Consider the following 54860-nt stretch of genomic DNA (forward strand, 5'->3'; position numbering starts at 1 on the left):
CGTTTAAGAAGTTCTACTTCATAGCCGTCGCGATCGATATTGTCGACGGTATGCCACGGCATGTTGCCGTTTCCGCTCTTCGCATCAGCAGATGGATAAAAATCCAGCATAGGTGCTGGAAGTCTCTTGATGTCGTGCTCTTCGAGCACTGCTATCAGCGCTTTGAGCGGTTCGCGGAGGCATTGGTCGTAGATTAGGAGTTCGTCGGAATCGACGTTCACGTACCAGCGATTGTAGCCATAACGCTCGAACAACGCTTCGCGCCACCGGCGCCCTCGTCGAGCTGCTTCAAAACGAATCGGAGATGTCCAGACGTCGACGTCCGGCTGGTCCATCAAATGATCACGGGTCCCATCCGTCGAAACGTCATCAAGGCAAATAAACCGAGTGACGCCAAGCTTCCGATAGTGGCTTAGGAATGCCGGGACGAGCGCCATTTCATTGTGTGTGACGAATACGAGCGGTAGATCCGCGGCGTCCAGCGGACGCACGGCCTTTACCGGGGAAATGGGGACTTTCTCGCCGTTCCTGCGCTCCCTAGCGGTGACCCGCCAACTGTCGTAAAAAGTTTGCAGACGAGCAACGATATTCCTATGCGGAAAAGAAAAATTACGCTCAAAGGGATATCTCATCTATAAAACCCAGAAAAGCTTGTATCGCGTCTTTCGCCGTGCATCGTTCCAGCACATCCTGAAAAACTTTAATCTTGTCATTAAGCTTACTTTTGGAAGTTTTTTTGTTAACTTGTAACATCCCAATGTGTATTTCAGCCTTTGATCAAGCTTCTCACGGAAGCTCTTTGCGCCATAACGTTGCTCTGACCCAGAACCCTCTGTAAAGTCGTATGTTGGTCCTTCGACGTACGCCACTAGATCCAGAACTACTAGTTCTGAGACGACGTAGGATGAGAAGCACCAAGGATTACCGAGTTCGTACCAGCGTGCCATCAGCATGTCTTTTGCGCTGGCTCTGTACAAGCCGTAGATCCACTCAGCCGGGAAAGTAAGGTTTCTTGGGACGTGGCCAGATGCATACGCTCTTGTGAAATCAAATACGGCTTTATCAGGATACTTGATTCTGCTCCCGTTCGGTCCAACCAGTTTTGTAGAGCATGCTGCAAGTAATTTCTGGGGATCCTGATCAAGTGCTCCGACCAGGCGCGCTAAAAAATCCGGAGAGGAATGGTCATCGCATGCACGAAGACAGAAATATTCTCCACGAGTTGCGCCGAGTTGGACAGCGCGAGCGAAGTTCACTAGCGCACTTACATGCTGTTCTGTTCGGACAATAGAGAAACGACTATCCATTTTGCAAAATTGCTCAGCGACCCGGAGTGTGTCGTCTGTCGATTTATTATCGAGAATAATCGCTTCGAAATCTCTAAATGTCTGATCAGCGATGCACTGTAGACTGCTGCTGAGAGTTCTTTCGCCATTGTAAACGGGAAAGACGACCACGACTTTAGTTTTGGCCATTTATATTGTCTCGGGATTGGAATTGTGTTGCTCATACAGAATGTTGTCACCACCCGCAACAGGACACATCCGCACCAGCATCACCCACGACATCCGGTTGCCCCGGTCATGACGTCCGTCCCACGGCATGCACTGAAGCCCCGGCTTCGGAGATAAACTGTGGGATGTGCCGGCCGAGAAAGCCGCTTGCCTGAAACAAGGACCCTATCCACGAAAAGATGCCCCGCCTCAACAAAGGGCATCCCTACAGCAACTCGCGCGGAAAGAGAATACGCCAGTCTCAATCCATAAGGGATAGATCATCCTTTCCCCAGCAAAGGCAATCCACCATGACCCACACCATGCCTCCCGGCGCGGCGCTTCTGCTTGGCTTCATCCGCGAAGCGGAAGTCGGCAGAAGGGATCGCGCCTCCTATGAGGTGATCTATGCACACAGACAGAACTGCCTGAAGAAGCCGCTGACCGCCATGACGCTTGGCGAGGTGATCGCCGCCCAGAAGACCTGGTCGAAGTCGCATGGATCGAGTGCGGCCGGCGGCTACCAATTCATGCGCGCGACGCTGATTGGGCTGCTCCGGGACGTTCCGTGGTTGGAGGAGGACCAGTTCTTCGAGCCCGGCTTGCAGGACAGGCTGGGGCTTCATCTCCTGAACCGCAGGGGCTTTGCAAGCTTCCTTGCCGGCGAGATCACCCTGGCCGAGTTCGGCCGGCGGCTGGCGATGGAATGGGCATCGCTTCCGGTGCTTGCGGAGAGCGACGGCGACCGGCGGCGCGTGAAACGCGGCCAGTCCTATTACGCCGGAGACGGGCTCAACAGGGCGCTGGTGAAGCCGGACAAGGTCGAGGCGGTGCTTCGCCAGGTGTTTTCCGCCGCTCGACCAGCGGATGCGACGCCGGGGCCAGCGGAGGACGTGCCGGCCGCGATCGCGCGGCCCGAAGGACGGCGCAAACCCGTTGCCCGTTCGGGGCGGTTCTGGACATGGCTGCTGACCGCCGGCGGAACGATCATCACGGCGCTCAAGGAATTGAACCTGGTGGCACTCGACTGGCGGGTGCAGCTTGCCATCCTGACGACGATCGTCGGCTTCGCGGTCTACGCAATCTCATCGATGCCGGCGGTCCGCGATGCCCTGGGGCTCGGGCGATGAGTTTTCCCTGGAGCAGGTTTCTGGGCGGCATGCTTGTGCTTGCCGCCCTCTTCTGGGCTGTGCTGGAAATCCGCGAGAACGGTGCTCAGGCGGTCCGCAATTCAATCGAAAGGCAAAACAATGAAGCGGCGAATAGCGCTGATGCGAAGCGCCTTGACTATGATGCCTGCTCTCATTCTGGCGGGTTGTGGAACTTCGGCGCCGGCAAATGTGAGCGGCCTGCGCGGCGTGGTCGGCACTGACCTCGTCGGCGCTCGCGGCGCGACGGCGGCAGACCAGCGCAGGATTGACAGGACGGTGGTCGGCCTTTGTGCCGCTTCGGTCTGGGTAAAGAGCGAATGCACGAGACACGGGGAGCTCCGCGATGGTTGACGCCACGGTCCACCAACAGCTTGGGACATTGATTGCCGAGGTGAAAAACCTGCGGGAGGATTTCCGCCGTGCGGAGGACAGGTCCGACGCCGGGCGAAACTCCATGGATCGGCGCATGGACGAACTCGTCGAACGGGTTGGAACGCTCGAGACGTCGATGACGCTCGTCAAGGACGACATCGTCGAGATGAAGCCGGTGACCGAGGACGTCCGCAAATGGAAGCTGATAGGCATGGGGGCGCTTGGCGTCATCGGCATCGGTGGCGCGGCACTCGGCGTCACCTTCGCGGATGCGGCCCGGCGGGCGATCATGCTGATCAGGGCAGCGTAGCTTATGTGCGGTGCGCAAACCCCCGGCGCCTTCGGGAAGCTGGCCCTCGTCGCCCGGTTCGAACGGCTCTTTCGCGTCAGTCGTCGTCGAAAAGCAGGAAATCCCGATAACGCCGGCTGACAAGCCGGAGCGACCGATCCGGCTCGATCACATAGGTCTCGTAAACGCGACGGCCGAACGGACCAATGAACTGGTGCGGCACGATGCTGCCGACCGGCGCCTTGGTGAGTTTCGTGCGCGGCTGGCCACCGTAGGTGATGCTGCCGGGAATGGGCTCAAGGCCGTACGAATAGCCGACCGAGGATGTCGTCATCTCGCAGCCGGCAAGCAAGAGGGCCGTGCAGAGCGTGGGAAGTGTGTGTTTCATGGCAATCTCCGAATTGCAGAGTTCCTGCCGAGTCAGTCGAAGATATCGTAGTCGATGCGCCGGCTCGTCAGCCGCAGCGAGCGATCCGGTTCAATTATATAGGTTTCCGAGACGCGGCGCCCAAAATCGTCGAAGAAGCGGTGCGGCACGGTGCTGCCGACCGGCGCCTTGGTGAGCTTTGTGCGCGGCTGGCCGCCATAGGTGATGCTGCCGGGGATCGGCTCCAGATTGGGCCCATAGCCGACGGTCTGTGTCGAACTGCAAGCGCCGAGCATCAAAGCTGCGAAAATCGCGGAAAGGGCACTCCGCATGGCGATGTTCTCCGCTCGGGCGCGACGCCGCTGCAAGGCCGGCATCTGCAGGAGCTTCCTGCACGTTTAACTGGTGCATCATTGTATTCCCGAAGCCGCAACGATCAAAGAGCGGAACGCGTTTCTGCGGATTTCTGGTGAAACACAATATTTCAGTTCAAATTCTCGAACATTTCGGTTGCGCAGAACGGGAGGATTGAATGATTTAGGGCAGCCGGATACGCAATCAGCGACGTCCCGGGGGGAGCGTGGACCTTTTCAGGCGATGACGCGTTGCCGCCCTGCGGGCGTCCTTGTTGGCATGTCGCGACCAGTCCGCCGCAGGTGTTTTGCATGACTGTCGAGCAGTCTCTTTCGTTTCTCGTCATTGGCACGATGATGGTCTTCTTCATCTGGGACCGCTTCCGCTATGACGTCGTAGCCTGTTCGGCGCTGATGCTCGCGGTCGCCGTCGGCATCGTACCCTACGACCACGCCTTCGACGGCTTCAGCGACGATATCGTGATCATCGTCGGCAGCGCGCTGATCGTCAGCGCCGGCGTCGCGCGATCCGGCATCGTCGATGCGGCGATCCAGCGCTTCCTTCCGGACCTCAATTCGGTGAGGGCACAGCTCGCGCTGCTGGTGGTAACCGTTACGGTCCTTTCGTCCTTCATCAAGAACATCGGCGCGCTTGCCATCATGATGCCGGTCGCCTTCCAATTCGCCCGGCGCTCGAACGTGCAGCCTTCGGTCTTCCTGATGCCCATGGCCTTCGGCGCGCTGATCGGCGGGCTCATGACGCAGGTGGGCACCTCACCGAACGTTGTCGTATCGCGCATGCGGCAGGAACTGACCGGCGAAAGCTTCAGCATGTTCGATTTCACGCCTGTCGGCGCCTCGCTGGCGTTGGTCGGGGCGATTTTTCTGCTCTTTGCCTATCGGCTCGTTCCGGAGCGAAAAAGCCAGCAGGTCTCGGTGCAGCACGCGATCGAAATCACCGATTATACGTCCGAGGCTATGGCGGCCCCCGGTTCCCCGGCGATCGGAAAGTCGCTCAGCAACCTCGTGAAGCTCGGCGACGGCGGCGCCGTCGTCATCGCCATCTTCCGTCGCGGCACCCACCTGGCGCCGCTCCCCGACGTGGTCATCGAGGCCGATGACATTCTGCTGCTTGAAGGCGGCCCTGCTGCGCTGGACCGCATCGTTTCCCAGGCGAAACTGAAAATCTCCGGCGATCGATCGCCAACGTCCACCGAGACGGCGAGGGCGGAGATTGAGGCGATCGAAGCGGTGATTGCCAGCGGCTCGCCGCTGGTCGGCATGTCTGCGGAGCGGCTCGCACTGTTTCACAATCACAATATCAACCTGCTTGCCGTGAGCCGCCAAGGCGAACGGCTGAAGCAGCGCCTCGGTAGCATAAGGCTGCGGGCCGGCGACATCGTCGTCTTGCAGGGCCGGCGTGCGGAACTGCCGGCGTTCCTTCAGGATTTCAGTTGCTTGCCGCTCGCCCAGCGGGACATCCTGCTCGGGACCACCCGACGTGCCCCCGTGCCGCTGATCGTGTTGGCGACGGCCATGGGCGCGACGGCGGTCGGCATTCTGCCGGTGCAGGTTGCTTTCTTTGCCGCAGCGCTTGCCATGGTGGTCTTTCGCGTCATTCCGCTGCGGGAGGTTTATCGGGCCGTCGACGGGCCGATCCTCGTCATGCTGGCGGCGCTGATCCCGGTCAGCGACACGTTGCGCACGACCGGCGGCTCAGACCTGATAGCGGGCTGGTTGAGCGGCATAGCGGTCAACCTGCCTCCGGCCGGCGCGCTCATGCTCATCCTCGTGGCGGCCATGGCTGTGACTCCGTTTCTCAACAATGCCGCCACGGTGCTCGTCATGGCGCCGATCGCCGCGAGCTTCGCATCGGCGCTGGACTACAGGCCTGATGCCTTCCTGATGGCGGTGGCGATCGGCGCCGGTTCCGACTTCCTGACGCCGATCGGCCACCAGTGCAACACGCTGGTGATGGGGCCAGGCGGCTATCGCTTCGGCGACTATCCGCGGCTCGGCCTGCCGCTCTCCATCGTCATCATCCTCGTCGCCGTGCCGATGCTGATGTGGGTCTGGCCGCTTAGATAAGGAAAGATCCTCGCTGATCTTGTTGCCTCTGTCCGGCGACCGCTCGCCTTCGGGCCTGTTGGAGGTCCGCTAGCAGAGGCGGCGCTGAAGAGTGAATGGGCGGCATTGAAGATCGACGGTGGAAACCGCAAGATCGGCTCCTATCTGAAGAGCGAGTCACGAGAGGCGGTCACATGAACGATGGGGCGGAAATTTGCACGCCGGAAGAGGTGCTGGAGTTCTGGTTCACGGAGCTTTCCTATGACCACTGGTTCACGCCGAGCACCGAACTCGATCGTCAGTGCGTGCAGCGCTTTCAGGCATCGCATCTGGCACTTTCACGGAAGCTCGACGATGGCTGGCGCCAGACGCCGGGCAATCGGCTCGCCGCGATCATCCTGTTCGATCAGTTGCCGCGCAACATGTATCGAGGCTCGCCACTCGCCTATGCGACCGACTGCCTCGCGTTGCGCGAGGCAAAGCTCGCCATAGGGGCCAGTGCCGATATTGCGGTGCCGGCGGAATGGCGTCCGTTTTTCTACATGCCGTTCGAACACTCCGAGAACCTCACCGATCAGACGATGTCGGTGAAGCTGTTTACCGCGCTCGGCGACCCCGGCTATCTCGACTATGCCATTCGCCACCGGGAGGTGATCGAACGGTTCGGGCGCTTTCCGCATCGCAACGCGATCTTGGGGCGCACTTCGACGCCGGCCGAAGAGGAGTATCTCGCGCAGCCGGGGGCGGGCTTCTAGACCAATCGTGCTAATACAGGTCAACTGCGCCGCTTGTGGTCTCAACAGACGCAAGGACAGCGGACATCACGCAAGGGAGAAACGCCATGAGCATGAAAAGGCTGCCGTGGGAGGGCGGGTGCCGCTGCGGACGGGTGCGCATCGAGGTCAGCGCTCCGCCGCTTGTCACCATGGCCTGCCATTGCACGGGGTGCCAGCGCATGACGGCGAGCGCTTACTCATTAAGCGTCGCGGTCCCGAGCGAGGGCTTCGCGGTAACCAAGGGAGACCCGGTGATCGGCGGACTGCACGGCGCGACGCGCCACTATTTTTGCCCGCACTGCATGAGCTGGATGTTCACCCGCCCCGAAGGGGTGGATTGGTTCGTGAACCTTCGTGCGACGATGCTCGACGACGCCAGCTGGTTCGCGCCTTTCATCGAGACCTGGACAAGCGAGAAATTGCCCTGGGCGGCCACGTCCGCCGTCCATAGCTACGAAACCATTCCGGCGATGGAGGAGTATGAGGGCCTGCTGCAAGGATATGCGGAATGGGCCGGGAAGCCGGCCACGTAGAACGTCGCTTTGTCTGCGGAAAGACGCCGCTTGTCTGTTTTGGGTAGGGTGAAACAATTGTGAATTGGCGTCGATTCACGTAGAAATTCATCGCTCCGGGGCGGCTTTTGCATCTTTTTGCCGTCTTGCCTATGCACAGGAGACGAGCTGATCGCTCAGGCGATTTCGTCTGTGTGGCTCCCGGATTTCGAAGGATATCGAATTGCATTCCGCTGCGAAATTGACCGTTCTCTCGATTGCCATTTCGTTCGTCGTGCTGACGCTCGCCGGGGGCGGCACGGCGACGGCCCAGCAGGCGGCGCAACCGCAACAGGCCGCGCCTTCGACGCCGACGCCTGCGCAGCCGCCCCAACCGAGTCCGGAAGCGCAGTCCGCGCCACCCGCTCCGGCGGCCCAAGGCGAAGCCGACGAGGCCCCGGCAAATGCTTCACCCTTGCTGCAGCAGGCGGAAGACCAGCTCGACCAGGCTGACCGAGAGCTCAAGCGGCTGGCCGATCGTGTCGGTGCCGCTGCCGATGACGATACGCTGCTTGCCGAACTCAAGGTGCAGGTCGACGAGCTGTCGAAGCAGATCATCACGGCATCCGTGGCGACGCGGTCGCGTCTCGACGAAATCAAGGCGCGGCTTGCCGAGTTGGGCGATCCGCCGGGCGAGGGCCAGCCGCCCGAGGCGGCAATCGTCACCGAGGAGCGAAAGCGCCTGCTGGCCGAGCGCGGCGCCATCAACGCTCTGACCGGGAGAGCGGAAAATCTTTCCGTTGAGGCCAGGAAGCTCGCCAACGGCATCACTGCCACCCGCCGCGCGCTGTTCTCCAACACCCTGCTGAAGCGCACCGAGGTTTCCGTGGCGATGTTGAGCGAGGCGATCACGACCACGGCTGACGAGAGCAGGGCATTGTGGCGCAGCGTCAGCAGCTGGCTGACGTTTGCGTGGAACTACAAGCGCATTCCCTTCTTGACCGCGATCTTTCTTTCGCTCTGCGGGGCGATGATTTTTCTCGTCGGGGGCTATAGGCTTTTCTCGCCGTTCATTTTGCAGCACGAGGAGCAGGACGAGCCCACTTATTTCCGGCAGCTTTCGCTGGCCTTCTGGTCCACGCTTATTCCGACCATGGCGCTCATCGCCTTCGCAACCTCGAGCTATTTCTTCCTGAGCAGCTTCAATGTCTTGCGGCCGGACATAGCACCGATCATTGCGGTTACGCTTGGCATGGGTGTTGCCGTCTTCTTCGTCACCAGGCTGGCGAGTGCCGTGCTGTCGCCAGCGCGCTCGAGCTGGCGTCTCGTGCGCGTTTCGGATCGCGGTGCGCGCATGCTGATGGCGCCGATCTTTGCCATGGCGCTGGTCAACGGCCTCGACTACTTGCTCGGAAGCATCAGCGATTCCCTTGGTTCGCCGGTCCTGCTGACCGTCGCCAAGAGCTTTCTCGCATCGATCATCATCGGGCTGATATTGATGTCGATGGCATGGATCCGCCCGACGCTCAGGCAGGACGAGCCGTTTGACGCACCCGGTCGTCCGTGGCCGCGGTTCATTTCCGTGTCGCTGCTGTTGTTGGGAGCAGGGCTGATTGCAATAGCCCTTGCCGGGTATGTCGGCCTGGCGCGGTTCATTGCCACGCAGATCATCGTTACCGGCGCCATCCTGGTGACGATGTATATCGGCATTCTCACCGGTCGATCGGTCTCCAAACAGGGCGCCTTCGCGGAAACGGTCGGGGGACGCTATCTCGAACGTCGCTTCAAACTGGAACAGGTGGGGCTCGACCAGATCGGCCTTGTCGCCGGCCTCGGCATATATGCGCTCGTCGCGCTGTTTTTCATCCCGCTGATCCTGCTGCAATGGGGCTTCCAAATCGCGGATATCGAATCCTGGGTCTATCGGTTCGTTACCGAGATCCGGATCGGAACGATTACGATCTCGCTGGTCGGCCTTCTTGCGGGCGTGCTCTTCTTCGCGATCGGCTTTGTCGTCACCCGTTGGGTGCAGCGCTGGATCGACGGCAACGTCATGGCGCGTAGCCGTGTCGATGCCGGCGTGCGCAATTCCATCCGCACCGGCATCGGCTATATCGGCGTCGGCCTTGCCGGCCTCATCGGCCTGTCGGCGGCGGGCATCGATCTTTCAAGCCTCGCTCTCGTCGCCGGTGCTCTCTCGCTCGGCGTCGGTTTCGGCCTGCAGAACATCGTCTCGAATTTCGTCTCGGGCTTGATCCTGCTCGTCGAGCGGCCCTTCAAGGTCGGCGACTGGATCGTCAGCGGCACGACCGAGGGCTTCGTCCGGCGCATTTCCGTCCGCGCGACCGAGATCGAAACCTTCCAGCACCAGTCGATCATGATGCCGAACTCGCTGCTCATCAACGCATCGGTCGGCAACTGGACGCACCGAAACAAGCTTGGTCGCTCCGAAATTACCATCACGCTCAGCTATGCCAGCGATCCGCGCCGGGTCATCGAGCTGCTGCACGAAATCGCCGCCGCCCATCCGATGGTCCTCAAGAATCCGGCGCCGAATGTCGGCTTCACGGCCTTCGGCGACGAGCGCATGACTTTCGAATTGCGCATCTATGTCGCCGACGTGCTGACGGCGGGCAACGTCCGCAACGACATCCGTGTCTCGATTTACGAGCGTTTCCGCGACGAGGAGATCGGCGCCCCATTCCCTGTGAGGGTAGAGGACACGACGCCGGAGGAGGCGACGCCATCCGACATCGAGCTACCAGCGGCTGAGGAAGACAAAACCGAGATTCAGGCGGAGGAGAGCGAGACGCGCCGCCGGTCCTTCGGTGCGCGCAGCAGCAGCCGCTAACGCGAATGAATTTCGAAGCTTCGGTAGCAATTCGAAGTGCTACAGCGCCCCGCAGTAAACGACGGTGGCACGCCCTCATGTGCTTGTCACAGCGACGGCGCGTCGGCAGCGCAGAAGATTTTTCAGCCCAAGGACTTGGACTGCTGGATTCCTGTGACAAGCACAGGAATGAGGGAGAAGAGCAGTGCGTACGGTAGACGACAAGGCGTATTCATGCTGCTGTCGTGCACTGTGGCGTCTGAGGATGCACGGCGCCGTGTAGGCGACTTGCAGATGCTCTTCGGCGCCGCAAGGTTATCGCCGCAGTGCCGGAACCGGCGCGTCCACGCGCCGGTTCCGGAACATGCTGTCAGAGCCCGGCCATGGCCTGGGCGACCGGCGCGACGTGTGGCCATACCTCCAAGGCGCCGCGATAGATCATATCGAGAGCGACGTAGAGAATGATCGCCAGGCCGACATAGGCGATCCAATGGTAGCGGGCGAGCAGCTTGGCAATGAAGGTTGCCGCAACGCCCATCAAGGCGATGGAGAGCATGAGCCCGAAGACGAGGACGGTCGGATGCTCGCGTGCGGCGCCTGCGACCGCAAGCACGTTGTCGAGCGACATCGACACGTCTGCCACGACGATCTGGGTCGCGGCCTGCCTGAATGTCTTCTTCGGTGCGTTGGCGTCGTCCAATCCAAGCTCTTCATGGCCGCCTGAACGAATCTCCCGCCACATTTTCCAGCAGACCCAAAGCAGGAGAATGCCGCCGGCGAGGAGAAGGCCGATGATGGCCAGAAGCTGGACCGTGAAGGCCGCAAGCACGATGCGAAGCACGGTCGCCGCGATAATGCCGACGAGAATGGCCTTTTTGCGCTGCTCGATCGGCAGGCCCGCTGCCGCGAGGCCGATCACGACGGCGTTGTCCCCGGCAAGCACGAGGTCGATGACGATAACTTGCATAAGCGCCAATAGTCCGGCGGACGTGAAAATCTCCATAAGCTATAATCCTTGTATACCCTGATCCCCGAAACGCCGGGCCGGCGTCGCAAACGCATAGACCGTCAACAATCGCCGGATCAAGGGGCAGCTGGAGATCTCGTCCAAAGATATTGCGGAGATCGGCAAATTGCCCCGCCTCGGGCTTCGCTTCCCCGTGTCGAAGAACACGATAACAAGTGCCCGCCTTCGTGCTTCTGAACGACAGCTCAACGCGCCATTCAGCGCCTATTCAGCAGTTCTCTCATAAAAAGCATGCAATTCAACCGGCCATTGTCTAGGTTGGCGTCGGCTGAAGGGGGGGCCGGTAGTTTTTGCCACGGGGCGAAAGGGTGACCGGCCAAAGGGGGGCGGCGCGCGGGTAGCGCGCCGATGGCGATGAAGACAGTTGTTGCTGCCTTGCTTTGCGGCATGTTTGCCGCTGGCGTCGCGAACGCTGCAATGGTGACCAACAAGGATGGCGAATCCGCCATATTGGTGATCGTCGAGGGAGAAGGCCGGATAGAGGTGGTCGTCGATTCCGGCGCTACGGAAATGATTTGCCCGAGCGGCTGCTTCGTGACCGCGCCGAGTGGCGACCATATTGGCCTTCAAGGCGACGAGACCATCGAAATCGTCAACGGCTCCGTTGTGGTGAAGTAACTGAACAGCCGGTCGCGTGAAGGCGGCGGGACGTGGTGCCCCGCCGCTCCTTAATGCTGGACAATTGTGTCCAATGGCTCAGGCGTGGTGAGCGCTGACTGCCTTGACCAATTCGCCTGCCAATTGCTGGCTGGTGCAGTGGGAAATGTCGCCCAGCGACAGCATGCCGACCATGCGCTTGTCATCGTTGATCACCGGCAGCCGCCGGATCTTCTTCGACTCCATCAGGTGAATGGCGTCTTCGACGGATTCATTGGTGCGGCAATAGACGATCTCCCTGGTCATAACGTCGCGAGCCGTCAGCGAGGAGACGTCGCGGCCGTTCGCCAATGCACGCAGAGTGAGATCGCGATCGGTTACCATTCCGATCAAGCGATCGTTCTCGCCGACCGGCAGCGCGCCGATGTCTTCCTCCTTCATGATCCGCGCGATGGTTCGCAGATCCGCTTCCGGGCCGATCCAACGAACACCGGAATGCATCGCTTCTTCGGTTCTCATCATATCCTCCCTTGCTATACTCAGCCGCATTACACGCCTGAAACATGGCCAATCGTTGGAATCCGGTGTTTCGATGCGAATTCGGCACGAACTTTACACGTTCGTGGAAAAGATGCGGTCCACAGTCGCGAAATCGCTCACGTCAATTTTCGTCGCCGTTCGAGTTCCGCTTCGGATGGCTGATCGAATTCGAATGAACCGGTGACGACCGGTCCTCCGCGGATATATTTGTTGACCGTGACGCCGGTTCCGGAAAGCTTCGAACTTAGCAGTTTCAACGCCATCGGTGCTGCGCCTTCGCCGAACAGCCTCTTCCCCTTTCCGAGAATGACGGGAAAGTACGAGATATACATCTCGTCCACCAGGTCATGGCGGAAAAGGGTCTGGAGGAAATCGGTCGAGCCCTGCGTCAGCAGGTCCGGTCCTTGCTCAGCTTTCAGTTCTTGCAGTGTAGCAAGCACGTCGTTGCCCAATGTCTGACTGTTCTTCCAGTCGAGCTTCAGGTCCGGATTGCGCGTCGCGACGTATTTGGTGATGCGGTCGAACAATGAGCCGATCGGGTCGTCCGCGCCGGCATAGGGCCAATGCGCCGCGAAGATCTCATAGGTCTTCCGGCCAAGCAGGAGGTCAAACGGCTTGGCGAACATCTCGTCCACCGCTTGTCCCATGGCCTCGTCGAAATAGGGGAAGGCCCAGCCGCCATATTTGAAGCCGCCGACGGGATCTTCGTGCGGTCCCCCCGGCGCCTGCATGATTCCGTCCAGACTTACGAATGCGCCAACGATGATCTTTCTCATTATCGCTCTCCTTAGTCGCCTCCTGATATCGACTAAGACGGATGGCGGGGGCTGATTCCGACAGCCGCCAGCGACAATTTCGGCCTAACTTCCAAAATCGATCAGGTCAGTCCTCATGATAAAAATAGCGGCGCCATTCTCCTTCGCCACCACGGCGTCCCTCGCGATAGGTCCGGCGCCAGACGCGGCGTTCGCAATAGCCGTCCTCGCAGTAGGTGTCGACGATCCGCTCGTTGACGACTCCGTTGTTGGATGAACTGTTCGAGCTCGTGTTCGACGATTGACTACCGGCCTCGGCCTTTCCGGTTGTCATCGCTGCGGCGACAAATAGAAACGGCAGGATACGTATGGCTTCCTCCTTCACTCCCGCCAGAGTGGGCCTCCGAGCCTGAACGTCCACTGAACGATGGACTCCAGGAGTGCGGCACCTTTCTCAGTCGCGGCCTCACGGAATGGCGAAGATGCTGATCTCGGTGGCAATGCCGCGCAGCGTGACATTGTGTGACATCGGGCTCAGACCCCGATCCGAAAGCAGGTTGGAGGCTCGCGGGTCTTCGAGCACAGAGCCGGTCGCGAAGATCTCGCGCGACGTGGCCAGATGCTGGACGCGCGAGGCGATGTTGACGGTCTGGCCGAAATAGTCCTGCCGCTCGTTCAAATTGACGGCGATGCACGGTCCTTCGTGGATGCCGATTTTCAGGAGCAGATCCTCGCTGCCGCGTTCGTCATTGAGCTTGCGCATGGCGTCGCGCATCCGCATGGCCGCGGCGACCGCCCGGTCCGGTGTCGGAAAGGTCGCCATCACGGCGTCGCCGATCGTCTTGACGACGGCGCCGGCCTCGGCCGCAACGATCTCGTTCAGGACCCGGAAATGCGCCCGCACCAGATCGAATGCGGCCAGGTCGCCGACGCGCTCGTAGAGCTCGGTCGAACCGCGCAGGTCGGTAAAAAGGAAGGTCAGGCTAGTGATCTTCAGCCGTTGGTCGACGTCGAGCATGTCCGTGCGGTAAATGTCGCGGAAGGTCTGGTTGGAGAGCAGCCGCTTGGCGGTGAGGAACGGCCGCCGGCGGCCGAGCATGCCGTGCAGCGTCTCGTTGGCCATGCAGACCGAGGGGAGGGTGCGGACCTCCGCATGGTTTTCCACCTGAATGCGAAGCGGGCCGGGCTGCATCTTCAGCGTTTCGGCATGCCGGTGCGCGCGGTCGAAGACGAGGGAAAGATTGCGTCGTTCCCTGGTCGGCTCGCCGCTGACATCCAGGAACTGCGCCGCATGCGTCACCGGTTCGAAGACGATGACGAATTCCGCCGGCAGCTGCAGCGAGATGACCGCCTTTTCGCCCGGCGGCAGTTCCAGCGTCTCGATCATGAACTCGTCGAATTTCTCCTCGTAGTCGTCCTCGGGCAGATCGATGCCGGAGCCCCAATACATCTGGCGGAAATATTCGATCGGCGGCAACTGGTGCGGATTGTGTGCCTCGATGTGGCGCACCCGCGGGCTCACCGTGAAGGTCACCTCGACCATCTCGTCGAGGGTCGGCTCGTAGCCTGCAGCACAGAGCGCACAGGTATATTCGGTGCTCTGCACCGTCTTCAACGACGTATTGGCATCGAGCACGCCGCCGCAGCCGGGGCAGAGGACATTCCAGGAAAGCTCGAAAATGCCGAGCCGGGAGGCGTGCAGGAAGCCCGCGATCGTTTCTTCCTCGTCGAGCCTCTCGGCGCTAGCAAAGCCGAGCGCATTGATGCGGCAGAGCTTGCGGTCGGGCGCATCGCGAACCAGCCGCTCGAAGGCATTAGCGACCTTCGGCTTCACAGACTGGCGCAGCACTTCGAATAGCGTCTGAGCTTCACCCATGCCGGCATTCTATACGGAAACTGACGCGTGGTCAGGCGATTTGTCTTGTCTAACGAAGGCGAGCGGCCGCTTAGAGAAAGAGGGGCGCTCCTGCCTTCGCCGGCCAGGATGAGGGTAATCCATTCGCAAGCTTTACTGCGGCGCTTCACCCCGCGATTCCTCCCATTAACACCCGATAAAGTCTCTTCCCCTACGATGCTTTCGGGGACACTCTTTCACATAGGCGATCAATGTCATTCTTCGGCGTTTCCGGAATGTATTATTCCGGCGAATCCCTAGGCGAGCACCGCATTGTGCTTGCCGAGGACTCCAACCTGTTCTCATCGATGGTTTCGAAACGACTGAAGGAGTTGTTCGATATCGACGTGATCGTCTGCCGCGACTACGAGGATTTGCAGTTTGCCGTGGAGAATGCGTCCTTTCCGGCCTCGCTTGCCATTTCGAACATCAACCTGCCGGGTGCGGAGAACGGCGAGGCGCTCAACTATCTGATCGACATGAGCGTGCCGACGGTCGTCTTCACCGGTTCCTTTCAGGAGAAGACGCGTGAGGCGATTCTCGCCAAGGACATCGTCGACTATGTGATCAAGGACAGCGTCTTTGCTGTCGACATGCTGGCGGAATCGGTCTGCCGGTTCCTCACCAACCAGAAGCATCACGTGCTGATCGTCGACGACAGCCCGACCGCGCGGGCGCTGCTGACAACGCAGCTGAAGCGCTACAATTTTCGCACCAGCTCGGCCGAAAGCGGTGCGGCGGCGCTGAAGATCCTGAAGAACAATCCGGATATTGCGCTGGTCATCACCGATTACAACATGCCGGATATCGACGGCTTCGAGCTGACGCGCCGGATCCGCTCGGCCCACGGACCGCATCAGTTGCGCATCATCGGCGTCTCATCGTCGACCAACCGCTTGCTTTCCGCGCGCTTCCTCAAGGCCGGCGGCAATGATTTCGTCGTGCGTCCCTTCGTCAACGAGGAGTTCTATTGCCGCGTCAACCAGAACCTCGACACTTTGACGAAAATCAAGACTTTGAGCGAAAGGGTGAAAATTCCCGCCTGACGCTCGCGAATTTTCAAGCAAGCAGTTGAAATTCCATGCTGGTGGTTGCTGCGTTAACGAAATTGCAACCGGCAGCCCGTTCAATCGCAGCAGATGAACTGGGGATTCCCACATAGGCGCATCTCACCGAGGGGCTTCGGTGACGGTGCGAATCGGCGCAATTGCATATTGGGTCACGGGGCTCCGCCGCACGGATCGGATCGCGCAGAGGCAAAAGCCTTGGCGTTGCTGCGACCGGGGACGAGCTGCCGCAGGGGATGGGGTTGCAGGGGTCGTGAGATTGCGCCGCGCGTCGGGACGGGCGAACCATATTCAGAAGCACCGCGACAAGCGTCTGCTGCTCGTCGAGGATTCACGGATGTTCGCGGCCGCTCTCAAACACGGGCTGGAGCTTACGCACGGAATAAATGTCGCCCATTGCGCCTCGCTCGCCGCGGTGAAGGCCGAGGTTGCTGCGGCGGAGGAGTGGGTGTTTTCGCTCGCGGTCCTCGATCTCAACCTGCCCGACGCCCCGAATTGCGAGGCCTTGGACTTCATTCTGGCGAACAATGTCCCGGCAATCGTCTTCACCGCCGCCTTCAACGACAGCACCCGCGATCACATCCTCAACCGGGGCGTTGCCGATTGCATCGTCAAGAACGAGCCAGAGTCGATCGAGCGGCTGATCGCGGCGGTCGACCGGGTCCTCACCAAGGGGCGAACCAATGTGCTGCTGGTGGATTCCTGTGCGGCCTCACGGGAGCAGATGGCAGGCGTCCTGCGGCGGGGGCTATTTGCGGTGATCGAGACGTCGGAAGCGTGGGAAGCATTGCAGGTCCTGGACCAGGGCGGGGCAGTCGACGTGGTCGTCACCGATACGGGTCTTGCCGACCTTGCCGGTCTCGCCCTGCTTGAAGAAGTGCGCAAGCGCCAGGGCGAGGATGCCGTACCGATCATCGGTCTCTCGGAACAGGGCGATGCACGACTCGCTGCGCGCTTCTTCGAGGCCGGCGGCGCGGATTTCATCCGCAAGCCTTTCCTCGAGGCTGAGTTCAGCGGCCGCGTTCGGCACGCCGCCATGCTTCAGAAGCGCATTCAGGCCCTGAAACTCGCAGCGGCCAGCGACTACCTGACGGGAATCTTCAACCGCCGCCATTTCTTCATGACCGGCCCGCGCCTGGTTGATCAATATTTACGACGCGGCGAAGGGACCTCGATCGCCGTCCTCGACATCGACCATTTCAAGCGCTTGAACGACACCTACGGCCACGAGATCGGCGATCTCGTATTGAAGCATGTCGCCCGTCAATTAAAGACTCTCGTTGGAGAGGAGCATCTCCTGGCGCGGCTCGGCGGCGAGGAGTTCGGCATCCTGTTCGATGGCCTCGGCGTGCGCGACGCATTCGCCTTTTGTGAAAAACTGCGGGCGGAACTGGCGAAGACGAAGATCGTCGCCGACGATGATGAGCTGGCGATCACCGTCTCGATCGGTCTTGCGACGATCGAGGCGCCGGAAGCCTTCGAGAACTACCTGCACGCCGCCGACCAGTTTCTCTATATGGCGAAACACGCCGGACGAAACCGCGTCATTTCCGAGCTGACGCTGCTCGATGCGCTGGCGTCGTGAGGGTTGACGGGCCGGCTCGCGGTCCGCCTGCGATGCCTTGCTTCAGCCGGCCTCAGCGCGCCATCTGCAGCGTCAGCTTGCGCTCGGCGCGCTCCTGTTGCGGCGAGCGGTTGTAAAGTTCGCGATAACACTTGGAGAAGTGCGAGGCGGACACGAAACCGCAGGCGACGGCCACCTCGACCACCGGCATCGACGACTGGATCAGCAGATGCCGGGCGCGGTCAAGGCGAATCTCCAGGTAATAGCGCGCCGGCGAGCGGCCCATCTCCTGTCGGAACAGCCGCTCGATCTGGCGGCGCGACAGGTCGGCGCTTTCGGCGATTTCGAGGAGCGAGAGCGGCTCGGAGAGGTTCGCCTCCATCAGTTCGATGATCGAGAGAACCTTGGCGTTCTGTACCCCAAGGCGGGCGCGCAGTGGAAGCCGCTGGCGATCATGCGGACCGCGCACGCGATCGGTCAAAGCCTGTTCGCAGACCCGGTTGACGAGGCTCTCGCCGAAATCCTGGTCGATCAGGTTCAGCATCATGTCAAGCGAAGCGGTCCCGCCTGCGCAGGTGTAGATGTTGCTGTCGATCTCGTAGAGATCGGCATAGACCTCCGCCTGCGGGAAGCTCTCGGAAAAGCCCGGCAGGTTTTCCCAGTGGATGGCGCAGCGCTTGCCTGTGAGCAGGCCAGCGGAGGCCAGCACATGGGCGCCCGTACAGAGGCTGCCGACGGCGATACCGCGATTGTAGACCTCGCGCAGCCAGGCATTAACCGATTTGTTCTGGAACTCCTCGACATAGACGCCCGAACAGACAAGCACCATGGAGGGGCGGTTTTCGCCGGCGAGGTACTTGCGCTCGTCCGCAAGCGAGGTGTTGACCTCGAGGGCGATGCCGGCCGAGGAAAAGACCTTCTGACCGTCGGTCGAGGCGAGGCGCCATGTGTAAGCCTCGTAGCCGAGCATTCGGTTGGCGATGCGAAGCGTTTCGATCGCCGCGGAGAAGGGCAGCATTGAAAAGTTCGGCACCAGAAAGAAGACGAGCGAGCGCTTTTTGGTCAGGGGCTTGTTCATGAGGCTTCCCATGCTGGACGAGGGTGTCTATTCGTCGCTTGTAATATGTCATCCGGCTTGTCTGTTTACGACATTGGCATGGAAAGCCGCGACCGGGAAGAAATTTCGCATTGCGACATCGAGCCGCGGGCTCTTCTCAGGCGGGAGGAGTTGCTGATTGCACAAAAGCGACAGACGTCTTGGCTGAAGTGACGCATTTCGACAAGAAACGCCGCCAAGCGTCCGATGTGTACCGCTCATGACGTTGGTTGCACATTTTGTAAATTACGACTTTCTCGGGGAGGGGGAGACGATGTCGGTATCTGACAAGAGCCGAGCCGGGGCTGCCTTAGCGAGGGTCATGTGCGGGACGACGCCTCCGATCCAGCATGATCGGATTGCCTCGGAAGGTGGCGCAACGCAAGAAGGGCACTCCGGTCGGGAATGCCCTTCTTCATTTCATCAGCCCCTGCCAAGCGCGGGGCTTTCGACAGATCGTGTCGCTGTTCATTGTTCCGTCTTATGCACCGCGTCGTCGACGGAAGGGAAGCCGATATCCTTCAGCGTGTCGTAGGAGAGGTTCTCCAAGATGCGCTCGTTACGGTGCCGCTTCCAGGCGGCCCAGGCGCGGGCGCGCAGGCTGAAAAGACCGGGCAAAGCCGCAAGGCTCTGGCTCGACGATGAGGAATGTTGGTTCATAGACATTGCTGGTTCCTTCTGAGCTTCTCAAAAGGTCGCGACCATGTCTTGGTTATGGCGCAACCTGATTGATCAATCAAACGAATATGTTTGATGTTTTCCATCAAACATGGTGATCTCTTACTGCTGCACGTAACAGCTTGTATCAGGGCTCCTGATCACCTTCTGTTCCGCTTGTAACAGGTCATTTCTGACCCTTGCCGGCAGTTTCGCCAATTGGCGCCGGGTTTCCACTCGGTTTCTGGCGAGCTTGGTCGCGCGCCTTCTCTCCGCGATCCGCTCGATGAAGACCTGGGCCCGCGACAGCATTGCGAGAACGAGATCGCCGTCGTCGCCTGCATGCCGGACGACGCGATTGTGTTGCGGCGCAGATCCGCCGATCGGGTCCTTCCCGAATGAAGGAGTGCCACTGATCCGTCGTGCGGTTGCGGCGGCGTTGTCGATCGCCAAAGATAGGGCGGTCATAACCTTGCTCCTTTGTGTTTTGCGGGTGCTTCCCGCTTCCTTGCGAGCTTGACTATCGCTCCGATGTAATATTCAATCAAACGAAATGGAGTTAAGCTATCTTTCAGTTTTTCTGAATGAGGAGGCCGCCATGAACATGATCCTGCGCCACGCGCTTCCGCTTCTCGAAATGGATGTGTTGAAGACCTTCGTCGCCATTGCCGAAACCGGCAACTTCACGACTGCGGCCGAAGCCGTGTACCGCACACCCTCCGCGGTCTCGATGCAGATCAAGAAGCTCGAAGAGACGCTGGGCTGCACGCTTTTCCTGCGCGACGCGCGGTCTGTCTCATTGACGCCGAAGGGCGAGTTGCTGCTCGGCTTCGCCCGCCGGCTCCTGTCGCTCAACAACGAGACCGTGTCTCGCTTCCTGCTGCCCGACATGAACGGCGTCGTCCGCGTCGGCGCGCCGGAAGATGTGGGCGAGCGCATCCTTCCGGATGTGCTGAAGCGTTTTGCCGAGACCTACCCGAATGTCACGGTCGACGTGTCGATCGGGATGAGCAACGCCATGCGCAAGCGGGTGGACGAGCACCGGCTCGACATTGCCATTTATAACAGCCTTTCCGACGAGGCGTCCAAGGACGGCGAAATCCTGATGCAGGAAAAGCTGGTTTGGGCCGGGGCCAAGTGCGGCAACGCGCATCTGCGCGATCCCCTGCCGGTGTCGATGTGGGAGGACGGCTGCGTATGGCGCGCCGATGCGGTCGAGAAGCTGTCGCGGGCCGGGCGCAAATTCCGCGTGGCGTTCCTGAGCGCCTATACGACGGGACAACGTGCTGCGGTGCGCGCCGGCCTCGCGATCGCGCCGCTGCCGCGCTATCTAGTCCAAGGGGAGATGGTGCAGCTCGGCGAGCGAGACGGGCTGCCCGATCTCGGCCATTACGATATCGGGCTGAAGGTGGTTGAGGATGCACCGGCACCGGTACTGGCGGTTGCCGAACACGTCCGTGAGGCTTTCGCCGAACTCCAACTGCATACGGGCAGGATGGCCGAGGCCGTTTAGCCGAGGCTCTTGCGGCCTGCGACGAGGCCTCGTCCTGGCTTGACGGACATAAGTAGCAGCTTATAATAAGCCATGACTTATGAAGCTAGAGTCTTTGCTGCGCTGGCCGATCCGACACGAAGGGCGATTTTCGAGCGCCTTGCAGCGCGTGGGCAGTCCGTTTCCGAACTGTCGCGCACCATGCCCGTATCGCAACCGGCGATCTCGCAGCACCTGAAGGTCTTGAAGGAAGCACGGCTCATTCGTGAGGAACCCGCGGGGGCGCGGCGGATCTACTCCATCGATCCCGTTGGGTTGGGACCCTTGCGGCAGTGGCTGGACCGCTTCTGGACTGACCAACTCGCCGCCTTCAAATCCAATGTCGAAGCGGCGGCCGATCAGGATAAAGACTGAACGACTATCTAAAAGAGGCACACAACCGGGAGAAACCTCATGCACAGGATCGAACCGGTCCCGGTCCGCAAATCGGTTGCCGTCCGCACGTCTCCGCAGAAGGCCTTCGAGTTCTTCGTGAACGGCATGGGTGGCTGGTGGATCAAAGAGCACAGCCTGACGGAGTCCGGACAGAAGACGGTGATCGTCGAGGCCAGAGCGGGCGGCAGATGGTACGAAGTCGGGAATGCCGGCGAGGAGCGCGAATGGGGCCGCGTCATCACCTGCGATCCGCCGCACCGCATTCTTCTCGCTTGGCAGCTCAACGCCGATTTCGACTTCGAGCCGAAATTCCAGACGGAAGTCGAAGTCTGGTTCGAGGCGAAGGGCGAAGGCGAGACGATCGTCACGCTGGAGCACCGCGATCTTGGCAATTATGGCGTTAAGGCCGAGGATCTGCGCGGTGTGCTCGACTCTGAAAAAGGATGGGGTGGGTTGCTGGCGTCGTTTGCCGCGAAGGTGGCATAAGCGGCTCTGCAGCTACTCCCGGCTCCTGCGCCTTCTGCGCCCACCGCCTTCGCCGTCATCGGCCAGCGCCTTGCGCTCCGGTAGCGCCACGACCTCGGAGAGCTTCGGAAAGGCGTCGACCTTGTTCGGCATCGCCATGGCGTTGACGAAGTGCTCCTGAAATTTCGATTCAAGAGCCGTTTCTATCTTCTCGATCTTTCTCACGGTTTCCTCGATCTCGCGACGGTGACCGCGGTTGAGGAGGGCCATAAGGGCGCCGGTGCCGGCGGCATTTCCGACTGCCTTCACCTCGGCGAGGTCGCAATCCGGGATCAGGCCGAGCACCATGGCGTATTTCGGATCGATGAAGGAGCCGAAGGCGCCGGCAAAGCGGATCGTGTCGACATGCTCGACGCCCTGCTTTTCCATCAAGAGCTTGATGCCGGCATAGAGCGCAGCCTTGGCGAGTTGGATCGCTCGGATGTCGTTCTGCGTCACGGTGATGCGCGGTTCGCCGTCATGCAGCAGGTAGGAGAAGGTGCGGCCGTTCGGAACGATACGCGAGCTTTTAGCAGCCATCGCACCGTCGACGACGCCGTCCTGCGAGATGATGCCGGTGAGATACATTTCAGCGACCACCTCGATGATCGCCGAGCCGCAGATCCCGGTAACGCCCACCGCTGCGGCGGCCTCGCCGAAGCCCTCCTCGTCCGACCACTTGTCAACACCGATGACGCGGAAGCGTGGCTCGAGTGTCTCCGGGTCGATGCGGACGCGCTCGATCGCGCCGGGTGCGGCGCGTTGGCCGGAGGAAATTTCAGCTCCCTCGAACGCCGGGCCCGTCGGCGAGGAGGCGGCGACGACGCGGGCGCGGTTGCCGAGGACGATTTCGGCATTGGTACCGACATCGACGAGCAGCATCATTTTGTCCTGGCGATGCGGACCCTCCGAAAGCGTCGCGCCGGCCGCATCCGCCCCGACATGTCCGGCGATGCAGGGGAGCATATAGAGCCTCGCGCCGCGATTGACCTCGATGTCGATCTCATGCGCCCAATATTGCAGCGCGCCAGAAACCGCGAGTGCGAAGGGCGCTTGGCCGAGTTCCGTCGGGTCAATGCCGAGGAAAAGGTGATGCATGATCGGGTTGCCGACGACCACCATGTCGAGGATGTCGTGCCGATCGACGCCGCCTTCGCTGCAGACCTTGCCGATCAGCCCGTTCACCGCTTCCCGCACGGCCTTGGTCATCGCCTCGCGGCCATCCGGGTTCATCATCACATAGGAGACGCGGCTCATCAGATCCTCGCCGAAGCGGATCTGCGGGTTCGATGCGCCCGAAGAGGCAACGATTCGGCCGGAGAGCAGCGACACCAGGTGCATGGCGATCGTCGTCGAGCCGATGTCGCAGGCTATTCCATAGGCCTCGTTCTTCAATCCCGGCCAAAGGCCGACGATGAAGGGGCGGGAGGAATCCATGTCCCGATGGATCGCGGCGGTCACCGCCCAGTTGCCCTTGCGCAGGATGCCCTGAACCTGCGGGATCAGGTGCGGCGCGATCAGCAGATCCTTCCAGCCCCAGTCTTTCTCCAGAACCGCCTTCATCCGGTCGAGATCGCCGAGCGGCTTGTGCATGTCCGGCTCGTCCACTTCGACATAGCAGAGCTGGACGGCGGCATTACGCTCGATCAACCGGTCGGTTGCGGCCTTGCGCACCACCTGGGCATTGATGACGGTATCCTGCGGCACGTCGATGACGAGATCGCCGAGGATCTGCGCCGAGCAGGAGAGGCGACGACCATCGGGCAGTTCGCGCACCGTGGCGTAGCGCTGCTCCTTGGGGCCGATCGGGGAGAGGTGTTCGTTCGAGGAAACGATCTTGTGCTTGGCGAAATTGCCTTCCTGCACGGACACCTGACAGCGTCCGCAGGTGGCGCGGCCGCCGCAGACGCTTTCGACATAAACGCCAAGCTTGCGCGCAGCATCGAGCACTGGGGTGCCGACCGGGAAGCGGCCGCGCTTGCCCGAAGGCATGAAAAGCACCAGAGGATCCTTCTGCGCGGCTTCGGTCATATTGGTCTCGATTTCGGAAGTGCTTTCGATGCGCATGCTGGTCGGTCTCTCGTCAGGTCCGCTTCAACCGGGGAGCGAAGCGCGGGTAGACCGCTTCAGACTGCACCGGAATGACGCCTGATAGTTGTCAGATCCCGACATGAAAAGATCTGTCAGCACATTTCAGGAGGGTTGCCGTGCGCTGGCGAACGGGACGGTTACGGTTTCCTGCGCGATAGCCGCCGGGCATTGCTGCGCACCCGCTTGCCATAGGGCTTGAGGGCGGCCGCGGCAATAGCCGTCCCATGGTGGGAACCGCTGCCGGTCATCAGCCGCATCGTGCTGTCGAGAGCGGCCTTCCAGAGGGCCAGGTTCACGGCCATCCCGCTCTCGGCCGCCGCTGCGACCTTTTCGGAAACCATGCGTTGGAGCTCGGCTACGTCGTGCGTCTTTCCGGTCATTGCCGCAAGCTGCATCTGCTGCAGCCGAAGCGCGATGACGAATGGAGCATCGAACCAAAGCGTGGCAGTGTCCAGGCGGAGGCGGCGCGGTGTCATTGGTTATCTCCACTCTTCGGCCGGATGCGAGTTCCGGATTTCGCTATGGTGCCACAGTTAGCTTCACGACTGCGAATGCATAGGCGACTGCCGTGGCCAACACCATCGAACCACCTCAAAAGCACAGGTTTATGACCCGTTCTGAAGATCGCAGATTGATTCTATTCGTAAAAGCCAAGCCAAATACAACGGCAAGCACCGCGAAGTTTAGAAACACAAGCGGCAGACCATAGTTCCAGAGTGCACCGTAGAACCTTCGAAACTCGTCCGCATCCCCAAACAGCATGTATCTGGCGAAGAGAATCAAGGGGATGAAAACCGCAAGGAACCGAAGATCGTTCCTCAAGGCAATTCCCCTTGATAGGCAGTGCAGCGTCGAAGCAGGATATTACTCTCGCACCGCTGCGGCGCCAGCCCGCGCCGCACGTCCGCCACGACGTCCACCGCCGGCAGCCGGTGCCGCGGCGGCCGCCACATGTCCGCCTTCGGCCGGCTTGTGGTCGCGATAGGTCATGATCCAGTTGGTGCAGTTCGCGTCGGTACCGTTCAAGACGTTCGCGGCGCGCACCGCTTCCATTTCCTGCGGGCGGCAGGGGTTCATGATTGCCGACGTCATGCCGGCACCGATTACCATCGGAATGAAGCCGGCATTGATGCCGTGGCGATGCGGCAGGCCGAAGGAGATGTTGGAAAGGCCGCAGGTGGTGTTGACCTTGAGCTCTTCACGCAGGCGGCGGAGCAGCGCGAAGACCTGCCGGCCAGCATCGCCCAGGGCGCCGATCGGCATGACGAGCGGATCGACGACGATGTCGTGCGGCTTGATGCCGTGATCCATGGCGCGCTCGACGATCTTCTTGGCGACAGCAAAGCGGACGTCGGGATCCATGGAAATGCCGGTCTCGTCATTTGAGATCGCGACAACCGGAACGTCGTACTTCTTAACGAGCGGAAGGATCGCTTCCAGCTTTTCCTCTTCGCCGGTGACCGAGTTGACGAGCGGGCGGCCCTTGGCAACGCGCAGGCCGGCTTCGATCGCCGCCGTTACCGAGCTGTCGATCGACAGCGGCACATCGACGAGGCCCTGGACGATTTCCAGCGTCTTGACGAGCAGCGGCGGTTCGGTCTCGTTCGGGTTGACAGCTGTCACGCCCGCATTGACGTCGAGCATGGTCGCACCCGCGGCAACCTGCTCCAGCGCGTCCTTGATGACCGTCTCGAAGTTGCCCTCGATCATTTCGGCGGCGAGCTTCTTGCGGCCGGTCGGATTGATGCGCTCGCCGATGACGCAGAAGGGCTGGTCGAAGCCGATGACGATCTCGCGGGTGGCGGAAGCGACGATGGTGCGGGTCATATAAGATCCTCTGATCCTGGAGCCTGGGGCTATGTAATAGACCCCATTCGTGTTTGTCAGGCGCGGGACGAGCCGAAGCGCCGGTTTTCCTCTGTTAAAGCCGCTGGCCCTGTTCTCAATGCGGATGGTGTGCGGCGGCCTCCGCCATCTGCTGCTGGTTTTCCTCGATGCCCCCGCGAAGATGCTCGAGCCGCTCGGCCACAAGCGTTTCCGTCGGCGTCGCTTCGTGTTTCCATGGCTTGCGACCCTTCAGGACGCCGGACTCGTGGACGATCTCCGCCACATATTCCTCCTGGCGATAGGCCATCACGTGCACGCCCGAAACGCCCTCGATCTCCTTCACCTCGTTGATGATGTCGATGCAGAGCTGCTTGCCTTCCTTCTTCTGGTCCTGGGCGCCTTCAAGGCGCGTGATGATCGAATCGGGAATATGGATGCCCGGCACGTTGGAGCGGATCCAGCGCGCGGTCTTGGCCGAGGCCATCGGGCCGACGCCGACGAGGATGAAGCATTTCTCGTGCAGGCCGAGGTCGCGCACCTTCTTCATGTACTCGCGGAACATCGGCACGTCGAAGCAGTACTGGCTCTGGACGAATTGGGCGCCCGCTTCGATCTTCTTTGCCAGCCGGTAGGGCCGGAAGTCGTAAGGCGGCGCAAAGGGGTTGATCGCGGCGCCGAGGAAAACCTGCGGCGGCGTCGTCAGCTTGCGGCCGGAGAGGAATTTCGAATTGTCGCGCATGATCCTGACGGTCTCGAGCAGCGACATGCAGTCGAGGTCGAAGACGGGCTTGGCACCCGGCTGGTCGCCGGCCTGCACACCGTCGCCTGTCAGGCACATGATGTTCTGCACGCCCATGGCCGAGGCGCCGAGCACGTCGCCCTGGATGGCGATGCGGTTCTTGTCGCGGCAGGCGATCTGCATGATCGGCGCATAGCCCATGCGCGTCAGCAGCGCACAAATACCGACCGACGACATGTGGCAGTTGGCGCCCGAGGCGTCGACGGCGTTGATGCCGTCCACCCAGCCGTCGAAGATCGCTGCCCGTTCGTAGACGTCCTGGGGATTGGCGCTGTCTGGCGGATTAAGCTCGGCCGTGACGGCAAATTCGCCGCGGCGCAGCACCCGCTCCAGCCGGCCGCGCGAAGAATGGCCGGGCAGGGGGTCGAGCGGCGCACCGGGGTCGAAGGGGTTGATATCCGGGCTCATCTCTGGCCTTCCTTCTTCGCCTCTTCGAGAGCCGCGGCCTCGGCCGTCACCCGCAACCACGACGAGGTTTCTCGCAGCGATTGGTTGACCGGTTTCTGGACATTCATGATTGCGTTGCCCTTCACCATGTTCTGCGAACCCTTCCACGCTTGCACCCAGACACAGGGCATATCCGGTTCGACCTCGCAGTTGCCGTTGGCACGGACGCCGCCGCAGGGGCCGTTGCGGAGCTGCTTCGGACAGTTCATCGGGCAGGACATGCCGGTCGAGGACAGCGCGCACTGGCCGCACATGCGACAGTCGAAGAGGAAACCCTTGACGTGGCGTTCGACGAAGGTCACCGGCCGCTCGACGCGGTTGTAGCCGATGGCGTTCCAGAGCGGATGGAGCATCAGGAACATGTCGGCAAAGCGGTTGTAGAACCATTCGAGAAAGCGCGAATGGCGGACCGCCCAGAGCCGGACCGTGTATTTGTGGCGCGAGCGGCGGCTCGGCGAGACATTTGTCGGCGTATAGGCGCCCGTGGCCGCCTTCTTGGCGGATTCGGCGTTGCCGGTGACGACCTTGGGGTCAGGCATTGTCCCGCCCTCCGGCCTTGACGAGTGCAACGAGCCGCTCCCTGTCGTAGGCGGCCTCCAGTTCGGCTGCTGCCTTGTCGGCCTCCGCCTCGAGATCGTCTGAAACCGGGACCGGATCGGCCTTGCGCCATTCGGCCAGGTAGTCGTCGGTCTCGGCAGCGCCGGTCCGCATGGCGCACATGTCGATCGCCTCGGTGAAGCGCAGCGAAAGCTCTCGCTTGGCACTCTTGCGGCCCTGTTTGATGATGACCTGGGCGGGGATATCGCGCCAGTAGACGATGATGCGGTCTGCCATGGGATTCCTGTTCTCCTCCACAGGCCCGCGCCTCTTGTCAGACGCGCAGAGGTCGCTGTAGCCCTTTGAATTACTGCATGTTTTTATCCTTACGTCGATCGCGATCCAAGGAACATGCAGAGCGCATGATGCCGAAGGCCGAAATCGGTCTTCGGACAGGCTTCTACGCCGAGTCAAAGTGTTGCAGCGTTCTTTGCGCGTCTGTTCTGACGAGCGGTGCTGTTATGCCGACAATGCGCATGTCTATGCGCCGTGGCTTACCTTGGCACGACGTCGGATATGTCAAAAAACGACGCTCCCCCGGTTCGCATGAAGAGCGGAATGCACCGCGGGTATCTTGACGCGGCCCTTGGCATTCGGAACGCGGAAGCAGGGTCCTGGCAAACACCTTGGCCGCAACCGTCCGATCGCGCCAAACCGGGCTCCTCGGCTACGGCCTCAATAGCCGGAGCTTCCGCTGCCCTGGCTGCCGCCGCCCATGCCGCCACCGCCGGAGGCGCCGGTTGAACTTGGTGGAGGAGGGGCGGCGTTCTGCTGGCTCGTCTGGTTGCTGACGCACCCGGCGATCGCCAAAAGTGCGATCAAGGCGATGAGTATCGATGGTCCGTGCGGCATTTTCTTCTCCAATCACGGATTGGAACTGCGCAGCCATGTTCTTCCCGTCGACTGTTGGAGGCAAGTGCATGCGTGCGCTTGATTTCGTACAAAAGCGCGTCATTTCCATCGAATGTGCAGATGCCCCGGAGAGTCCTGATGTCAAGAACAGTGATCGCAATGTTGTGCCTCGCGCTTCTCGCGCTTTCTTCCTGCGCGAACACGGCGCGCGGATTCAGGCAGGATAGCACCCAGACCGGCCACGCTGTGGATAGTGCTACCAAGCGCGTCCTGGGGGCTGCTCAGTAGGACAGCGCCTTCGCCATCCGGCGACTACACCGCATCCTCGGCTGCGGTCGGGGCTTGCGCCCGACTGCGATGAGCACCCTGAGAGCTGCTTCCGCTTCAGCCTCGGTGAACCCGGCTAGTAGCTGGTCCGCAAATACCGCCGGGACACCGGTCAGGTTGTCCCACACGGTCCAATGGTCGGTTGGGTCGAGGATGAGTTCGTAGCGGTCCTGTTGCATCGGATTCCTCTCGTTTACCAGATCCCGCGTCGCAGGCCATTCCAAAGCCAAGCCCAGACCGGCGGATGATACCATTGCCGCGACGGAGCGGCGATATCGAAGGGTCGGAGGTATCCGGCGAGCGCGTCCTCGACCGCCCTGATCGCAATGTCGGTCGAGGCGGCTGTCTGGAGCAGCGGATAGGTATGGATCGTATCGGCGCGGCTTGGTATCTGCCGCGACTGGTAAAGAATGCCGCCGGTATCGACGCCCTCATCGACGAGATGAACGGTCGCGCCGAAATTCTCCAAATCATTGCCGACGAGCGCCCAGTAGCCGCCCACCAGTCCGCGATACTGCGGATTGATGCCCGCATGGAAGTTCAGGACGGGGCAGGGGATTGTTGCCAGCGTTGCGGGCTTCAGCATCCGGCAACTGACGAGAAAGACGACGGCGGGCTGAAGCGCCGTCAGCCGTGCGCGGCCTTCGGCATCGTTGATCGAAGCGATCTGGTGCACCGGGATGGAGGGGGGCTTGTCGGCAGACACGCCGTAGCACGCAGGATTTCGGCCGCCCGCCGGCGCGTGAGCCGTTTGCCGAAACGCGAGGCGATCATCGTGGCGAGCTGGCCCAAAGCCGTCGCCCATCCGAGCTTCCGAGCCCGCCGTCTGACGAAGAGCGCCTTGGATTCCGGCTGCTCCTGCAGGACGACGATGTCGGAAAAGCGGGCGGCAAGCGCATTGATCAGGATGTTCGGATTGTCGCCCCCTGCGGTAACGACGACGATGCGCCGGCCGGTCGAGGCGGCCGTTGACGTTTCACTTTCCGTGAGGGCGCTTTGCGATCGGTACATAGGTCGGCAAGGGTTGTCTGAGGATCATCTGCGGCGTCCAGACACAGTGGCGGGTAGATACAGATATGCCGACACAGGCGTTACCGTGGTCTTAAGCGGGTAGCCAATAATATATCACGGGGTCGATTGCCCGAGCATTACGCCTCAATCAACGACCGGCTGAGATCGCCGTAGCCGGTAAAGCGGTACTCATAGGCGAGGCCGAGATAGTCGGCGGCGCGGCGGGCCTTCTCCTTGAGCGCCTCGTCTTCCACCTGCGATAGATAGACGAGCTTGCGGTAGTGGCCGAAATACATGTCGCGCAGTTCCGGATGCCGGTCGAGGCCGAGCGGCTCGACGACGAAGGCTTCGAACTGGCGGGCCAGGAAGTCGGTGAGAAAGAAGGCGGTGAGGTCGTCGTCCCAACGGGCGGCGAAATCCGCATTGCCGGCGAAGAAGGAATAGCAGTGCGGGCCGGGAATCCGCTCGACGCCTTCCTCCTCGCAGAGCCGATCGATGAGACCGCCGGTACCGCAATCGGCATAGGCGATGAAGATGCGCTCGAAGCCGTCGGAACGGGCGCGGGCGATCGCGTCGCGAAGGCCCGGCACGATCTTTTCCGGCGTGTTGTGCCAGATGGCGGGAAGACAGTTGAGCTCGATATGGTCAAGCTTGTTGGCCTCGCAGATCGCAAGAATTTCACGCGCGATGGCGCCGCAACCAATGACGTGAACTTTCTTTGGCTGTGCACGTTCTCTTGCCGACGGTGCGTTTTCCATCTTTATTCCGCCTTGTATCAACACAAAGGAATCACGGTCATGACAATAAGGTTCATCGCGATGATCGGCGCTCTTCTGGTAGCGCTCTCAACCCTGAGTTCCTGCGCCAATACGATCCGCGGCATGGGGCAGGATACTGCGAATACCGTGAACGCCACAGAGGGAGCCGGGCGCCGGGTCGCCCGAGCGGCCAATTGACCGCCACGCGGCTGTAGGGAGGCGTAGCGGCCTCGCTTTATAATAAACAAAGACGCCGGCTGTCGGTTTCATCCGCACAGCCGGCGTTTTTCTGCATCAGTTGGACTCAGCCGGCGGCAAGCTGGTTGTGCTTGCGCCGCATATAATCCTTTGCGGTTTCGACGGCGACCGCCGCGTCGCGGCAATAGGCGTCGGCGCCGACGGCCTTGCCGAATTCCTCGTTGAGCGGCGCGCCGCCGACGAGAACGACGTAATCGTCGCGCAGGCCCTTCTCCTTCATGGTGTCGATGACAACCTTCATGTAGGGCATCGTCGTCGTCAACAGCGCCGACATGCCGAGGATGTCGGGCTGCTCGCGCTCGAGCGCTTCCAGATAGTTCTCGACCGGATTGTTGATGCCGAGGTCGACGACGTCGAAGCCGGCGCCTTCCATCATCATGCCGACGAGGTTCTTGCCGATGTCGTGAATGTCGCCTTTGACGGTGCCGATTACCATCTTGCCGAGCTTCGGTGCGCCGGTTTCGGCGAGCAGCGGCCGCAGGATGGTCATGCCGGCCTTCATCGCGTTTGCGGAAAGCAGAACTTCCGGCACGAAGAGAATGCCGTCGCGGAAGTCGATGCCGACGATGCGCATGCCTTCGACGAGCGCCTGGGTCAGGATGTCGTAGGGCGTCCAGCCGCGCTTGAGGAGGATGCGGGTGCCATCCTCGATTTCCTCCTTGAGACCGTCATAAAGGTCGTCATGCATCTGCTGCACGAGTTCCTCGTCGGAAAGGTCCTCGAGAATGATTTCATCATCTGCCATAGTAGGGTCCTCGGTTCCTGGCATAGTCGTTTCGCGGGAGTGGCACGATAACACTCCGGACGCGTTGTCCCATCCTTAACGGGCGGCGCCTAAAAATCTCTTTTCGAAAGCGACGTCGCATACGGTGAAAAACGACGACGCGTTGCTTCCCATCGTTTGTCATGCCAGTCGTATCGCATAATTCACCGATGCGGAATCCGCCGCCCGGTAAAATTATGCAACAGTTCAAGGTGTTAGTTTAGGCAAGCTGAGCAAGCGTTTAGGTAATGGCCGGCACACAGCCACGGTTTCACGCGGCACCAACGGACCGTGTGGACGGGGCCGGCCGAGTGTCTAAGTTGCGCCACCTGTTGGCGCATTGAGACCCGTACCAATCCGGCGGCTTGGTAGCATTAGGCCAAATCCATGCCGGGCGCATGGTGCCGCTACTGGATTCGACCGGCGGAAAGGACTATGCGCCCACCTACCGAAATATTGCTGCGTCCTCCGTGCGGAGACCTGGCGGGAGAGGAATGAGCGAATGAGCGACGTTACAGAACAAGGCGCGATCGAAGGCGGCGGACGCCGCGCGCGTGGCGAGGGACGTGGGGCGGCAGCCCGCCGGGCCTCCCGCACCGGCGGCGGTCCGGGACCGTCTCTGCCCTATATCCAGCGCAAGATTCGCGAGTACGAAGTTCTCGACGAGGAGGGATTGCAGCTCATCGAGCGCAATGCCGACATCGTTCTGGAAGAGATCGGCATCGAATTCCGTGACGATCCGGAAGCGTTGGAGCTCTGGAAGGCGGCGGGAGCTGATGTGCGCGGCGAGCGCGTCCATTTCCCGAAGGGCCTCTGCCGCGAGCTTTTGAAGACCGCGCCGTCGAACTTCACCTGGCATGCGCGCAATCCTGAGCGCAACGCCCATATCGGCGGCAAGGCGACGGTTTTCGCACCGGTCTACGGCCCGCCCTTCGTCCGCGATCTCGACGGCAACCGCCGCTATGCGACGATCGAGGATTTCCGCAATTTCGTGAAGCTTGCCTACATGGCGCCGTCCGTCCATTCCTCGGGCGGCACGGTCTGCGAGCCGGTCGACATCCCGGTCAACAAGCGCCATCTGGACATGGTCTACAGCCATATCCGCTATTCCGACAAACCCTTCATGGGCTCGGTTACGGCGCCGGAACGGGCCGAAGACACGATCGCCATGGCGAAGATCGTCTTCGGCGACGATTTCGTCGAGAACAATACGGTGACGCTGAACCTGATCAACGCCAATTCGCCGATGGTCTTCGACGAGACGATGGTGGGCGCGCTCAAGGTCTACGCGCGCCATAATCAGGCCTGCGTGCTGTCGCCCTTCATTCTTTCCGGTGCGATGAGCCCGGTGACCGTCGCCGGGACGCTGACGCAGATTCTGGCCGAGGTTCTTGCCGGCGCCTCGTTCACCCAGCTGATCCGCAAGGGCGCGCCGGTGCTTTTCGGCACCTTCGCCGCCTCGATCTCGATGCAGTCGGGTGCCCCAACCTTCGGCACGCCGGAGCCGTCGCTTGTCTCCTATGGCGCCGCCCAGCTTGCCCGCCGCCTCGGCCTGCCGTTCCGTACCGGCGGTTCGCTCTGCGGCTCCAAGGTTCCGGATGCCCAGGCGGCACACGAATCGGCGAACACGATCAACATGACGCTGCTCGCCGGCACCAACTTCGTGCTGCACGCGGCCGGCTGGCTCGAAGGCGGTCTGGTCTCGTCCTACGAGAAGTTCATGATCGACCAGGATCAGCTCGGCATGATGCAGAAGATGGCCGAAGGCGTCGATCTTTCGGAGAATGCGCAGGCGCTCGACGCGATCCGCGAAGTTGGCCCCGGCAGCCACTATCTCGGCTGCTCCCATACCCAGGCCAATTTCCAGACGGCCTTCTACCGCTCGCCGCTCGCCGACAACAATTCCTTCGAACAGTGGGAAATCGAAGGCGAGAAGCGGATCGAGCAGCGCGCTAACGCGCTCGCCCGCTCGTGGCTCGAACACTACGAGGCACCCTATCTCGATCCGTCGATCGACGATGCGCTCAAGGACTATATCGCCAAGCGCAAGGATTCGATGCCGGACGCCTTCACCTGAAAGGCTCCCGAGCGAGCCAGGGAGCAAGGCGGCGCGGCGCAGGTGGCCGACATGATCCAGAAGGAGGTCTGGCGCCCGCATTACGAAACCCAGGGGCCGAAACCGAAATGACGGCGGCCTCCGCTTGTGACGACAATCTTGTTCAAATGCTCCGTGCGGCTCTCGAGCCGCACGGTCTTTTTTTGCGTGGCACTGTGAATTTTGTGGCCGGCGAGGCGGCTCCCCAGCTAAAGGGCGGCGCGCCTGCCGCGAGCGTCCTGCTTGTCGGCAATATCGGTGGTTCGCTCTGGGAGCCGTTCAGCCGCTGGCGCGCCGGCGCGCCGGATCACGGCGGCAGCGATCCGCTCGACAATTGGTCGAAGCAGATAATCCGACCTGTCGCGGAGCGGCTCGGCGCCACCGCCTATTTCCCGTCCGATCCGCCGTGGCAGCCCTTCCAGCGATGGGCAATGGCCGCCGAGGGCCTCAAGCCATCGCCGCTCGGCATCCTCATCCACCCCAAATATGGTCTCTGGCACGGCTATCGCGGTGCGCTCGGCTTTGATCGGGTACTTCCGCAGACGCGCAAAGTTTCAACTGGCAATCCTTGCGATGCTTGTGTGGGAAAGCCGTGCATTTCGGCCTGTCCGGCTGATGCCTTGGCCGCCCGCGCATTCGATGTCGCTCGCTGCCGCACGCATTTGAGGTCAAAGGAGGAGGCTGGCGGCTGCCTCGCGCTTGGCTGCCTTTCGCGCGATGTCTGTCCGGTAGGGCGAGACTTTCGCTACCCGGATGCGCAACTCCGTTTCCATATGGCGGCACTGAGGCTTTAGACTGGTTGCTCTCAGTCGGCCCCAGTCGGTCATGATGGACCGTGAAAATGCCCTCCTGCGCCGTGATTGACTTGCCAATCCGGAGCACTCAGCAATCGCGCATCAAACCGCCGCAATCCATACGATGTTACGTCACGATCCGCTTCGAGTCGCGAACCATGCCACTGTTTCCAAAAGGCCTTCTCATCGGCGCCGCACTTCTCACGGGCGGCTTTGCCAAATCCGCGCCGGCCGACGCTGCAGGCACTTCCTGCCGCAACGTGAGCCACCGTGGCGAAGACTACATCGCCTGCAGCTTCGATCCCGCCGCAAGCGACATTCGCTTCTACAACAAGGATCATGCGGGCGTTCCGTTCAGATCCTTCAAGGCGCTGTCGCTCGAATTGCGCCATCGCGACGAATATCTCGTCTTCGCCATGAATGGCGGCATGTATCACGAGGACCTTTCTCCGGTCGGCCTGCACATTGAAGAAGGCGGAGAGCAGGCCCCGCTCAGCACCAATCCGGGTTGGGGCAATTTCCACCTGCTGCCGAACGGCGTCTTCTACGTGACGGACGGCAAGGCAGGCGTTATGGCGGCAGAGGCTTACCGCGACGCCGGCATCACACCGCGCTTTGCCACGCAATCCGGGCCAATGCTGGTGATCGACGGCAAGCTTCACCCGCGCTTCCTGCCGGACAGCGACAGTTTCAAAACCCGCAACGGCGTCGGTGTGACGACGGAAGGCCAGGTGGTTTTCGCGGTCTCGAAGCGGCCGGTGCGCTTCCACGATTTCGCGACGCTCTTCCGGGACGCGCTTGACTGCCCCAACGCGCTGTTCCTCGACGGCACGATTTCGAGCCTTTATGCGCCGGAGATCAACCGCCACGACCGGCTGTTTCCGCTCGGGCCAATCATCGCCGTCGTCGCGAGGTTTCCGCATTGAGCGCACCGCAAAAGAATTTGTCGGCTCCACCCAAGGAATGGCGGTCGGCGACCGTCTAAGCTTGAAATAGGACAGAGCGGGCAGGGATTGTGCGTGCAGGGATTGGGCGGGCAGGGATTTGGACGCGGAACTCGTTGAACGGGCGGTGAGCGGCGATCGCGAGGCCTTTGGCCGATTGATCGAGCGCCACTATGACTTCGTTCATGCGGTCGCCTGGCGGTGGTCGGGCAATGAGGCCGATGCGGAGGATATTGCCCAGGAGGTCTGCATAAGGCTTGGCTCGGCGATTCGCGGCTTCCGCGGCACCAGCCGGTTCCGCACCTGGCTCTATGCATTGACGCTGAATGCGGCCCGTGATCACCGGCGCCGGCGGGCGCGCGACGAGCGGAAGATGCAGGCCTATGCATCCGATTCGGCGCTCTCCGCAATGTCCGATGGCGATGACGAGGAGCGGCGCGAGGCGCTGTGGGCGGCGGTGCGGGCGCTGCCGGAAAAGCAATGCGATGCCGTCCTGCTCGTTTATGCCGAGGGTCTGAGCCATGCGGCAGCCGCCGACGTGCTTGGCTGCTCGGAAGCGACAATCTCCTGGCACGTCCATGAGGCGCGGAAACGCTTGCGGACGCTGCTCGGCAAGGAGGCTGTGTGATGACCGACGAACTCGATATGCTGTCCGGACGGACGCCGCCGAAGCCGACGGACGCGGCACGGGCGCGGGCGCTCGCCGCCGCGATGCAGGCCTATGACGCGGCGGAAAATTCGATCCCCACCCAAGGAACGACGAAGCCCGCGCGTCAAAGCTCCATCCTCAACCGGATATGGAGCCCTATCATGAACCGGAAATTTCTTGCCGGATCGGCCCTGGCGATGCTGATCGTCGTCCCGGCCGCCGCTTTCCTGACGCTGGAACTGGTTCGCAGCGATTTTTCACGCGACGCGGAGGTGCAGGTGGCCGCCAAGCCAGTACCGCGCCCGCAGCCGAAATCGACTGCGCCCGGGTCCGGCTCGGACCTCAGCGAGGTGCTTCGCGAGGCCGCCGAAAACGAGGCGACGGCAAGCGCTGCGGCCGATACGGCCGCAGCGCCCGCTGCCGAAGGCGGGACGGTGGGCTTTGCCGCGCGTGGCCGCGCCGCACTCATGCCGGCGCCGGCCGTGCCAGGCGATATCCTTCCGCCGCCGACAGAAAGCCGCGAGCGCTTCGGCAACGCCGATGCCAATCCAGTAAAAAGCGTTGCGACCGAGCCGGTCTCGACCTTCTCCGTCGATGTCGATACGGCCTCTTACGCCTTCGTCCGCCGATCTCTGATGGAGGGCGAGATGCCGAACCACGATGCCGTACGCGTCGAGGAGATGATCAATTATTTCCCCTATGATTGGCCGCGCCCAACGACGGCTGCGGAGCCGTTCAAGGCCACCGTCACAGTGACGCCGACGCCATGGAACGCAGCAACGCGGCTGATGCATGTGGCGATCAAGGGCTATGAGGTGGTTCAGCAGGAGGCGCCGAGAGCCAACCTCGTCTTCCTGATCGACGTCTCCGGCTCCATGGACGAACCGGACAAGCTGCCGCTTCTCAAGAATGCTTTCCGGCTGCTGGTCGAACGGCTGAGACCGGACGATACAGTGTCGATCGTCACCTATGCCGGCAATGCCGGCACGGTGCTTGAACCCACGGCGGTCAAGGACAAGGCGAAGATACTGGCGGCGATCGACACGCTGCAACCGGGCGGCTCGACGGCCGGTGCCGAGGGCATCGACGCTGCCTATCGGCTGGCGGAGAAAGCCTTCGTCCAGAACGGCGTCAATCGCATCCTGCTCGCGACCGACGGGGACTTCAATGTCGGGCCGTCGAGCGACGAGGAATTGAGACGCATGGTCGAAGCGAAGCGCAAAAGCGGCGTCTTTCTCTCCGTTCTCGGCTTCGGTCGAGGCAACTACAACGACGCGCTGATGCAGACGCTCGCCCAGAACGGCAACGGCGTTGCTGCTTACATCGACACGCTGGCGGAGGCGCAGAAAACGCTCGTCGAAGAGGCGGGGTCGTCTCTCTTCCCGATCGCCAAGGATGTGAAGCTGCAGGTGGAGTTCAATCCGGCGGCGATCGTCGAGTACCGGCTGATCGGCTACGAGACGCGGGCGCTGAAGCGCGAGGATTTCAACAACGACAGGATCGATGCAGGCGACATCGGCTCCGGCCACAGCGTGACGGCGATCTACGAGGTGACGCCCAAGGGCAGCCCGGCCGTGCTCAACGACGAGCTCCGCTATGCGACCACCGAAAAGCCGGCAACAGCTGCGGCTCACGCCGGCGAACTCGCCTTCCTGAAGATCCGCTACAAGAAGCCGGACGGCGACAGGAGTGAGTTGATCACCACGCCGGTCACCGAGGAAAATGCGGTGCCGAACCTCGCCGAGGCGTCGGCTGACGTCCGCTTCTCCATCGCCGTCGCGGCGTTCGGCCAGAAGCTTGCCGGAAATTCAGCCCTTGCCGACTATTCCTATCCGGCGATCGCCGATCTCGCCGCCGCCGCCAAGGGCACCGATCCGTTCGGCTGCCGCGGCGAGTTCGTCAATCTGGTGCGGCTGGCGAAAGGGCTTTCGGGCGCAAAGCAGTAGCTGCCTACTGCATGTCTCCTTATCGACCTCGATTTAAGGACAAAGGCATGCAGCAAATTCAAAGTGCGACAGCGACCTTTGCGCGTCTGATAAGACGCGCGGCGCTGTAGGGCGGGCAACTCCTGCGCGCCGAGGATCATCAGGAATGGCTGGGCGGCACCGTACACCACCGTGACGCGCCGGAGTTTTGCGGATGCTGCCTGCCCACGCTGTTTTTCTCAAGCCTTTGGAAAGGCGCGCTGCAATCCACCGGATTTGATCAGCCCGTTCCGGAACGCCTGATAGGCCGCATGCTGGCTGGAGCGGGCCACCTCCATAAGGCGCATCTGAAGACGCGGCGGCGCCTCGTTGCCGAGCCATTCTCCGACTCTTTCGAGTTTCAGCGTATTCAGGAACCGCGCTTCGGCGGCAAGGTCGAGGTGGCGGTGCAACCCCTCGATCAGATTTTCATCCTGTTCCGGATTTTCCATCAGCAGCTTGACGAAAGCCTGCTCCGCTTCGCCGAAGCTCGAAAGCTTGACGGCGGTCGTGTCCCGGTCGGGGAAGGCGGCTGGCGTGCTCATGGATTTATCTCCGTTGGTCGCACATCCTCGGATAGGCGACTCTCCCTCCATCTGCAATTGATAGCTTGCGGTCGTCTTTGCCGAACTCCCGAACCTCTACCAGTGGAGCGCGCGGACAGCGCGCTGCGTCAGCCTAGTCCGCTTATCAAGTCGGCCGTGCCATAGAAATCACACCAATGTGGATATACCCGACCGCGCAGTGGCGGCTTCGGCAGGGCCATGTTAACCGGCAAGCTCTGAACGAGGTGCTCCACCGTTGCTACAATACAGACCCGAAATTGATGGACTGCGCGCGCTCGCGGTCATGCCCGTGCTTCTCTTCCATGCTGGTTTTGGCTTCATCGGGGGCGGGTTTGCTGGCGTAGACGTTTTCTTCGTCATCAGTGGTTATCTGATCACGGCGATCATCCACCGCGAAATCCGCGACGGTAGCTTCAGCATTGTCGGATTCTACGAACGCCGCGCGAGGCGTCTTGCGCCAGCTTTGCTCTTCATCTGCACCGTTTCGACCGCCTTCGCCGCTCTTTGGATGCTGCCGCAGGAGCTCAACAATTTCGGCAAGAGCCTTTATGCGGTGAGCCTTCTCGGGTCGAATTTCCTGTTCTGGGGTCAGACCGGGTATTTCGCGCCGAACACGGACTTGATGCCCCTTCTGCACACCTGGTCACTGGCCGTCGAGGAGCAGTTTTACATTGCGTTGCCCCTGCTTCTACTCGCGCTTCGCCGCTACTCGGTGGCTAAGGTGATGAAGCTCCTGGCGACTGGCGTTATCCTCAGCTTTGGAGCCACGCAGATTCTTGCCCGCATCGATCCGGCCGCAAATTTCTACCTGCTGCCGAGCCGCTTTTGGGAGCTCGGCATCGGTGCAATGCTGGCGATTGCCAATGAGAGGCAATTCGATTTTCCCCAACGAATGCGTGAGATCCTGGCAGCGCTCGGTCTTTGCGCCATCGCCGCTAGTTACATCCTCCTCCAAGGAACGGCCTACTACCCCGGCTGGACGACGCTGCCGGTGGTGCTGGGAACTACTCTCGTGCTCGCCTTTGCACACGGAGACACGGTCGTGGGCAAACTGCTTTCGTGGCGGCCCTTGGTGGCGATCGGACTTCTAAGCTATAGCCTCTATCTCTGGCATCAGCCGGTCTTCGCCTTCGCGCGCTTGCGTTGGATCGACGAGATTCCACGTTTCGGTTACTTGCTGCTGATCGCGATTTGCTTCGTATTGGCCTATTTCAGCTGGCGCTATGTCGAGCAGCCGTTCCGCAAACGAGCCCGTTTCGGACGGCGCGCCGTCTTTAGTTTCACGATCGCCTCTGGTGCCGTGGCAATCCTTTTGGGCCTGGGCCTTGATGGGACGGACGGGATGGTTGCGCAAAAGCGGGACTTGGCGCGGCTGACCGGCTCGAGTGTCGGCCTCGGCAAGCGGTGCGATGCGGTGGTCGATCTCAAATGCGCTACAAGCCACACACCCGAAATGGCCGTTTGGGGCGATTCCTTTGCACGACATCTGGTTGATGGCATCATTGCCTCGAAGCCTGACGTCCGGTTGCTACAACTTACCAAAAACAATTGCGGGCCGTTTCTCGACCTGTCCCCGATGGCGCCGCGGCTTGGCCCGAGCTGGCCGAAGGAATGCGCCCAGCATAATGATGATGTGCGGCGTTTCCTGGTAGCGAACAAGTCGATCCGCTATGTCGTCCTGTCATCGCAGCTTAGCCAGTACCTGACGGAAGAGATGGTGCTCGTCGAAGGAAGGCGGGAAGTCCCCACCGAGGTGAAGACCCTCACCACCAGCCTGCGCTCGACGCTTGCCTGGCTAAAGGCAAATGGTTTTGAGGCCGTGTTCGTCGCGCCGACGCCGCATGACGGCCGCGACACCGGCCTTTGCGTTGCGCGGGCAAGACTCTTGGATCAACCGATTGAGCGCTGCGAGTTGCCGCTCAAGAATGTTCGCGTCCACGACAAGGACATACTACAGGTCGTCGCCGATATCGCCGACGAGTATCCCGTTGTCAGCTTCATGGATTATCTTTGCGATGCGGATGCCTGCAAGGTCGAGGATCAGGGCGTAGAGCTTTTCGAGGACCATGGGCATTTCTCCGCGCAAGGATCGCGACAGATGGGCCGCGCGCTCAACTTCTACCGCTCCTTTGTCGATGCAGCGAAGAGCGATCCGGTATCCGCACAGGTCTCACCGGCGCAACCTTCGCCCCCATCGGCAGCCCTGTGATCGATCGGTCAGGCGAAAACTTCCCGCAACCGGGGGCCGCTATCGCCTCCACGAGAAGAGTTACGCTCTGAAGACCGGGGCAGGCTATGCGCGGCGACTTCTCCGTTCGCGCACCGGGGCGGCGGCGCCCTCATTGGCCGTCTTGTTGCGCAAGGGGCCGATCTTTTCGACGATGACCTCAAGCGTCGGGCGCTCGCCCCTGGTGTGATTGTCGAGGGCAAGACGCATCGCGGCGAGGTGATTGCAGGACGTGCCGCAGCAGCCGCCGATGATCTTGGCGCCGGCATCGACGGCCAGGCGCGCATATTCGGCCATCAGCGGCGGCGTGCCGGAATAGTGGATCTCCGATCCGCGGAACTCGGGAATGCCGCAATTGCCCTTGACGACGACGGTGCCCTGGGGATTGGCGGCGGTCATGTCGAGGAGCGAGGACAGAATGTCGGATGCGCCGACGCCGCAATTGGCGCCGACCGCGACCGGGCCTTCGCCGATGTCTGCCGCGACCGTGTGAAGGTCCTTAGGGTGCAGGCCCATCATCGTCTTGCCGGCAGTATCGAAGGAACCGGTGTAGACGAAGGGCAGGCCGACCTTGGTGGCGGCCTCGGCGGCTGCCCGGATCTCGTCCGGCGAGGACATCGTCTCGATCCAGGCGACTTCCGCGCCGCCGGCCTTGAGGCCCTCGATCTGCTCGACAAAAGCTGCGACCGCGTCCTCATAGGAGAGGGCGCCGAGCGGCACCAGCAACTCGCCGGTCGGGCCGACGGAGCCGGCGGTGATGACCTTGCGCGGCGCCTTGTCGGCGACGGCACGGGCGATCTCGGCGGCGCGCTTGTTGAGCGCATGCACCCGGTCTTCCGCCTGGTGGAGCTTCAGCCGGTGGCGCGTGCCGCCGAAGGAATTGGTCAGGATGATGTCGGCGCCGGCCTCGACGAAATCCTGATGCAGCTTGGTGATGTTTTCCGGCCTGGTCTCGTTCCAGAGTTCCGGCGCTTCGCCAGCCTCGAGACCCATGGCGAAGAGCGACGTCCCGGTCGCGCCGTCGGCAAGCAGAACGCCCTTCTGGGCGAGGAGGTCGGAAAGGGCATTGGCTGCGATCGACATCGGCGTTTCCCGGCTGAATGGCTTGTAGCAAGATATAAACATATCTTTATGTGTTTGCGCATGAGGAAGCAAGCTAAATGTGTATCGAACCTCGCGGCTGACCATTAGCGACTACGCGCCCGCCGAAAGCCGCGGCAGTTCATCCGCCAGAAGACGGGCGAGGTCGGTCGAGGCGGGCTCTGCGTTGGGGCGCAGGCGCAGGCTGAATTCCGAGTCGGGCAGCGGCGGCAGATCGAGGTGCTTCGGGGCGGCCGTTATCCCGGTGCCCAGGAAACGATCGGTGCGCGCCGTCACTGCGATGCCGCTGAGGACCGCGGCCCGCAGACCCGAAAGACTCGGGCTCGTTGCGGCCAAGCGGAAGGGGCGGTTGATCCCCTCGAGCGCGGCAATCGCGGCAGCGCGGAAGCCGCAGGGCGGGTCGAGTACAGCTATGGGGAGATCGGCGTCGGGCAAAGTCAGGCCCCTCTCGGCACATAACCAGATCATCGGATCGCGCAAGACAAGCAGTTCGTCTGCCGAAGGCCCTTGCCGCATCGCAAGGACGATGTCGATCTGGCCTTGCTCGTAAGCGGCCGTCAGTTCCTTCGTGCGGCCGATCCGAAGGTCGAGGCGAACCCGCGAATGCGAGCGGGCGAAGCGGCCGAGCAGATCCGGAAGCGCCGTGTCTGCAAAATCCTGGGTGCTCCCGATCGCCACGCGGCCGTCGGCGCGGGCGCCCTTGAGGCTCAACCATGCGTCACGATGGGCGTCGAGGATGCGACGGGCATGACCGACGAATTCCTCACCCACAGGTGTCAAGGAGCGCCCGCGCCCGGCCGGTGCGAGAAGCGCCTCGCCGACCAGCGCTTCCAGCCGCTGCATCTGCGCCGTCACGGCCGACGGCGAACGGCTGACGACGTCCGCGGCCCGGGCGAGCGAACCGCCCTCCGCGAAGGCAAGAAAAGTGCGCAAGAGTTCCGGGTCGATCATCCTCATGGTTCAATAATACAGAATTATAGATGCCGCACAATTCGATTTTATGGATGCAATGATGATGACAGGCTTACTTCGTCACCGCATTCATCCCGAGAAAGGAACTCTCATGCCAATCATCAGCATCGCCGTTGCGGCTTCGCCGAACTCAAGCCTCTCCGCGCAGATCGCGGCATCCGTCAGCGAATTGACGCGCCTGCACCTGCGCAAGGATCCGACCGTGACGGCCGTTACGATCAGCTATATCGATCCGCACCATTGGTTTGCCGGGGGCAGGTCGATCGCATCACAGCAGACCTCGAGTTTCTGGCTCGATATCAAGGTTGTCGACGGCACCAATACGAAACAGGAGCTCGCAAGCTATATCGAGGCAGTCTATGCCGGGTTCGAGGGCCTGCTCGGAACGATTCATCCCGAAAGCTACGTGCTTGTTCACGAGGTAGCGGCCGCAGCTTACGGCTTTGGCGGCAAGACGCAGGAGTTTCGCTTCATCAGCGGCAATTTGCAGCCAGCCGCTTAGAAGTGGGAGAGGGGCAACCGCCTCGGTCGCCCCTCTAGGCCGGTGAAGGCGCTCATGCCGCCTTTCGATCGCCGTGACTTGTCGGCGTCACCATGGCACCGATGATCGTATGCAGGTCGATGGCCCCGATCGGGCGGCCATTGGCGTCGACGACGTGGGCGGTGTTGATATGCGCACTCGTCATTGTGCGGGCGGCCGCCTCGAGGACCGTATCTGCCGCGATCGCGAGGCCCTCCGGATTGCCGGACAGCGGCCGCATGATCGTCTCGACATGAACGACCCGGCCGCGGTTTACCTCCTTGACGAAGGCGGTGATGTAATCGTCCGCCGGCGCAAGCACGATTTCCTGGCCGGTTCCCTGCTGCACCACACGGCCGTCGCGCAGGATGGCGATCTTGTCGCCGAGGCGCAGGGCCTCGTCGAGATCGTGCGTGATGAACACCACGGTCTTCTTCAATTCCTTTTGCAATTCGAGAAGCACCGTCTGCATGTCCACGCGGATCAGCGGGTCGAGCGCCGAATAGGCCTCGTCCATCAGCAGAATCTCGGCGTCGTTGGTCAGTGCCCGGGCCAGTCCGACGCGCTGCTGCATGCCGCCCGAAAGCTGGTTCGGATAGTGCTTCTCGAAGCCCTTGAGGCCTACGCGGTCGATCCAGCCAAGCGCCCGCTTCTCGCTCTCGCGCTGATCGATACCCTGAATTTCCAGGCCGTAAACGGTGTTTTCGAGCACCGTGCGGTGTGGAAGCAGCGCGAACTTCTGGAACACCATTGCTGTCTTGTGGCGACGGAACTGGCGAAGGTCGTTCTGGTTCATCTTGCAGACGTCGACGCCGTCATAGAGCACTTCACCGGCGGTCGGGTCGATCAGCCGGTTGATGTGGCGGATGAGCGTCGATTTGCCGGAACCGGAAAGGCCCATAACCACCGTTATGCAGCCGCCGGGCATCGAGATGTTGATGTCCTGCAAACCGAGAACATGACCGTATTTCTCGTTGAGCTCGGCCTTGCTCATGCCGTTCTTGACAGGATCGATATATTCGTGCCCGCGCGGACCGAAGATCTTGTAGAGGTTCTTCACCTCGATTGCGCGACTAGCCATAAACTACCTCCGAATGCTTCTGCAGCCACCTACCGAAGGCTTGGCTTGCACGATCGAAAATGATGGCGCTGCCGATTAGTGCAACACCGCTGGAGCTGCGTTCCGCCGTTGCGCTTCTTTGGGCGCGTGCACGGGCGCAACCGCTTCCAGGTTCCCCTTGAGCAATGTGACAGCGGAACAGGTCCACTGCTGTGCTGTTTGCGACGCGGGGCGCGGCCGCTTCGTCGCGAAACATTCGATCCGCAGCGCGACCGAGTGCAAGAGGTCCCGTCTCGGTCCACAGCAAGGACAGCCTCAAAGCGCCGCCTTCACCTTTTCTGCGACGTCCGGGCTCACCCATTTCGCCCAAATGTCCGGAAAGTGTTCGAGAAAATACCGTGCGGCGTCCTCGTTTGTCGCGCGGTTCTGATCCATCCAGGCGAGAATTTTATTGACCGTCGCGTTGTCCCATCCGCGGGCATTCACGTAATCCATGGCGATGCCTGCCTTTTCGGCAAAGGATTTGGTCACCACGGTAAACACGTCCGAAACCGGATAGGAGTTGACCTTTGGACTTGGACAGTTCGGCACGGCCGAGCAGGAGTCCCATTCCGCCCTGTCGTGGTCGACGCCGAAGGAGAGCCGGATCATTTCATATTTGCCGAGGATTGCCGTCGGCGCCCAATAATAGCCGAGCCAACCCGTCTTCTTCTCGAAGGCTTCGGCAATGGAACCGTCAAGCTCGGCTGCCGAAGCGGGGTCGACAAGCTTGAAGCCCGCCTTCTCCGCACCGAGTGCCTTGTAGAGATTGGTTGTCGAGATCCGACAGTTCCAGCCGGAGGGGCAACTGTGGATCGCTCCCTTGGCGGGATCGTCGGACGCGGGGAACAGATCCGGATGCTTCAGGGCATCTTGGACGGTTTTGATCTCCGGATGGGCATTGGCGAGGAATCTTGGAATCCACCAGCCTTCGACGCCACCTTCACTGAGAATCGGGGCAGCCTGAATAAGGCGGCCTTCCTTGACTGCCGCTTCGAGCTGGGTGCGCACGGAATGGATCCAGAGCTCCGGTGCCATGTCAGGCTCGGCCTTCTCGTTCATCGATGCAAAGGTCCGCATGGTGTCGCCGGCGACCAGGGAGACGGTGCAGCCATAGCCGTTCTCGAGAATAAGTCTGTCGACATGGGCGGCGATGCCTGCCGAAGCCCAATTCATTTCGGCAATGCTGATCTGGCCGCACTCGGCGGCCCGCGTCGGCCCGGCCAGGACCCAGATGCCAGCGGCGGCGAACGTGATTGCGAGGAGTTTCGTCATGTTCCCAGGCCTCCCGCCCTTACGCGGCCCACGACCAATCAGCCTAGGTGTTTTCGAAGAGAAATCAACCTCTTCAAATGATCTGGAATGGAGTGCCGTTCGAGGCACTGCTATTAAGTAAGGCGCGGCCGCGCCGGTTGCTCTTTCAACGGAGGATCGCGCGATGAACTCGAAAAAAGTGCGAATTCATGTTTGGTTAAGCTCTCACTAACCATCCGGTAAGAATGTCAGGCTAATTGTTTGCTGCGGCGGGCGACTGCCGCAGGTCCGGTTCAGGTGTTGCGTACCGGACCTGCCTCCCTAGCCAGCTCGACACTTTGCGGGCAAGGCGCGCCTTCGAGCGATCGCCGCGATAGTATGCGGTCCATTTGAAAGACGCAGAACGTCGCCAAAGTCAGAGCACGAAAGGCCGTTTACCCGACGTTCGACGTGCGGATGAAGCCGAGCGGGCCGAATGGCGCGTCGGCCGGGATGTTGCGTACGCGGGATTCGCTGCGCGGCGCCTGTGCGTTCCAGGCGATTTGAACAAAATTCGGCTTGCTGAAGATGAACAGCATGGTTTTTCCTGCCTTCGAGAGTCCGGTTCATTTCCCGGTTGTTGCGATGGCGGCGATATAGGCGTGGGACAGGTATTTTTCGATCCTGGACTCGGCATCGCATGTCGCATTTTGACTAGGGCTCCAATGTTCGTCGCACGCTTGATGAGCGGGTGACACGGGCCGTGATCGCGGCTAGCGCAAATGCCGTGAAATAGCGTCGAGACAGGACTTTGCGGCAGAGTGTTTCGATGCTACGGAGACCGCATGACACACGCGATCATGCTCCAGGGGACCGGCTCGGATGTCGGAAAATCGGTATTGGTGGCAGGCCTCTGCCGGCTCGCCGCCAATCGCGGTCTGAAGGTGAGGCCTTTCAAGCCGCAAAACATGTCGAACAATGCGGCCGTCTCCGATGACGGCGGCGAAATCGGCCGGGCGCAGTGGCTGCAGTCGCTCGCCGCCCGCGTGCCCTCGTCGGTGCACATGAATCCGGTGCTCCTGAAGCCGCAATCCGATGTCGGAAGTCAGATCATTCTGCAGGGCAAGGTCGCGGGGCAGGCCAAGGGCAGGGAATATCAGGCCCTGAAGCCTAAGCTGCTCGGCGCCGTGATGGAGAGTTTCGAGCACATCTCGGCCGGCGCCGATCTCGTCGTTGTCGAGGGCGCCGGTTCGCCGGCCGAGATCAACCTCCGGGCCGGCGACATCGCCAATATGGGTTTCGCCACGCGCGCCGATGTCCCGGTGGTTCTCGTCGGCGACATCGATCGCGGCGGCGTCATCGCATCGCTGGTCGGCACCCATGCAATCCTGCCGGAGGAGGACCGGCGGATGGTCACCGGTTATCTCATCAACAAGTTTCGCGGCGACGTCCGGCTTTTCGACGATGGCATCGCGGCGATCGGCCGCTTCACCGGCTGGCCTTGTTTCGGTGTCGTGCCCTGGCTGAAAAGCGCCGGGCGGCTGCCGGCCGAGGATTCCGTCGTTCTCGAGAGGCTGGCGCGCGGCGGTGGCAAGGCTTTGAAAGTCGCCGTGCCCGTCCTGTCACGCATCGCCAATTTCGATGATCTAGATCCGCTTGCGGTAGAACCGGAGGTCGAACTCGTCTTCGTTCGGCCGGGCATGCCGCTCCCCGACGACGCGGGGCTTGTCGTCATCCCCGGTTCGAAATCGACGATTTCGGATCTCAAGGATTTTCGGGCCCAGGGCTGGGACCGCGATCTCGAGCGTCACGTCCGCCGCGGCGGCCGGGTGATCGGCATTTGCGGCGGTTATCAGATGCTCGGCCTCCGCGTCACCGATCCGCTCGGCATCGAGGGAAGCGACCGCGATATCGCCGGGCTCGGCCTGCTTTCCGTCGAAACCGAAATGGCGCCGGAAAAGACCGTGCGCAACAGCCGTGCCTGGTCGCTGGAGCATGACGTGGCGCTTGACGGCTATGAGATCCATCTCGGCAAGACCGTCGGGGCAGATTGCGAACGGGCCCCGGTGACGATCGACGATCGCCCCGATGGCGCCATGTCGCCGGATCGCCGCGTCATGGGAACCTATCTGCATGGGCTCTTCGGTAGCGACGCTTATCGCGCCGCACTGCTGAAGAGCCTTGGGATTGCAGGCGGAGGCGCCAACTATCGCCAGTCGGTCGACGGCGCGCTCGACGAGATTGCCTCGGAGCTAGAAGACGTGCTCGACCGCGCCTGGATTAACGGCCTGCTCGGCTAGCTGCCGTGCCGCCGGCGGGTGACACTCATCTCTTTGGTCGATATTGCATGGCCGCTGCGAAGGATGCAGCATGGCGGGCGAGGCGGCAGACCGGTTTTCAGAAAAATACAAGTCTTGCCGCCGCCCGGCACAAAGGTCGGCGGTCATGACACGCGCCCAGCTGGTCGGCGTCCTTATCGGACTGGCAATTGTCGCGGCTCTGACGGTGCTGCGGGCAAGCGATCCACAACTGCTGAGATTCGCCCGCGAAATCACCTTCGACGAATACCAGCGCCTGGCGCCGCGGCCCTTCGAAAACCTGCCCGTGCGGGTCATCGATATCGACGAGGCGTCGCTGAGCGAGTTCGGCCAGTGGCCTTGGCCAAGGGATCGATTGGCTGCGCTGGTCGACAGGCTTTCGGAAATGGGCGCCGCCGTCATCGCCTTCGACATCCTGTTCGCCGAGCCCGATCGACTGTCGCCGCGCACCGTTCTGCGCGACGTCAGCGGGATCGATCCGGCTTTGCTGGAGCGGCTGCCGGACAATGACGAGATCTTTGCCGGGGCGATTGCCGGCAAGCCGGTGGTGCTGGGCTTCGGCCTTTCGAATGCGGGGAGTTACCGGCCGCCGGTAAAGTCCGGCTTCGCCTTCACCGGCGAGAGCCCTTTCGGAGCGCCGCCGCGCCTGACTGCCGCAACCCCGCTTCGGCCGGCGCTCGAGGCCAATGCAGCCGGCATCGGGCATATCAGCCTCAATCCCAACAGCCCGTCGGCGGTCGTACGGGCGGTGCCGCTCCTTCTCAGCGACGGCGCGCAGCTCTATCCGAATTTGGCGCTCGAGGCGCTGCGTGTCGCACAGGGGGCTTCCACCTATCTGCTGGCCGGCGCGACGGAGGTGCCCGATACGATAACCCGGATCAAGATCGGCGATTTCGCCGTGCCGGTCACGGCGGCCGGCGAGCTCTGGCTTTATGTCAGTGAGGACCGGGCGGAAAGATATGTATCGGCCGGGCGCGTGCTTGCCGCATCGGGTGCTCCCGAGGATGTCAGGGCGGCCGTCGAAGGCAGCATCGTCTTCGTCGGCACCTCGGCTGCCGGTTTGCTCGATATCCGCACCACGGCTCTCGGCCATAATGTCCCGGGAGTCTCGCTTCATGCCCAGGCCGTCGAGCAGATCCTGTCGGGTCGCTTCCTCTCGCGCCCGGACTGGGCCGAAGGGCTCGAGATCCTGTCGATCGCCATTGCAGGCACCCTCCTCGTCATGGTGACCACCTTCGTCAGCCCCGGCGTGGCGCTCGCCTGCGGGTTGCTGATCACCGGCTTGGCTCTCGCGGCCTCCTGGACTGCGTTTCTCTACGCGGGACTGCTCTTCGACCCGCTTGCTCCGATCTTTTCCGGATTGGTCACGCATTTCGCCGCGACGGCCTATCGCTTCCTGGTGACCGACCGGGAGCGTCGCGTCGTCCGGCGCGCCTTCGGCCAATATTTGTCGCCGTCGCTGCTTTATCGCGTCGAGCACACGCAGAACGCACTGAGGCTCGGGGGAGACGATCGTGAGCTGACGATCATGTTCGTCGACGTGCGCAACTTCACCGAGATCAGCGAGCGTTTGGCGCCGACCGAGGTTGTCGGGTTCCTGAATACGCTTCTCGATGCGCTGAGCCGACACGTCATCGAAAACGAGGGCACACTCGACAAGTTCATCGGCGACTCGATCATGGCCTTCTGGAACGCCCCCGTCGATGTCAGAGATCATCCTCGCAGGGCCGTTCGCGCGGCTTTGGCGATGCGAGAAACGCTTGCTCGTCTCAATGACAAGGATGCCTTCGGTTTCGGGGCGGGGCAAAGCGTTGCCATCGGCATTGGAATCCACACCGGCCTTGCCTGCGTCGGCAACATGGGCGCCGAGACGCATTTCAACTATTCGGCGGTCGGGGACACCGTCAATGTGGCGGCGCGCATCGAATCCGCCTGCAAGGAGATCGGCTACGATATCCTCGTGTCGGAGGCGACGGCAAATTTGGCTGGCGGCTGCGCCCTGCTGGAGGCCGGAGCATTGGGGCTCAAGGGTAAGAGCACGCGAACGAGGCTCTTTGGAGTCGTTGGCGACGAGCGACTGGCCGAGTCGGATGAATTCGCCGAGCTCTTCGAAGTTCATCGGCGGCTGGTCGACGCTTTGCGCGCACGGTCCCCCGAGAGCCGGCGCATGCTGGGCGTGGCAAAGCTCAAGGCGTCCGCGCTGACGCCCGGCTTGTCGGAGTTCTATCGGCGGATTTCGCGGCGCGGCGAACATTTCATTGGTGAGCCGACGGCGAAGGATGCGGCTGGCGAATAGGTGCTTCGCCGACTGATGCAAAAGGCGCCGCTTTCCGGCACTTCAATTACAGTCACCGTCGTCCGAACGAACGGTCCTTGCTCCGCTCGTGCGAGTAATCACGATTGCGCGGCCTTTCCGACCTGTCGAACTTGTTCGGTTTATCGTGCCAGCTCTTGTCGTGTTTGTCCGGCTTGCCCGGCTTTTCTGGTTTTTGGGGCTTGTCCGGTTTGTGAGGCTTGTCGGGTTTGTGAGGCTTGTCGGGTTTGTGAGGCTTGTCGGGTTTGGGTGGCTTGGGTTGGGGCGGCGTCTCGACAGGCGGAGCCGGTTCGGGTGGCGGTGCGACGAGCGGCCGGACCCGATCTGGACGGATCTGGATCTCAGCTGAAAGGCCGCAGCCGGTGCCGCTCCATCCGGGCGACAGCTGCTGCCTGCCGGAGAGGAACGGCAAGGCCTGCTGGTTGCCGAGTGTCCTGAGGATGCTTCGGTCGACCCGTCGCGTATCGGTCATATCGCCATTGGGACGGGCGACCACGCAGTCGCAGCGCCGCGTCAGCTGTTGACAGCCGCCTCGGCCGCAAAATTCGGCAGCGCCGCTCAGGAGCACCACTGCCGTCGTGCCGTCTCCGCCGACGTAAAAGTCGAAGACCGTGCCTCGAACGCCGATGGTTCCGGCCGGTGTCAGGATCTGGTAGGCCGCGTGCCCCGAGTTGCCGCTGATCCAGCGAAACGTTCCCTTCGCCGCCGCGACGGTCAGCTTCTGCACCGATCTCGAGTCGTCGAAGACGAATTTGTCGATGACGACCGACGAGCCGGCACCGACGGCAAGCTTGCTTCCATCTCGGAAGACGAACTGGCCAAGGCCGGATCTGGATGTCCGAATCCGCTCGTCGCGGTGCACCGGGTCCGTGACGACCAGTGGTCCGCTCGCTCCGCTGACCTCAGTCTTGATCCGGATCGCCTGACCAATCGGTTCGGCGGCCTTGCTTGGCATGGAGCCGTAAAGCGCGACACTCAGCGCGACAAATGCGGCACGACGCAGATATGCCATCGCACCCCCTCCAGGCTGAACTGACAAATTCAGTGCCGTGGACATAATCGAACACCGTGGCGAAGCATCGGAGCCGCCTCGGGTTCGAATGCCCGTTTTATCACGCGCTTGGGACGGGCGTCTGCCTACCCGTTCGGATTAGGAGAAAGGCGCCGAGTTGGCGACGCACCTCACGCTGCCGCAACTTGCCGACCTCGCGTCGCAGACCGTCGATTGACTTTGACGCATCCGCTTCATAATTAACGCATTGGATGGTTCCCCCGCACCGAAGCGGCGCGGGAGAGTAAATGGGAATGTGACGGGCGGACCCACACCGGGCGCCCTTATCGCAGCCGACCCCGCGACTGTAGAACGGTCAGGGTTCGCCATCGGGCATGCCGCACCTCTTCCGGTGAAACTGCATGGGGCAGTTGTCGCGGAATTGGAGGCACGCCGGAAAAGCCACTGGCGTGGCATCGTGAGCAGCCGGGCTGGACGCCTCTCTTTCTACGAATCGTCCGCCTTCACGAGCCAGCAGACGCCGGGAAGGCGAGGCGGACCCGTTCGGGCCCAATAGCGCTGGGCACCGCGTGCGCAGCGCTTGCCCGTGACGCCGAGAGCCAGGAGACCTGCCGTCCATCAGGGCATCGCCCGGGGGAGTCCTCCCCAATGCCAGCACGGAGGTTGTCGTGGCTTATTTATCGTCTTCTGCGCGTGCCCGTCACGCGTCCGCTTGCTATCGTTGCTTTGTCCCCACCAGTTTCCTCGCATGGGATCTGGTCGGATGACATTCTCCAATGCCGGTCCGGTCTTCGTGCTCGGCGGCGCGCGCTCCGGGAAATCCAGTTTCGCGGAGAAGCTCGCCGAAGCCTCGGGGCTCGGGATGCACTATGTTGCGACCGGCCGCGCCTATGACGAGGAAATGCGCGATCGTATCGCCCGCCACCAGGCCGCGCGGCAGGGCAAGGGCTGGGCAACGCATGAGGAACCGCTCGATCTCTCCGGCCTGCTTCGTCGACTGGATGCACCGGAGCGCGTCATTCTTGTCGACTGCCTCACGCTGTGGGTGACGAACCTGATGATGGAAGAGCGCGACATGCCGGCCGAGTTTGCGGCACTTGCCGGCTTGCTGCCTGCCATGCAGGCGCGCGTCATCATCGTCTCCAATGAGGTCGGTCTCGGCATCGTGCCGGAGAACCGCATGGCGCGAGACTTCCGCGACCATGCCGGCCGCCTCCATCAAATCGTCGCGGAGAAATCCGCCGAAGTCTATTTCGTCGCGGCCGGGTTGCCGCTGAAAATGAAGGGTTGATTCATGACACTTGCAAAGGCCCAGTCGGGCAAGATCCCCGCCACGGTCATCACCGGCTTCCTCGGCGCCGGCAAGACGACGATGATCCGCAACTTGCTGCAGAACGCCGAGGGCAAGCGGATCGCATTGATCATCAACGAGTTCGGCGATCTCGGCGTCGACGGCGACGTGTTGAAGGGCTGCGGCGCTGAAGCCTGCTCGGAAGAGGACATCATCGAGCTCACCAATGGCTGCATCTGCTGCACCGTCGCCGACGACTTCATTCCGACCATGACCAAGCTGCTCGAGCGAGAGAACCGCCCGGATCATATTGTCATCGAGACCTCCGGCCTTGCGCTGCCGCAACCGCTGGTCGCCGCTTTCAACTGGCCCGACATCCGCAGCGAAGTGACGGTCGATGGCGTCGTGACCGTCGTCGACAGCGCCGCCGTTGCCGCCGGCCGTTTTGCCGACGATCACGACAAGGTCGATGCGCTGCGCGTCAATGACGACAACCTTGACCATGAGAGCCCGCTGGAAGAGCTCTTCGAGGACCAACTCACCGCCGCCGACCTCATCGTTCTGAACAAGACCGATCTCATCGATGCTGCGGGCCTCAAGTCCGTGCGTGACGAAGTCGCCTCGCGCATCAGCCGCAAGCCGGCGATGATCGAGGCCAAGAACGGCGAGGTGGCAGCCGCGATCCTGCTCGGGCTTGGCGTCGGCACGGAAGACGAGATCGCCGACCGCAAATCGCATCACGAGATGGAGCATGAGGCCGGCGAGGAACATGATCACGACGAATTCGACAGCTTCGTCGTCGAACTTGGCCCGATTGCCGAACCGGCGGCCTTCATCGACCGGCTCAAGGCCGTCATCGCCGAGCACGACGTTTTACGCCTCAAGGGCTTTGCCGACGTACCCGGCAAGCCAATGCGTCTGTTGATCCAGGCGGTCGGCAGCCGGGTCGATCAATATTACGACCGTGCCTGGGCACCCGGCGAGACGCGCGGCACGCGCCTCGTCGTCATCGGCCTGCACGACATGGACGAGGCGGCCGTGCGCGCGGCGATTTCGGCGCTGGCGTGAGGTTGTTTTGAGCGCGTGTGAGAAGAACCCCTCCCCAACCCCTCCCCACAAGGGGGAGGGGCTCGGCTGGCATTTGCGGCGGCGCTTTCGTTCCCAAAGGGGGGCGGCGTTATGGCACGAACGGCTGATACTCGGGGAAAGAGTGCGTGTGGCACGACCTAACCCCTCCCCATTGTGGGGAGGGGCTGGGGAGGGGTCTCTTCACGAGCCCAGCGGGAAGCAACAATGCATCTCCTCCTAGCCCAGAAAGGCACGATCGCCGACGGCAACGAAGCGATCGATCTCGGGCAAAGCCCGGCCGATATCCTGTTCCTGTCGGCGGCCGATACCGAGCTTGCGTCGATTGCCGCCGCGCATCGCCGGCGCGCGAGCGGGAATAGCCTGCGCATCGCCAGCCTCATGAACCTCATGCATCCGATGTCGGTCGACACCTACGTCGAACGTACCGCGCGACATGCGAAGCTGATCGTCGTCCGGCCGCTCGGCGGCGCCAGCTATTTTCGCTACGTGCTGGAGGCGCTCTATGCCGCGGCGGTGGCGGGCAAGTTCAAGATTGCGGTGCTGCCGGGGGACGACAAGCCGGACCCGGGTCTCGACCCTTTCTCGACCGTTGCAGCGGAAGACCGTGAGCGTCTCTGGGCCTATTTCAACGAAGGCGGCGCGGACAATGCCGGCCTGTTCCTCGACTATGCCGAGGCGCTGATCGATGGCGCCGAAAAGCCGCAACCGGCGCGGCCGCTGCTGAAAGCCGGCATCTGGTGGCCGGGCAGGGGCGTGATCGGGGTTGACGAGTGGGTGCGTATCGCCGGCGATGTCGGGGGAGCGCAGACTTCCGAAGGGAAGAAGGAAGCTCGTCCCACAGTTGCCATCTGCTTCTACCGTGCCCTCGTGCAGAGCGGCGAGACCAAGCCGGTCGAGGCCCTGATCGAGGCGCTGACCGAGGAGGGCATGCGCCCGCTTCCGGTCTTTGTGTCGAGCCTCAAGGATCAGGTGTCGGTCGGTACTCTCGAAGCGATCTTTGCCGAGGCGGCGCCGGACGTGGTGATGAATGCCACCGGCTTTGCCGTCTCGGCGCCCGGCGCCGACCGGCAGCCGACGGTGCTGGAATCCACCGGCGCGCCGGTGCTGCAGGTGATTTTTTCAGGC

Annotated in this window: 57 protein-coding genes, 2 pseudogenes and 1 riboswitch (2 of these 60 cut by a window edge); of the genes and pseudogenes, 28 read left to right on the forward strand and 31 right to left on the reverse strand. The window is 61.8% G+C overall.

All coding sequences use genetic code 11. From position 1 onward, the window contains the following. Together CO664_RS06245 and CO664_RS06250 are read right to left on the reverse strand one after the other, a co-directional pair. A protein-coding gene (locus CO664_RS06245) for a glycosyltransferase family 2 protein (protein WP_097538185.1) crosses the window boundary here: on the reverse strand, window positions 1-632 show its 5' portion. The gene continues 427 nt to the left of window position 1, outside the view; the window shows 632 of its 1059 coding nt (coding positions 1-632); the start codon lies at window positions 630-632; its stop codon lies beyond the left edge, outside the window. After that, the gene (locus CO664_RS06250) at window positions 633-1475 is read right to left on the reverse strand and encodes a glycosyltransferase family A protein (protein WP_097538186.1); all 843 of its coding nucleotides are present in this window, start codon (window positions 1473-1475) and stop codon (window positions 633-635) included. 329 nt (window positions 1476-1804) lie between these two features. On the opposite strand from CO664_RS06250, the gene CO664_RS30595 reads away from it, so the two are divergent. From CO664_RS30595 to CO664_RS06265, 4 genes are read left to right on the forward strand one after another with little or no spacing between them, the layout of a single operon-like run. Next, window positions 1805-2623 (forward strand): membrane protein, encoded by an 819-nt coding sequence (locus CO664_RS30595; protein WP_037423522.1) that lies wholly within the window; start codon window positions 1805-1807, stop codon window positions 2621-2623. Next, the gene (locus tag CO664_RS30600) at window positions 2620-2865 is read left to right on the forward strand and encodes a hypothetical protein (RefSeq protein ID WP_176536505.1); all 246 of its coding nucleotides are present in this window, start codon (window positions 2620-2622) and stop codon (window positions 2863-2865) included. The genes CO664_RS30595 and CO664_RS30600 overlap by 4 nt, the downstream gene beginning before the upstream one ends. After that, complete coding sequence (locus tag CO664_RS31115) at window positions 2765-2995, forward strand: hypothetical protein (RefSeq protein ID WP_097538601.1); 231 nt, start codon at window positions 2765-2767, stop codon at window positions 2993-2995. The genes CO664_RS30600 and CO664_RS31115 overlap by 101 nt, the downstream gene beginning before the upstream one ends. Next, a complete protein-coding gene (locus CO664_RS06265; RefSeq protein WP_097524976.1) occupies window positions 2988-3326 on the forward strand; it encodes a DUF1515 family protein in 339 nt (112 codons plus the stop codon). Before CO664_RS31115 ends, CO664_RS06265 begins: the two co-directional genes overlap by 8 nt. 76 nt (window positions 3327-3402) lie before the next feature. Here CO664_RS06265 and CO664_RS06270 read toward each other — a convergent pair whose 3' ends face one another. Both CO664_RS06270 and CO664_RS06275 read right to left on the reverse strand, forming a co-directional pair. Further along, window positions 3403-3693, reverse strand: a complete 291-nt coding sequence (locus CO664_RS06270; protein ID WP_097538187.1) for a hypothetical protein — start codon at window positions 3691-3693, stop codon at window positions 3403-3405. Between the two features lie 32 nt (window positions 3694-3725). Further along, window positions 3726-4004, reverse strand: a complete 279-nt coding sequence (locus CO664_RS06275; protein ID WP_037423532.1) for a membrane protein — start codon at window positions 4002-4004, stop codon at window positions 3726-3728. Between the two features lie 333 nt (window positions 4005-4337). Between CO664_RS06275 and CO664_RS06280 the strand changes: the two genes are divergently transcribed. From CO664_RS06280 to CO664_RS06295, 4 genes are all read left to right on the forward strand, one after another. Then, entirely contained in the window at window positions 4338-6113 is a 1776-nt protein-coding gene (locus CO664_RS06280; RefSeq protein WP_097538188.1) for an SLC13 family permease, read from the forward strand. Between the two features lie 173 nt (window positions 6114-6286). Beyond that, a complete protein-coding gene (locus CO664_RS06285) occupies window positions 6287-6847 on the forward strand; it encodes a DUF924 family protein (protein WP_097538189.1) in 561 nt (186 codons plus the stop codon). An 86-nt stretch (window positions 6848-6933) separates the two neighbouring features. Then, a complete protein-coding gene (locus tag CO664_RS06290; protein WP_097538190.1) occupies window positions 6934-7401 on the forward strand; it encodes a GFA family protein in 468 nt (155 codons plus the stop codon). Between the two features lie 202 nt (window positions 7402-7603). After that, window positions 7604-10210 (forward strand): mechanosensitive ion channel family protein, encoded by a 2607-nt coding sequence (locus CO664_RS06295; protein ID WP_097538191.1) that lies wholly within the window; start codon window positions 7604-7606, stop codon window positions 10208-10210. Window positions 10211-10559: 349 nt separating this feature from the next. Here CO664_RS06295 and CO664_RS06300 read toward each other — a convergent pair whose 3' ends face one another. Continuing rightward, a complete protein-coding gene (locus CO664_RS06300; RefSeq protein WP_097524971.1) occupies window positions 10560-11192 on the reverse strand; it encodes a TerC family protein in 633 nt (210 codons plus the stop codon). A 378-nt stretch (window positions 11193-11570) separates the two neighbouring features. Between CO664_RS06300 and CO664_RS06305 the strand changes: the two genes are divergently transcribed. Next, entirely contained in the window at window positions 11571-11834 is a 264-nt protein-coding gene (locus tag CO664_RS06305) for a hypothetical protein (RefSeq protein WP_097525074.1), read from the forward strand. Window positions 11835-11912: 78 nt separating this feature from the next. On the opposite strand, the gene CO664_RS06310 is transcribed toward CO664_RS06305, so the two are convergent. The 4 genes from CO664_RS06310 to CO664_RS06325 all read right to left on the reverse strand — a co-directional run bounded on the left by CO664_RS06310 (window position 11913) and on the right by CO664_RS06325 (window position 14984). Beyond that, the gene (locus CO664_RS06310) at window positions 11913-12332 is read right to left on the reverse strand and encodes a CBS domain-containing protein (protein ID WP_037386466.1); all 420 of its coding nucleotides are present in this window, start codon (window positions 12330-12332) and stop codon (window positions 11913-11915) included. Between the two features lie 137 nt (window positions 12333-12469). Next, the gene (locus tag CO664_RS06315) at window positions 12470-13129 is read right to left on the reverse strand and encodes a dihydrofolate reductase family protein (protein ID WP_097538192.1); all 660 of its coding nucleotides are present in this window, start codon (window positions 13127-13129) and stop codon (window positions 12470-12472) included. 106 nt (window positions 13130-13235) lie between these two features. Continuing rightward, on the reverse strand, window positions 13236-13529 hold the full coding sequence (locus CO664_RS06320) for a hypothetical protein (RefSeq protein WP_234819689.1): 294 nt from the start codon (window positions 13527-13529) through the stop codon (window positions 13236-13238). Window positions 13530-13574: 45 nt separating this feature from the next. Continuing rightward, window positions 13575-14984, reverse strand: a complete 1410-nt coding sequence (locus CO664_RS06325) for an adenylate/guanylate cyclase domain-containing protein (RefSeq protein ID WP_097538193.1) — start codon at window positions 14982-14984, stop codon at window positions 13575-13577. Window positions 14985-15214: 230 nt separating this feature from the next. Here CO664_RS06325 and CO664_RS06330 point away from each other — a divergent pair, with 230 nt between their 5' ends. Both CO664_RS06330 and CO664_RS06335 read left to right on the forward strand, forming a co-directional pair. Beyond that, a complete protein-coding gene (locus tag CO664_RS06330; RefSeq protein WP_097538194.1) occupies window positions 15215-16048 on the forward strand; it encodes a response regulator in 834 nt (277 codons plus the stop codon). A gap of 274 nt (window positions 16049-16322) precedes the next feature. Further along, window positions 16323-17654 carry a diguanylate cyclase gene (locus CO664_RS06335; RefSeq protein WP_097538195.1) on the forward strand — a complete coding sequence of 444 codons (1332 nt, stop codon included), beginning with the start codon at window positions 16323-16325 and terminating at the stop codon, window positions 17652-17654. A 52-nt stretch (window positions 17655-17706) separates the two neighbouring features. Here the strand turns inward: CO664_RS06335 and CO664_RS06340 are convergent, their stop codons facing one another. The 3 genes from CO664_RS06340 to CO664_RS06350 form a co-directional block, all read right to left on the reverse strand. Beyond that, the gene (locus tag CO664_RS06340) at window positions 17707-18711 is read right to left on the reverse strand and encodes a GlxA family transcriptional regulator (protein WP_097538196.1); all 1005 of its coding nucleotides are present in this window, start codon (window positions 18709-18711) and stop codon (window positions 17707-17709) included. A gap of 486 nt (window positions 18712-19197) precedes the next feature. Then, window positions 19198-19395: a hypothetical protein gene (locus tag CO664_RS06345; RefSeq protein WP_037423570.1), complete on the reverse strand. Its 198-nt coding sequence runs from the start codon at window positions 19393-19395 to the stop codon at window positions 19198-19200. Between the two features lie 114 nt (window positions 19396-19509). Further along, the gene (locus tag CO664_RS06350; protein WP_037423652.1) at window positions 19510-19854 is read right to left on the reverse strand and encodes a hypothetical protein; all 345 of its coding nucleotides are present in this window, start codon (window positions 19852-19854) and stop codon (window positions 19510-19512) included. A gap of 130 nt (window positions 19855-19984) precedes the next feature. Between CO664_RS06350 and CO664_RS06355 the strand changes: the two genes are divergently transcribed. From CO664_RS06355 to CO664_RS06365, 3 genes are all read left to right on the forward strand, one after another. Beyond that, window positions 19985-20899, forward strand: a complete 915-nt coding sequence (locus CO664_RS06355) for a LysR substrate-binding domain-containing protein (RefSeq protein ID WP_037423573.1) — start codon at window positions 19985-19987, stop codon at window positions 20897-20899. A gap of 72 nt (window positions 20900-20971) precedes the next feature. Beyond that, on the forward strand, window positions 20972-21292 hold the full coding sequence (locus tag CO664_RS06360) for a metalloregulator ArsR/SmtB family transcription factor (RefSeq protein WP_037423576.1): 321 nt from the start codon (window positions 20972-20974) through the stop codon (window positions 21290-21292). Window positions 21293-21331: 39 nt separating this feature from the next. Continuing rightward, window positions 21332-21799, forward strand: coding sequence for an SRPBCC family protein (locus tag CO664_RS06365; protein ID WP_097538197.1), 468 nt, complete (start codon window positions 21332-21334; stop codon window positions 21797-21799). 12 nt (window positions 21800-21811) lie between these two features. Here the strand turns inward: CO664_RS06365 and CO664_RS06370 are convergent, their stop codons facing one another. The 7 genes from CO664_RS06370 to CO664_RS30605 all read right to left on the reverse strand — a co-directional run bounded on the left by CO664_RS06370 (window position 21812) and on the right by CO664_RS30605 (window position 28430). Continuing rightward, window positions 21812-23884: an ASKHA domain-containing protein gene (locus CO664_RS06370; protein ID WP_050988336.1), complete on the reverse strand. Its 2073-nt coding sequence runs from the start codon at window positions 23882-23884 to the stop codon at window positions 21812-21814. 161 nt (window positions 23885-24045) lie between these two features. Further along, window positions 24046-24384: a hypothetical protein gene (locus tag CO664_RS06375; RefSeq protein WP_037423582.1), complete on the reverse strand. Its 339-nt coding sequence runs from the start codon at window positions 24382-24384 to the stop codon at window positions 24046-24048. A gap of 388 nt (window positions 24385-24772) precedes the next feature. Further along, window positions 24773-25735: a methyltetrahydrofolate cobalamin methyltransferase gene (locus CO664_RS06385; protein ID WP_037423585.1), complete on the reverse strand. Its 963-nt coding sequence runs from the start codon at window positions 25733-25735 to the stop codon at window positions 24773-24775. A 115-nt stretch (window positions 25736-25850) separates the two neighbouring features. After that, on the reverse strand, window positions 25851-26942 hold the full coding sequence (locus CO664_RS06390; RefSeq protein ID WP_037423588.1) for a methylenetetrahydrofolate reductase: 1092 nt from the start codon (window positions 26940-26942) through the stop codon (window positions 25851-25853). Continuing rightward, window positions 26939-27520, reverse strand: coding sequence for a methylenetetrahydrofolate reductase C-terminal domain-containing protein (locus tag CO664_RS06395; protein ID WP_037423591.1), 582 nt, complete (start codon window positions 27518-27520; stop codon window positions 26939-26941). The genes CO664_RS06390 and CO664_RS06395 overlap by 4 nt, the downstream gene beginning before the upstream one ends. Further along, window positions 27513-27815: a virulence factor gene (locus CO664_RS06400; protein ID WP_037423594.1), complete on the reverse strand. Its 303-nt coding sequence runs from the start codon at window positions 27813-27815 to the stop codon at window positions 27513-27515. The genes CO664_RS06395 and CO664_RS06400 overlap by 8 nt, the downstream gene beginning before the upstream one ends. A 438-nt stretch (window positions 27816-28253) precedes the next feature. Continuing rightward, entirely contained in the window at window positions 28254-28430 is a 177-nt protein-coding gene (locus CO664_RS30605; protein WP_086022790.1) for a hypothetical protein, read from the reverse strand. 138 nt (window positions 28431-28568) lie between these two features. Here CO664_RS30605 and CO664_RS31120 point away from each other — a divergent pair, with 138 nt between their 5' ends. Next, window positions 28569-28718 carry an entericidin gene (locus CO664_RS31120; protein ID WP_037423596.1) on the forward strand — a complete coding sequence of 50 codons (150 nt, stop codon included), beginning with the start codon at window positions 28569-28571 and terminating at the stop codon, window positions 28716-28718. Here CO664_RS31120 and CO664_RS06415 read toward each other — a convergent pair. The 3 genes and pseudogenes from CO664_RS06415 to CO664_RS06425 all read right to left on the reverse strand — a co-directional run bounded on the left by CO664_RS06415 (window position 28712) and on the right by CO664_RS06425 (window position 30526). Further along, window positions 28712-28936, reverse strand: a complete 225-nt coding sequence (locus CO664_RS06415) for a hypothetical protein (protein WP_176536469.1) — start codon at window positions 28934-28936, stop codon at window positions 28712-28714. The two genes, CO664_RS31120 and CO664_RS06415, sit on opposite strands and share 7 nt — an antisense overlap. A 14-nt stretch (window positions 28937-28950) precedes the next feature. Then, window positions 28951-29768 (reverse strand): annotated as a pseudogene (locus tag CO664_RS06420) (formyl transferase). A gap of 137 nt (window positions 29769-29905) precedes the next feature. Beyond that, a complete protein-coding gene (locus CO664_RS06425; protein WP_037423599.1) occupies window positions 29906-30526 on the reverse strand; it encodes a DUF1638 domain-containing protein in 621 nt (206 codons plus the stop codon). A 39-nt stretch (window positions 30527-30565) separates the two neighbouring features. Here CO664_RS06425 and CO664_RS06430 point away from each other — a divergent pair, with 39 nt between their 5' ends. Continuing rightward, window positions 30566-30724 (forward strand): entericidin, encoded by a 159-nt coding sequence (locus CO664_RS06430; RefSeq protein WP_097538198.1) that lies wholly within the window; start codon window positions 30566-30568, stop codon window positions 30722-30724. Between the two features lie 106 nt (window positions 30725-30830). Here CO664_RS06430 and CO664_RS06435 read toward each other — a convergent pair whose 3' ends face one another. Beyond that, window positions 30831-31529: a B12-binding domain-containing protein gene (locus tag CO664_RS06435; RefSeq protein WP_037386375.1), complete on the reverse strand. Its 699-nt coding sequence runs from the start codon at window positions 31527-31529 to the stop codon at window positions 30831-30833. A 520-nt stretch (window positions 31530-32049) separates the two neighbouring features. On the opposite strand from CO664_RS06435, the gene CO664_RS06440 reads away from it, so the two are divergent. From CO664_RS06440 to CO664_RS06460, 5 genes are all read left to right on the forward strand, one after another. Next, window positions 32050-33624, forward strand: a complete 1575-nt coding sequence (locus CO664_RS06440; protein WP_097538199.1) for a trimethylamine methyltransferase family protein — start codon at window positions 32050-32052, stop codon at window positions 33622-33624. A gap of 107 nt (window positions 33625-33731) precedes the next feature. Next, entirely contained in the window at window positions 33732-34436 is a 705-nt protein-coding gene (locus CO664_RS06445) for a 4Fe-4S dicluster domain-containing protein (RefSeq protein ID WP_097538200.1), read from the forward strand. Between the two features lie 158 nt (window positions 34437-34594). Beyond that, on the forward strand, window positions 34595-35362 hold the full coding sequence (locus tag CO664_RS06450) for a phosphodiester glycosidase family protein (RefSeq protein WP_097538201.1): 768 nt from the start codon (window positions 34595-34597) through the stop codon (window positions 35360-35362). Window positions 35363-35480: 118 nt separating this feature from the next. Further along, window positions 35481-36008, forward strand: a complete 528-nt coding sequence (locus tag CO664_RS06455; RefSeq protein ID WP_097524962.1) for an RNA polymerase sigma factor — start codon at window positions 35481-35483, stop codon at window positions 36006-36008. Further along, on the forward strand, window positions 36008-37975 hold the full coding sequence (locus CO664_RS06460) for a VWA domain-containing protein (protein ID WP_234820108.1): 1968 nt from the start codon (window positions 36008-36010) through the stop codon (window positions 37973-37975). Before CO664_RS06455 ends, CO664_RS06460 begins: the two co-directional genes overlap by 1 nt. Window positions 37976-38193: 218 nt before the next feature. Here the strand turns inward: CO664_RS06460 and CO664_RS06465 are convergent, their stop codons facing one another. Then, window positions 38194-38538 (reverse strand): hypothetical protein, encoded by a 345-nt coding sequence (locus CO664_RS06465; RefSeq protein ID WP_097538202.1) that lies wholly within the window; start codon window positions 38536-38538, stop codon window positions 38194-38196. A gap of 304 nt (window positions 38539-38842) precedes the next feature. Here CO664_RS06465 and CO664_RS06470 point away from each other — a divergent pair, with 304 nt between their 5' ends. Beyond that, window positions 38843-40768 (forward strand): acyltransferase family protein, encoded by a 1926-nt coding sequence (locus CO664_RS06470; protein ID WP_097538203.1) that lies wholly within the window; start codon window positions 38843-38845, stop codon window positions 40766-40768. Between the two features lie 84 nt (window positions 40769-40852). Here the strand turns inward: CO664_RS06470 and bmt are convergent, their stop codons facing one another. Together bmt and CO664_RS06480 are read right to left on the reverse strand one after the other, a co-directional pair. Then, window positions 40853-41869 carry a betaine--homocysteine S-methyltransferase gene (bmt, locus tag CO664_RS06475; RefSeq protein ID WP_097538204.1) on the reverse strand — a complete coding sequence of 339 codons (1017 nt, stop codon included), beginning with the start codon at window positions 41867-41869 and terminating at the stop codon, window positions 40853-40855. Window positions 41870-41980: 111 nt separating this feature from the next. Next, complete coding sequence (locus tag CO664_RS06480) at window positions 41981-42844, reverse strand: LysR substrate-binding domain-containing protein (protein ID WP_176536506.1); 864 nt, start codon at window positions 42842-42844, stop codon at window positions 41981-41983. A gap of 106 nt (window positions 42845-42950) precedes the next feature. On the opposite strand from CO664_RS06480, the gene CO664_RS06485 reads away from it, so the two are divergent. Further along, window positions 42951-43361, forward strand: a complete 411-nt coding sequence (locus CO664_RS06485) for a 4-oxalocrotonate tautomerase family protein (protein ID WP_037423625.1) — start codon at window positions 42951-42953, stop codon at window positions 43359-43361. Window positions 43362-43413: 52 nt separating this feature from the next. On the opposite strand, the gene CO664_RS06490 is transcribed toward CO664_RS06485, so the two are convergent. The 4 genes and pseudogenes from CO664_RS06490 to CO664_RS06500 all read right to left on the reverse strand — a co-directional run bounded on the left by CO664_RS06490 (window position 43414) and on the right by CO664_RS06500 (window position 46310). Next, window positions 43414-44460, reverse strand: coding sequence for a glycine betaine/L-proline ABC transporter ATP-binding protein (locus CO664_RS06490; protein WP_037423628.1), 1047 nt, complete (start codon window positions 44458-44460; stop codon window positions 43414-43416). Next, window positions 44453-44551: pseudogene (locus CO664_RS31125) on the reverse strand (proline/glycine betaine ABC transporter permease); the annotation flags it as partial. The pseudogene CO664_RS31125 and the gene CO664_RS06490, both read right to left, overlap by 8 nt. 203 nt (window positions 44552-44754) lie before the next feature. Continuing rightward, window positions 44755-45753 carry a glycine betaine ABC transporter substrate-binding protein gene (locus CO664_RS06495; protein WP_097538206.1) on the reverse strand — a complete coding sequence of 333 codons (999 nt, stop codon included), beginning with the start codon at window positions 45751-45753 and terminating at the stop codon, window positions 44755-44757. 413 nt (window positions 45754-46166) lie between these two features. Further along, entirely contained in the window at window positions 46167-46310 is a 144-nt protein-coding gene (locus tag CO664_RS06500; RefSeq protein WP_097538207.1) for a hypothetical protein, read from the reverse strand. Between the two features lie 246 nt (window positions 46311-46556). On the opposite strand from CO664_RS06500, the gene CO664_RS06505 reads away from it, so the two are divergent. Together CO664_RS06505 and CO664_RS06510 are read left to right on the forward strand one after the other, a co-directional pair. Continuing rightward, entirely contained in the window at window positions 46557-48011 is a 1455-nt protein-coding gene (locus CO664_RS06505; protein WP_097538208.1) for a cobyric acid synthase, read from the forward strand. Between the two features lie 145 nt (window positions 48012-48156). Further along, the gene (locus tag CO664_RS06510) at window positions 48157-50325 is read left to right on the forward strand and encodes an adenylate/guanylate cyclase domain-containing protein (protein WP_097538603.1); all 2169 of its coding nucleotides are present in this window, start codon (window positions 48157-48159) and stop codon (window positions 50323-50325) included. Window positions 50326-50377: 52 nt separating this feature from the next. Here CO664_RS06510 and CO664_RS06515 read toward each other — a convergent pair whose 3' ends face one another. Next, the gene (locus CO664_RS06515) at window positions 50378-51355 is read right to left on the reverse strand and encodes a FecR domain-containing protein (protein WP_097538209.1); all 978 of its coding nucleotides are present in this window, start codon (window positions 51353-51355) and stop codon (window positions 50378-50380) included. A gap of 235 nt (window positions 51356-51590) precedes the next feature. Then, window positions 51591-51986: riboswitch (cobalamin riboswitch) on the forward strand. A gap of 132 nt (window positions 51987-52118) precedes the next feature. On the opposite strand from CO664_RS06515, the gene cobU reads away from it, so the two are divergent. The 3 genes from cobU to cobN all read left to right on the forward strand — a co-directional run. Further along, window positions 52119-52646: a bifunctional adenosylcobinamide kinase/adenosylcobinamide-phosphate guanylyltransferase gene (cobU, locus tag CO664_RS06520; protein WP_097524954.1), complete on the forward strand. Its 528-nt coding sequence runs from the start codon at window positions 52119-52121 to the stop codon at window positions 52644-52646. 3 nt (window positions 52647-52649) lie between these two features. After that, a complete protein-coding gene (cobW, locus tag CO664_RS06525) occupies window positions 52650-53714 on the forward strand; it encodes a cobalamin biosynthesis protein CobW (RefSeq protein ID WP_097538210.1) in 1065 nt (354 codons plus the stop codon). Window positions 53715-53939: 225 nt separating this feature from the next. Beyond that, on the forward strand, window positions 53940-54860 hold the 5' portion of the coding sequence (gene cobN / locus CO664_RS06530) for a cobaltochelatase subunit CobN (protein WP_097538211.1). It continues 3102 nt past the right edge of the window; only the first 921 of its 4023 coding nucleotides appear in the window; it begins with the start codon at window positions 53940-53942; its stop codon lies off the right edge, out of view.

The organism is Sinorhizobium sp. NG07B (assembly GCF_002532005.1).
In the GTDB taxonomy this organism is placed as follows: Bacteria; Pseudomonadota; Alphaproteobacteria; order Rhizobiales; family Rhizobiaceae; genus Sinorhizobium; species Sinorhizobium fredii_C.

Bases quoted from the DNA above. Each gene is read 5' to 3' on its own strand.
- CO664_RS06250 (WP_097538186.1), bottom strand. From the start codon at position 1,475: ATGGCCAAAACTAAAGTCGTGGTCGTCTTTCCCGTTTACAATGGCGAA.
- CO664_RS30595 (WP_037423522.1), top strand. From the start codon at position 1,805: ATGACCCACACCATGCCTCCCGGCGCGGCGCTTCTGCTTGGCTTCATC.
- CO664_RS30600 (WP_176536505.1), top strand. From the start codon at position 2,620: ATGAGTTTTCCCTGGAGCAGGTTTCTGGGCGGCATGCTTGTGCTTGCC.
- CO664_RS31115 (WP_097538601.1), top strand. From the start codon at position 2,765: ATGCGAAGCGCCTTGACTATGATGCCTGCTCTCATTCTGGCGGGTTGT.
- CO664_RS06265 (WP_097524976.1), top strand. From the start codon at position 2,988: ATGGTTGACGCCACGGTCCACCAACAGCTTGGGACATTGATTGCCGAG.
- CO664_RS06270 (WP_097538187.1), bottom strand. From the start codon at position 3,693: ATGAAACACACACTTCCCACGCTCTGCACGGCCCTCTTGCTTGCCGGC.
- CO664_RS06275 (WP_037423532.1), bottom strand. From the start codon at position 4,004: ATGCGGAGTGCCCTTTCCGCGATTTTCGCAGCTTTGATGCTCGGCGCT.
- CO664_RS06280 (WP_097538188.1), top strand. From the start codon at position 4,338: ATGACTGTCGAGCAGTCTCTTTCGTTTCTCGTCATTGGCACGATGATG.
- CO664_RS06285 (WP_097538189.1), top strand. From the start codon at position 6,287: ATGAACGATGGGGCGGAAATTTGCACGCCGGAAGAGGTGCTGGAGTTC.
- CO664_RS06290 (WP_097538190.1), top strand. From the start codon at position 6,934: ATGAGCATGAAAAGGCTGCCGTGGGAGGGCGGGTGCCGCTGCGGACGG.
- CO664_RS06300 (WP_097524971.1), bottom strand. From the start codon at position 11,192: ATGGAGATTTTCACGTCCGCCGGACTATTGGCGCTTATGCAAGTTATC.
- CO664_RS06305 (WP_097525074.1), top strand. From the start codon at position 11,571: ATGAAGACAGTTGTTGCTGCCTTGCTTTGCGGCATGTTTGCCGCTGGC.
- CO664_RS06310 (WP_037386466.1), bottom strand. From the start codon at position 12,332: ATGAGAACCGAAGAAGCGATGCATTCCGGTGTTCGTTGGATCGGCCCG.
- CO664_RS06315 (WP_097538192.1), bottom strand. From the start codon at position 13,129: ATGAGAAAGATCATCGTTGGCGCATTCGTAAGTCTGGACGGAATCATG.
- CO664_RS06325 (WP_097538193.1), bottom strand. From the start codon at position 14,984: ATGGGTGAAGCTCAGACGCTATTCGAAGTGCTGCGCCAGTCTGTGAAG.
- CO664_RS06330 (WP_097538194.1), top strand. From the start codon at position 15,215: ATGTCATTCTTCGGCGTTTCCGGAATGTATTATTCCGGCGAATCCCTA.
- CO664_RS06340 (WP_097538196.1), bottom strand. From the start codon at position 18,711: ATGAACAAGCCCCTGACCAAAAAGCGCTCGCTCGTCTTCTTTCTGGTG.
- CO664_RS06345 (WP_037423570.1), bottom strand. From the start codon at position 19,395: ATGTCTATGAACCAACATTCCTCATCGTCGAGCCAGAGCCTTGCGGCT.
- CO664_RS06350 (WP_037423652.1), bottom strand. From the start codon at position 19,854: ATGACCGCCCTATCTTTGGCGATCGACAACGCCGCCGCAACCGCACGA.
- CO664_RS06355 (WP_037423573.1), top strand. From the start codon at position 19,985: ATGAACATGATCCTGCGCCACGCGCTTCCGCTTCTCGAAATGGATGTG.
- CO664_RS06360 (WP_037423576.1), top strand. From the start codon at position 20,972: ATGACTTATGAAGCTAGAGTCTTTGCTGCGCTGGCCGATCCGACACGA.
- CO664_RS06365 (WP_097538197.1), top strand. From the start codon at position 21,332: ATGCACAGGATCGAACCGGTCCCGGTCCGCAAATCGGTTGCCGTCCGC.
- CO664_RS06370 (WP_050988336.1), bottom strand. From the start codon at position 23,884: ATGCGCATCGAAAGCACTTCCGAAATCGAGACCAATATGACCGAAGCC.
- CO664_RS06375 (WP_037423582.1), bottom strand. From the start codon at position 24,384: ATGACACCGCGCCGCCTCCGCCTGGACACTGCCACGCTTTGGTTCGAT.
- CO664_RS06385 (WP_037423585.1), bottom strand. From the start codon at position 25,735: ATGACCCGCACCATCGTCGCTTCCGCCACCCGCGAGATCGTCATCGGC.
- CO664_RS06390 (WP_037423588.1), bottom strand. From the start codon at position 26,942: ATGAGCCCGGATATCAACCCCTTCGACCCCGGTGCGCCGCTCGACCCC.
- CO664_RS06395 (WP_037423591.1), bottom strand. From the start codon at position 27,520: ATGCCTGACCCCAAGGTCGTCACCGGCAACGCCGAATCCGCCAAGAAG.
- CO664_RS06400 (WP_037423594.1), bottom strand. From the start codon at position 27,815: ATGGCAGACCGCATCATCGTCTACTGGCGCGATATCCCCGCCCAGGTC.
- CO664_RS30605 (WP_086022790.1), bottom strand. From the start codon at position 28,430: ATGCCGCACGGACCATCGATACTCATCGCCTTGATCGCACTTTTGGCG.
- CO664_RS31120 (WP_037423596.1), top strand. From the start codon at position 28,569: ATGTCAAGAACAGTGATCGCAATGTTGTGCCTCGCGCTTCTCGCGCTT.
- CO664_RS06415 (WP_176536469.1), bottom strand. From the start codon at position 28,936: ATGCAACAGGACCGCTACGAACTCATCCTCGACCCAACCGACCATTGG.
- CO664_RS06425 (WP_037423599.1), bottom strand. From the start codon at position 30,526: ATGGAAAACGCACCGTCGGCAAGAGAACGTGCACAGCCAAAGAAAGTT.
- CO664_RS06430 (WP_097538198.1), top strand. From the start codon at position 30,566: ATGACAATAAGGTTCATCGCGATGATCGGCGCTCTTCTGGTAGCGCTC.
- CO664_RS06435 (WP_037386375.1), bottom strand. From the start codon at position 31,529: ATGGCAGATGATGAAATCATTCTCGAGGACCTTTCCGACGAGGAACTC.
- CO664_RS06440 (WP_097538199.1), top strand. From the start codon at position 32,050: ATGAGCGACGTTACAGAACAAGGCGCGATCGAAGGCGGCGGACGCCGC.
- CO664_RS06445 (WP_097538200.1), top strand. From the start codon at position 33,732: ATGACGGCGGCCTCCGCTTGTGACGACAATCTTGTTCAAATGCTCCGT.
- CO664_RS06450 (WP_097538201.1), top strand. From the start codon at position 34,595: ATGCCACTGTTTCCAAAAGGCCTTCTCATCGGCGCCGCACTTCTCACG.
- CO664_RS06460 (WP_234820108.1), top strand. From the start codon at position 36,008: ATGACCGACGAACTCGATATGCTGTCCGGACGGACGCCGCCGAAGCCG.
- CO664_RS06465 (WP_097538202.1), bottom strand. From the start codon at position 38,538: ATGAGCACGCCAGCCGCCTTCCCCGACCGGGACACGACCGCCGTCAAG.
- CO664_RS06470 (WP_097538203.1), top strand. From the start codon at position 38,843: ATGCCCGTGCTTCTCTTCCATGCTGGTTTTGGCTTCATCGGGGGCGGG.
- bmt (WP_097538204.1), bottom strand. From the start codon at position 41,869: ATGTCGATCGCAGCCAATGCCCTTTCCGACCTCCTCGCCCAGAAGGGC.
- CO664_RS06480 (WP_176536506.1), bottom strand. From the start codon at position 42,844: ATGAGGATGATCGACCCGGAACTCTTGCGCACTTTTCTTGCCTTCGCG.
- CO664_RS06485 (WP_037423625.1), top strand. From the start codon at position 42,951: ATGCCAATCATCAGCATCGCCGTTGCGGCTTCGCCGAACTCAAGCCTC.
- CO664_RS06490 (WP_037423628.1), bottom strand. From the start codon at position 44,460: ATGGCTAGTCGCGCAATCGAGGTGAAGAACCTCTACAAGATCTTCGGT.
- CO664_RS06495 (WP_097538206.1), bottom strand. From the start codon at position 45,753: ATGACGAAACTCCTCGCAATCACGTTCGCCGCCGCTGGCATCTGGGTC.
- CO664_RS06500 (WP_097538207.1), bottom strand. From the start codon at position 46,310: ATGCTGTTCATCTTCAGCAAGCCGAATTTTGTTCAAATCGCCTGGAAC.
- CO664_RS06505 (WP_097538208.1), top strand. From the start codon at position 46,557: ATGACACACGCGATCATGCTCCAGGGGACCGGCTCGGATGTCGGAAAA.
- CO664_RS06510 (WP_097538603.1), top strand. From the start codon at position 48,157: ATGACACGCGCCCAGCTGGTCGGCGTCCTTATCGGACTGGCAATTGTC.
- CO664_RS06515 (WP_097538209.1), bottom strand. From the start codon at position 51,355: ATGGCATATCTGCGTCGTGCCGCATTTGTCGCGCTGAGTGTCGCGCTT.
- cobU (WP_097524954.1), top strand. From the start codon at position 52,119: ATGACATTCTCCAATGCCGGTCCGGTCTTCGTGCTCGGCGGCGCGCGC.
- cobW (WP_097538210.1), top strand. From the start codon at position 52,650: ATGACACTTGCAAAGGCCCAGTCGGGCAAGATCCCCGCCACGGTCATC.